Origin of the sequence: Streptomyces sp. NBC_01471, assembly GCF_041438865.1 — a bacterium.
GTDB lineage: Bacteria > Actinomycetota > Actinomycetes > Streptomycetales > Streptomycetaceae > Streptomyces.
This window is the reverse complement of the sequence record NZ_CP109450.1, coordinates 5,762,361-5,819,037: the sequence shown is the minus strand read 5'-3', so window position 1 is coordinate 5,819,037 and position 56,677 is coordinate 5,762,361. Positions and strand designations below refer to the sequence as shown.

Sequence of the window (56,677 nt, the reverse complement as noted above, 5' to 3'; positions counted from 1 at the left end):
GGTCACCGAACTCGGCGACGAGGATCAGCATGAAACCGGCCCCGGCCACCTTCCAGAAGGACTGGTCGGCGGGGGCCTTCACCTCTTCCTCCTCCTCGTCCTTCTTGAAGAGCAGCATCGCCGCCCCCGCGAGGAAGAGCGCGCCGACGATCGCCTGAAGCAGCCGGTGCGGAATCAGGGTCAGCACGCTGCCCGCGGCGATGGCGAGTGCGACATGGACGGCGAAGGCCGCCGCGACCCCCACGAAGACGTACGAGGCCCGGTAGCGGGTGCCCAGCATCAGACCGGCGAGAGCGGTCTTGTCGGGGAGTTCGGCGAGAAAGACCACGCCGAAGGTGATCGCCAGGATCGTGAAGCTGATCACGGATTGATTCCTCAATCGGTTCGGGCTGACCGCACCGGAGGACCTGACTCGGAGAGAAAAGGGGTCGCTTCGGCACGGCAGCGTCAACAGGACACTGCTGCCGAAGGTCTCGCTGGCGGGTCTCCAAGAAGATCCGCCTCCGGGCGCCGGCCGAACCGGGGTTCAGCAGTATGTCGACGTTCCGGCGAAGAGCTACTCCCCTTCTGCTCCGTACACGATACGGCACCGGCCCGGCGGCACGTCCGGCCCGCAGGCCACCGGCCCGGCCGGGCACCGGGGAGAGTGACCGGACCCACACCCGAGGCCCGGACCCGCGTCCGAGGCCCGGTCCCACACCCGAGGCCCGGTCCCGCGTCCGAGGCCCGGACGATCCCGGGCAGCAGGGCACCGGGCACAGCAGCCGGAGCTCCCCCGTCACAGCTCCATCAGCAGCCACACATCACGGACAAAAGCCCGATCGGGTGACCTAGCCGACCAAAAGTGCGACAACCGGCACCGGAACCACCGCACGCGGCCCCATCGCATGGATTTCACCAGCAGGGTCCAGCCGGACACGGACCTCCACCGGGGCCACGACCAGCGGAAGCACCCCGGGAGCGACACCGGGGGTGACCCGGCCGGGGGCCGCACACCCGAACCGTACGGCTGTGCGGGAAATCCGCCCAAGCGTCAAACATCGACAGCCCCCTTGATGTGACGTGCACATGTCGCCAGGCTGTTACCCGGCGCCCACCCCACGGAAATCCGGCGCCACCACGATGGCCGAGCCGGATCGGCAAAGCCCCTCCACCCCACAGGAGTTCGCATGTCAGGTGTCTCAGGTGTCTACGCGCGTCGCATCGCGGTACTCACCGCGACCGCGGGAATCACCCTCGCCGGTCTCGTCACCGCCCCCTCCGCCCAGGCCGCCATGCCCACCCCGGTGAGCGCGGCCACCGCACGGACCTACCTCAGCTCCCTCACCGTCGCCGCCGAAGGCTCGTCCAGCGGCTACAGCCGGGACAAGTTCCCGCACTGGATCACTCAGTCCGGCGCCTGCGACACCCGTGAGGTGGTGCTCAAGCGCGACGGGACGAACGTCGTCCAGAGCTCCACCTGCGCCGCCACCAGCGGCAGTTGGTACTCCGAGTACGACGGAGCGACCTGGACCGCGTCGTCCGACGTGGACATCGACCACATGGTCCCGCTCGCCGAGGCCTGGCGTTCGGGCGCCAGCAGCTGGACCACCGCACAGCGGCAGGCGTACGCCAACGACCTGACCCGGCCGCAGCTCATCGCGGTGACCGACAACGTCAACCAGTCCAAGGGCGACAAGGACCCGGCCAAGTGGCTGCCTTCGCGTGCCGCCTACAAGTGCACCTACGTCCGCGCCTGGGTGGAGGTGAAGCACTACTACAAGCTCACGGTCGACTCGGCGGAGAAGACGGCGCTCGACGGGGTGCTGAACGGCTGCTGAGCGACTGCTGAGCGGTTTCCGGCAGGAACCCGGCCATGCCCCTTCGTCGCCCCGTTCCGTACGGTACGGGGCGACGAAGGAGGACATCCATGGCCGGGCTGCGCCTGGGACCACTGCTGAGGTACGTCGACTGGGACCGAGGGGAGTCGGCGACCGTCTGGGTCGAGGCCGACCGGCCCTGCACGGTCGAGGTCCGGTGCCCGGACGGCGCGGGCGGTGAGTCCCGTACGTTCCAGATCGCCGGGCACCACTACGCGCTCGTCCCGGTGACCGGACTCTCACCGGGGACGGAGACGCCGTACGGGATACGGCTGGACGGCGAGCAGGTGTGGCCACCACCGGACTCGCGCTTCCCCCCGAGCACCATACGTACCCCCAACCCCGTTACGGGAGAGGGCAGTTCGGCGAGTGCTCCGGACGTACGGGTCTCCTTCGGGTCCTGCCGCTGGGCCGCCCCGGCCCATGACGAGGCCGACCCGGTGGGCCCCGACGCGCTGGACACACTCGCCGCCTCACTGGCCGCGGGACCGCCGGGCGATCGGCCCGACGTGCTGCTCCTGCTGGGCGACCAGGTGTACGCGGACGAAGTGTCGGCGGACACCCGGGACTGGCTGGCCGCCCGCCGCGATCTGCGCGAGGCGCCGGGCGCGGAGGTCGCGGACTACGAGGAGTACACCCGCCTCTACTACGAATCGTGGCTCGACCCGGAGGTGCGCTGGCTGCTCTCCACCGTCCCCAGTTGTATGGTCTTCGACGATCACGATGTCATCGACGACTGGAACACCAGCGCCGCCTGGCAGCAGGAGATCCGCGCCACGGACTGGTGGCAGGAGCGCATTCTCAGCGGGCTGATGTCGTACTGGGTCCACCAGCACCTCGGCAACCTCTCCCCCGCCGAGCTGGCGGACGACGAGCTGTACGCGACGGTGCGCGCGGCGCCGGACGGCACCGAAGCGCTGCGGAAGTTCGCCGCGGCGGCCGATGCCGACCACGCCTTCACCCGCTGGAGTTACCGCCGCGACTTCGGCCGTACCCGGCTGCTGATGGTCGACTCACGCGCCGCCCGCGTCCTGGACGAACAGCATCGCGCCATGCTCGACCCCGAGGAAACACAGTGGCTGCGCGATCAGCTGCTGGACGGCCCGGGGAGCTACGACCACCTCCTGATCGGGACGTCGCTCCCCTGGCTGCTGCCACCGCTGATCCATGACGCGGAGAGCTGGGACGCGGCGCTCTGCGCCGGAGTGCGCGGCGCACGCTGGGCGCGGTTCGGCGAGAAGCTGCGCAGGGCGGCGGATCTGGAGCACTGGGCCGCTTTCCCCGACTCCTTCGGGGAGCTGACCCGGCTGATCGCCGACGCGGGCACCGGCGAAGGGGCACCCGCGACGATCTGTGTGCTGTCGGGCGATGTCCACCATGCGTACGTCGCCGAGCCGCACTGGCCGCGGGGCGCGGCGCGGTCACCGCTCCCGGCGGGGCAGCCGCAGCCCTCGGTCCCGGACTCGCTGGTGCTCCAGCTGACCTGCTCCCCCGTGCACAACAGCGTTCCCGCGTACGTCCGTTTCGGTTTCCGGTTCGGCTGGAGCCGCGCGGGCCGGGCGCTCGGCCGGGCCCTGCGCAGGCACGGGCGGCTGGAGGACCCGCCGGTCGGCTGGCGCAGGGACGGCGGCGGGCCGTGGTTCGGCAACCAGCTGATGACCCTCGATCTGCGGGGCCGCGCCTCCCGGCTGCGGCTGATACAGGCGCGGCGCGACGGAGCGGGCGACCGGCTGGAGACCGTACTGGACCGGGAGTTGACCCGGAACTGACGTCCGGCGTTCCGCTGACCGGCACTGACCGCGAGCGGGCGGTCGGCCGATGAGGTGCGGCGGGAGAACCGGCCAGGAGGAGCAGGGGCGAGGAGAGGAAAAGGGACGAGCAGGGAGGAGAAGAGCCGGGCGGGGACCGGTAATCCTGACCGAATGTTGAACTTGCAAGTTCTAGTCAGGCATACCTAATCTAAGGCTGCTCCGGTCACCCCACCGAAGGAGTCCCACCGTCATGCCTTCAGCGATATCCCCGGCAGTGTCCTCACTCGGCCGGCGGGCCGACCTGGCACGCCCGTACGTCCTGGCTCTCTTCCGCGCCGTGGTCGGCCTGCTCTTCGCCTGCCACGGCGCGGCATCCCTCTTCGGCGTGCTCGGCGGCGCGTCGGGCGGCGGCACGGTGTCGGCGGGCAGTTGGCCCGACGGGTACGCGGCCGTCATCGAACTCGTCGGCGGCGTACTGGTACTGACCGGGCTGCTGACGCGCCCGGCCGCGTTCATCGCCTCGGGCTCGATGGCCTTCGCGTACTTCCATGTGCACCAGCCCAACGCCCTGTGGCCGATCCAGAACGGCGGTGAGCCCTCGGTGATGTTCTGCTGGGCCTTCCTGCTCCTCGTGTTCACCGGTCCGGGCGCGCTGGCACTGGACTCCCTGCTCGTGACCCGCCGGCGCGCCACCGAGCCGGCCCCGGTGGCGGCCTGACGGGCACGGCAGGCCCCGCCCGGTGTCCTACGCGGCGGGGCCTGCCAGCGGTCCGAACGGCACCGTGAAGCATGCGACGGGGTCTGCCGCGCCACCCCGCGCCCCGTAGATCACGACCGATCCGGCGCCGCCGGGCCGGAAGTTCCACGCGTGCCGCGCGGTCACTGTGGCCGCACCCTGGGCGTCCGTGGTGAAATCCAGCCGCACCTCGTCGCCGGGGCCCGGCGTCCGGCCGTCCGCGTCGCGCAGATAGCGCGGGCCCGCCGCGCCGGGGGTGCTGCCGCAGGGCCTGGTGTGCACCCGCATCCCGAACGGGTGCCCGGACTTCAGCCCGGCCAGCCGCGCCGTCACACGGGTGCCCGAGGGGCTCGTGGACTGCTCGACCTCGATCCCGGCAGCCGCGGGCACCAGCGTCAGGTCGTACGTCACCGCGGACGACGTGATGAACGCGGTGGGCGGCGCGAACCGCGCGTGGACGCGCTGCCAGTACACGCCCGCGGGCGCGTCGGCGACCTTGGTGTTCCCCGGAGACGCGCTTCCCGCGGGCGCCGCCCCGCCGCCTGTGAGCATCGCCAGTGCCGCCGCTCCGGCCAGTACCCCTGCCACGACCATCGTCCGCTCCTCGTGCTCGTTCGTTCGTCCGCCGCTGCTGCTCCGCGGCTGTACAGCTGTACAGCTGTACAGCTGTACGGCCCCAGCCTGGGTGCAGCGCGGCCAAACCCCCGCACGGGAGCAGTCATACGGGTGAACGGGATCTTTCGAACATCACCGGCCCCGGCGGGTAGCTGCGGAACCTCGCCGCGTACGCTGTATGGCTGTACAGCCGCACCTGCCGCTCCCCTGCGACGCCGCGGCGCCTTCACGAACGGGGAGTCCGGTGTTCGAGAGTGTGCGGTCGTTGACCGACAGTCCATGGATCTATGCCGTGGTAGCGCTCTCCGTCGTCCTCGACGTCTTCGTGCCGCTGCTCCCCAGCGGGGTCCTGGTGATCACGGCGGCCACGGGCGCCGCCGCCGGTTCGACCACGGTGGCCGGTGAAGTCCCGCACAATGTCCCGGACCTGCTGATCCTCACCGCGTGCGCCGCGGTCGCCTCGGTCGTCGGCGACCTGGTCGCGTACCGGCTGGCCTGGCGGGGAGGCGAACGGCTCGACCGGGCCATCGCACGCTCCAGACGTCTCACCAGCGCGCAGGAACGCCTCGGCATGGCGCTGGCGCGGGGCGGCGGGCTGCTCGTGGTGATAGCGCGCTTCGCACCGGCCGGCCGCTCGGTCGTCTCGCTGGGCGCGGGCGCCGCACACCGCAGGGCGAAGGAGTTCCTGCCCTGGTCCGCTTTGGCAGGCGTGGCCTGGGCGGGCTACAGCGTGGGGCTCGGGTACTTCGGCGGCCAGTGGCTGGGCACGAGCTGGCTGGGCACAGCGGTCTCGCTCTTCGCCCTGTTCGGCGCGGGCACGGTGGCCGCACTGCTGATACGGCGCCCCGAGCCGGTGCCCGCGCCGGCCTCGTAACCCCTGCGGGCGCGCACCGGCCTCGTCATGCCGGTCCGGCTCCGGCTCAGCTCTCGTCATAACGGACCGGCTCCGGGCCGGCCCGCGAGCGGGGCCTCGCTCCCCTACGCCTGCGCGGCCCCCTTCGGTGTTCCTGACCCGCCCCCTCGTACCTCCAGGTCGGCGAGGAGTGTCTGCGTCGCACGGGCGATCTCGTCGACGGCCCGGTCGAACACCGCGCGGTTGTGCGCGGCGGGGGCCCGGAAGCCGGAGACCTTCCGTACGTACTGAAGCGCTGCGGCCCTGATGTCCTCCTCGGTCGCTTCCCCGGGGAGGACGGGCGGACGGAGGGTCTTGATACTGCGGCACATACTCCCAGTCTGACGCGGTCCGGCCGTCTCCGGCAGGAATCGGGCGAGCCGGCTGCTCGATGTGGCCCGGGACCGGGCGGGCCGGGGCTGTCAGGCGGTCCCGGGCTCCCGTTTCGCGGTGATGCGCGGGATCTCGTAACTCCCGTCCAGGACGGTCTGCTCCGGTGTGTAGAGACGGAGCATCGGCCGGAAGTCGCCCTCCGGTGCGGGCAGCCAGTTGGCTGCCTCAGCCGGGTCGGTGGGGCGGTCCTTCTGGATGTGCAGCGTCAGCGAACCGTCGTCGCCGTACACCAGACCGGGCGTGCGGTCACCGATCGAGTAGCGGTCCTCGGGGTTGGCCACGAGGTAGTAGTCCGGTGAGTCGTACATGGTCACGGACCAGAACGACAGCACGGGCGGCGGGCTGTCGAAGCGCAGGGTGTACTTCCTGGAGCCGTTGAGCCAGTGGCCGTCCGCGTCCTCGAAGGTGTGTGCGTACACCGCTTCGTAGCCGTGGTTGCCCCACAGACCGACCCGCGCGGCCACCGCCCTGGTCAGATACGACGCCGTCCGGTCCGCGATGCGCCACTCCGGGGAGTCGTGCGTCCCCACCCCGAACCAGTCCAGGTTGTAGTCGAAGAGGTGCGGGTTCATCTCCCAGGCACCGGGTGCCCGGGCGCCGTCCACCCCCGTCCGGCTCGCCTTCTCGACCCGTGCCGCCCCGCGCTTCAGCCCTTCGGTGAGCGCGTGTACGAGCTCCGGGGCCGCGTGGTGGAGGTACGGCGACGGGCCCTCCTCCAGGAGTTGCAGCGGCTGGAACCGGTCCTGGTAGGCGCAGTCGTCCGCCGACGGCGGGAAGGCCGCCATCCAGACCCGCAGCTTCTCGAAGAAGTGCAGCGGTTCCGGCACGTCGGGGTCAGGGGCGGGCAGCCAGGTGTGGTGCATGAATTCTTCGAGGACCTTGAGTGTGAGCCGCTGCTGCAGCCCGTGCACCCGCGGCAGGTCGGCCGGGCCCTCGCAGGCGAAGCGTCCGGCGATCGAGACGACCGTGGTCGGCGCGTCGATCACCCCGGTCAGCCCCTCGGGGGTTTCACCGGCCCAGCCGGGCGGCACGATCAGCCACTTGGTCTCACCCGTACCGGTCGCCCGGCGGCCGACGTAGGCGAAGTTGTTGCTCCACGCGTCGATGAACTGCAGTACGTAGTACGCGCCGAGGGTGTCCGGTACGTGCAGCAGCAGCGGGCCGCCGGAGAGGTCGAGCTGCGCGATCGAGTACACCGTGTCGTTGTTCACGGACACGAAGCGCGCGTCGGGGGTGGCGAGCCGTGAGGAGTGCGCGAACTCGTTGAAGGAGGCGGACGGCAGCGAACCGAACCCTTCGTGGAGTGCGGTCTGGACCATCGACAGGTCGAAGACCAGCGGGTATCCGTACACGTACGCCTCGGCTGCCAGCTCCGTGAGATCGGAGGGGACGGGGGGCACGGAAGGGCTGGGAGGGCCGGGAGAAGCGGAACCGGCGGAAGGGGCGGGTGTGAAGCCGGTGGGTGCGGAGCCGGAGGGTGTCGATCCGGTGGGTGCGGAGCCGGCCTCGGAGGGGGGTGTGCCGGAGCGGTCGGCGTCGTCGGTGTGGTCGGTCACTTCGGACTCCTCTCGGCCGCGCACAGACGCGCGGGAGCACGGAGGCGGCGGCGGGAATCCTCGGATTCCCGCGTCCGCCACAGTCCGGTGAGGTGTTCCGGCCCTGAGCCGACACGGCCTGGTGGACCTGATGCCGCTGCCCTCCCGGTGACAGCTCCGAGCCTCCGCGAGCGCCCGCCGGGCAACCACCGGAGCGCGGCCGTCCGGGTGAACCCGAGGCGGATCGGCCGCGGTCCGGTGCGGCCCCCTCCAGGTCCGGCCTGTTGACAGTCCGGCCTGTTCCGGGCCCCCTTCCACAGTCCGGCCTGTTCCAGGGGCGGCCTGTTCCAGGGGCGGCCTGTTCCACGGTCCGGTCTCCTCCCCGGGCCCGGCCTCCGCTACGGTTCCGCCGGGACGCGGGGCCGCCTCCTGCCCAGCAGATCGGCCAGGCCCTGCCGGGTCCCCGCGATGACGACCCGGTCCTCGGTGCGCAGGACGTAGCTCTGCGGCAGGTTCCAGACCAGTTCGGCCTTGCGGTCGTCGCCGTGCGAGGAGCGGGGCGCGGACAGATCGGCGCGGCGCTCGTCCGGGTCCGCGAGATCGAGGGCGAGGATCCGCCACGCGCCCTCCCTGAACACCTCGCCGAGGGTGCGCCCCTCCAGCAGGGGATGGCCCGCGACATCCACCGCGGCGAAGAGGAGCACCCGGCGCTCGACCGGCATGGCGCCGAGGATCTGGCGGCCCATCATCGCCGCGGCGAAGGCGGGCGCGGCCAGCGTGGACACGCTCCGGCTCCGGGTGACCGCCTGCGGGTGGGCCGCTCGCAGCGTACGGAAGACGGCGGAGGCGAACGCGTCGTCGAAGAGCCGCATCGCCACCCGGAGGTCGGGCTTCACCGTGCGGGCGTAGAGGGCCGCCTCCAGGTTGGTGACGTCGGCGCTGGTGAGCGCGAGCAGCGCGCGGGCCCGCTGGATCTTCGCGGCCTCAAGCACGCCCTCGGTGGTCACGTCGCCGATCACGATCGGCACCCGCAGCCGCCGCGCCAGGGCGATCCCGCGCGCATCCGGGTCGGCCTCGACGCACACCACGGGGATGTCCAGCTCGCGCAGCCGGGCCAGTACCCGTGCGCCGATCTTGCCCAGCCCGAGCAGGACGACGTGCCCGGAGAGCCCGCGCGGCGGACGGCGCAGTGTGGCGGCGGTGCGGAACGTACCGAGCCCTTCGAGCACCGCGGCGACCAGCACGGGCAGCAGCAACAGCCCGGTCAGCCCGGACAGCATCTGGATCACCTGGCGGGCGGCGGGCTCGCCGATCGCGGGATCGCCGATCGCGAAGAGGTCGAGGATCGTCAGGTACGCGGCGTGGACCGGCGGCTCGTTCGTGGTCAGCCAGGAGGCGACGGCCAGACCGAGCACCGAGGCGAAGATCCCGAAGAGGGACCAGCGCAACCGCCGCGAGAAGATCTGCCCGAGCGGGGCTCCGCGACCGGCCAGCCGGCCCGGGGAGAGGTCGGGGCCCCGGTAGGAGACCGCCTCCAGGACGACCGTTCCCCGCCCGGTCGCCGCCCGGACGGACTCGTCGTCGGGGAGGAGCTGCGGTCCCTCGTCACCGCAGCTGTCCGAACCGTCGGCTCCCGCCGGGTCGCCGGCGGTCGACGAGAGCAGAGCCAGGGTGCACAGCCCGGGGTCGGTGGCCGGTCCGTACCGGACGGCGGGCGGCCGCTCCACGGCGCGCAGCAGCAGTCCGTCGGCCTGGATCACCTTGCTCGTACCGGCCACGGCGGTCGCGGCGAGGGAGGGGGCCGCGGTGTCGGCGTCCGACAGCACGGTCGTGGAGGCGTCCACCTCGTCCCGGTCCATGTCCGGCGCGCTGACGGCGGCCGCCTGGTCGAGCAACTCCTCCAGATGCTGGCCGAGCTTGCGGTTGTAGAGCCGGATCACCAGCCGCAGCCGGGGGTTGAGCCGGCGGGCGGCGAGCGCGGCTCTGATGTTCGCCTCGTCGTCCTGGTGGACGAGCGCCAGCGCGGACGCCTCTTCCACTCCGGCGCGCAGCAGCACCTCGTCGTTCAGGCACGACACTTCGAGCAGCCGGTCGGCCACCGGCTCACGGTCGCCGGACGACGGACCCGCGACGACGCGCGACATCCGGCCGAAGAGCGCGGAGGCCCGCCCGACCGGGGTGAGCTGGGTGTGCGCCGGGACGCCCGGCGCACCGGCGGGCGGTACGACGAGGGTCACCGTCTCCCGGTACACACCGCGCAGTTCGGCGGCGAGCCGGTGCGCCAGACCGTCGTCACCACAGACGATCATGTGGCCCTCGGGAGTGCTCTGTTGGGTCTGATGCGGGAGTGAGTACACGTCAACAGAGACTGCCTCATGAGGGTGTTCGGTTTCACACGCGGGTACGGGAGAGATTCGAGGCGTCCGCCGGGGTCGCCCAGCCGTGCGAGCGCGATCTGCCCGTACGCGGCCTGCCCGGCTTCCACAACGGCGCAGTGGCCCCGATGCTTCGCATGGGAAACCATTGCATAGCCCAAACATCTAGGGTGGACACGGATCGAGGCCACGAGCCGTCCGATCCATGGCCACCAGCGGTCGGACCCGACCGGATACGGGTACGGGTACGGGTACGGCCTCACTGTCGGTCCTGCCGTTCGCGGTGATGGCCGTGGTCGCGGGGGTGGACATCGCAGGGGGTTCGGGAATCGGATTCCTGCCGCTGATCTCGCTCGGACCGGCGTTCGCGGGCCTGATCGGCGGCTGGCGGCGCACAGCGGCCATCGGACTGCTGGCCCTCGTGCTCTGCTACTCGCTCGCCTGGCACGACGGGGCGTTCCACGCCAGGCGCGGATACACCGCGATGTCGTCGGTGGCCGGGGTGACCATCGCCGGGATCGCGGCCACGGTCATACGCAGGCGCCGCGAGGCGGAGCTGGCCGGCGTGCGCTCCATCACCGAGGCCTCGGCGTCCACGGGACCGAGGACCGCAGCCCTTCCGGGTCGCCTTCGGCCCCGGCGACCAGCTGCTCCTCTATACCGACGGGGTGACCGAGGCCCGGGACCGCGACGGCACCTTCTACCCCCTTGGGGAGCGGCGCCAGCTGCTGAGGGACGATGATCCCGAGCACGCGCTGGAGTGCCTGCGCAGGGACCTGGTGCGGCACACGGCGGGCCCCCTCCAGGACGACGCGGCCATGCTGCTGCTCCGTTACCGGGACGACGGCGCCGTCAGCAGGACCTGGGACACGGCACGGTAGCGGGCCCGGGAACGGACGCGCCCACGCGGTAGCGGACAGCGGACAGACGCGGCACCAGGCAGCAGACGTGAGGCCGGCAGACGTGACGGAACACTGCCCTGACCTGCCTTTACTGCATCATGGTTGCAATTGCGATGTGTTTGCAATTGGCTGTCTACGGCTTATCGAACCGGAAGGCAGCACCCATGAGCACCACGTCCACCGCACCACCCGCGCCCCTCACGCGACGCCGGCGTCTGCGGATGTCGATGACGCGCCAGGAGTGGACCAGGCTGGGCGGCATGGGCGCCTTCATCCTTGCACTGCACGTCGTCGGGTGGCTCACGCTGGTGACGATCGTGGCTCCCGAGCACTACAGCCTCGGTACGAAGTCGTTCGGCATCGGGATCGGCGTCACCGCGTACACCCTGGGCATGCGGCACGCCTTCGACGCGGATCACATCGCGGCGATCGACAACACCACCCGCAAGCTGATGAACGAGAAGCAGCGCCCCTTGTCAGTGGGCTTCTGGTTCTCGCTCGGGCACTCCAGCATCGTGTTCGCCCTGGCGTTCCTGCTGTCCCTGGGCGTGAAGGCCATCGCGGGCCCGGTGCGCGACGACAACTCCCAGCTGCACAACGTCACCGGCCTGATCGGCACGACCGTCTCCGGGTTCTTCCTCTATCTGATCGCCGGCATCAACGTCCTCATCCTGGTGGGGATCTGGAAGGTCTTCCGGAAGATGCGCTCGGGCGACTTCGACGAGGCCGCCCTGGAGGAGCACCTGAACAACCGGGGCCTGATGAACCGGCTCCTGGGCCGCCTGATGAAGTCGATCACCAAGCCCTGGCAGATGTATCCGCTCGGGCTGCTCTTCGGCCTCGGCTTCGACACCGCGACGGAGATCGCCCTGCTCGTCCTCGCGGGCTCCGGCGCCGCGTCGGGCCTGCCCTGGTACGCGATCCTCTGCCTGCCGGTGCTGTTCGCAGCCGGTATGTGCCTGCTGGACACCATCGACGGCTCGTTCATGAACTTCGCGTACGGCTGGGCGTTCTCGAAGCCGGTCCGCAAGGTCTACTACAACCTCACGATCACCGGTCTCTCGGTGGCGGTGGCGTTCATCATCGGAACGGTCGAGCTGCTCGGCCTGCTCACCGAGAAGCTCGGCCTGCACGGCGCCTTCTGGGACTGGGTCGGCGGTCTGGATCTGAACATCGTCGGGTTCGTGATCGTCGGGCTGTTCTTCGTGACCTGGCTGGTGGCCATGGCGATCTGGAAGTTCGGCCGTATCGAGGAGAAATGGACAGCGGGACTCAGCCCGGCGGGCCCGGGCCCGAACCCCCTCTCCAACGCAGGCTCCCACCCGGACCGGATGGGCCGAACGGACCGAACGGACCGGCTGGACCAGGACGGCGAGTAGCACCGCCGGCCGGTTTGGTGGGTGGAGCGGCCTGCGCGGCTTCGGCTCAGAGCGACCGGCCAGGCCAACAGGGCGCGCGCCTTGCGTACGGCACGTCCGCGAGGCTCGGTCGCCGACGGCTCCTGACTTCTCCGGGCCGGAAGCAGGGCTGTCCCGAGCAGCTCCCTGTCTCGGAGTCTGCTGGCATGATCGGGGTGTGATCGGTGAACCTGTCCGGCCTGGAGCCAGGAAGTATGTCCTGTTCGATGTCGATGGCACGTTGATCGATGCGGTGGACAACCAGCGCCGGGTCTGGCGCGTATGGGCGGAGCGGTACGGGCTGGACTGTCCTGTCCGGACTGCGTGCCGGGATGACGGTGTGGGGAGTCAACACTCCCGTCGCGGTGGACGGCGTCCACCGTCACTTCGGGAGCCTGCGCGAAGCGGTCCGCGACATTCTCGCCTTCACGGAAGGGAATGCCGAAGGCCCCCGACCATGATCGGTCGGGGGCCTTCGTACGGGTGGGCGCGGACGGTTTCGAACCGCCGACATCCGCTTTGTAAGAGCGGCGCTCTACCCCTGAGCTACGCACCCGTGGATGAAGCAACAGGGTACATGGCCCTGGGCCCCCGCTCGTAAATCTGTTGCAGGGGGCAAGGAACGCTCCGGGGCACACGCCCCGGCGCGCCGCGCCGCCCGGTACGCCCGGGGGTTATCCCCACCCCCGGTCCGGTGGGCCGCTGGATCGTGTGGGGGTGGGGGCGCTCCGTACCGTTGGGGCTCTTCGGCAGGTTCGGTTCGATCTGGGGGAATGATCTACGTGGCACTCCGTACTCGTACGCTTGTCGCGGCCGGGGGGGCCGTTCTTGTTTCCGTCGCGCTCACCGGGTGCGGCTCGGATCCGTCGGACGCACCCGCCGAGCACAAGGCGTTCGCGCTGAGCGGGAAGACGCTGACCATCCGCACCGACGACTCCGCCGTCGAGCTGGTGCCCGCCGATGTGAAGTCCGTGGAGGTCACCCGGCACGTCGACGGATGGGTCTTCATGGGCAGCGGGCCCCATGCCTCCTGGTCGATGGAGAACGACACGCTCAGCCTGAAAGTGAAGTGCAGCGCCGTCATCAGCAGCTGTGCGGCGCGGCACCAGATCAAGGTGCCGCGCGGGGTGGCCGTGGTCCTGAAGGACGACAACGGGTCCGTGACCGCCACCGGATTCGACACCCCGCTGAAGCTCCGCTCGGACAACGGCAAGGTCACCGTCCGGGACTCCAGCGGAGCCCTGGACCTGAACAGCGACAACGGGACCATCGACGCCGACGGCATCTCGTCCAGGCAGATCACCGCGGACTCCAGCAACGGCGAGGTACGGCTGTCGCTCACCGCGGCTCCCGACCGGGTGGAGACCGACAGCAACAACGGGTCGATCGAGATCGCGCTGCCCCAGAAACCGGGGCTCGCGTACAAGGTCCGGACCCGGACCAACAATGGCAGTACCAAGGTCGGCGTGCCGACGGACGACGCCAGTCGCCACACGGTGACCGCGCACAGCGACAACGGAAGGATCACTGTTCGAAGCGCGAACTGACCGGCCCGTGTGTTCGTCCCTACCTGGTGGGAGAATGGCCAGGGCAGGGTGGACCAGCACGGGAGAGGGATGTGACGGCAAGACACGGGCAGCCGTATGCGCGATCGAGTGCCGTCCGGGATGTCCTGACGCTCATGGTCCTCCCGGTGCCGTTGCTGGCCGGTCTGGCCGGTTCCTTCGCAGGTGGGGGCACGCGGCGTTGGTTCGGCGGGCGCGGTGAGAGCCAGCGGGCCGACGCGCAGGCCGCGAAGGATGCCGCGGCCGCCGCCTTCTACGACCTCGACACCGCTCAGCGCGATCTGCGGATCTCCATCGAGACCATCTCCGCGGTGGACAACTCGCCGGAGGCCCGCAAGGCCCTCTCCGATTTCGCCTCGCTGGGGCAGCGGATCGACGAGGTCAGCTCCTCGTACATCACCGCGGTCGACGCCCATGACCTGGACCGGGACGGTCTGGAGGGCTCCGCCCTGTCCCAGGCGCGTACGGAGCTGACCCGGGCCAAGGACGATCTTGTACGAGTGAAGGGCGAGCTCGACCGGTTCGGGCAGGGGCTGGGGCCGCTGCTCGGCAAGGCCGAGACCCAGCTCGCCCGGCTCGCGCCCGCCGTGGAGCGCGCGCGACAGGCGCTCCTCTCCGCGAGCAATGCTCTCGACGCGGTAAGGGAATCCGGGCTGAAGGCCGACGACCTGGCCACCCGTCTCGCGCAGCTCGGGCCCGAGCTGACCAAGCTCAACCAGGGCGCCGGTCAGCACGGCGTGCAGGGCACCCTGGACCGCGCGGAACAGGTGATGCGTGACGCCGAAGCCGTACGGGCGGAGGCCGCCCGGCTGCCGGAGCGCGCCTCCGAGATCGACCGGCGCCTGGTGTCGCTGCGTACCCGCGCCCAGGCGCTCACCACCCGGGCGGGGACGGTCGCCCCGGTCCTCAGCGAGCTGCGGCGCCGCTTCACCGCGCCCTGCTGGCAGGATCTCCAGCATGTGCCCGAGCAGGCCGCCGTGTCCGTGCGGCAGGCGGAGGAGAAGCTCAAGGAGGCGACCAGGGCGCGCGAGGAGCAGCGCTGGCCGGACGCCACCTCCCTGCTCACAACGGTCAGGACGCTGCTCAACAACACCGACGAGGCGGTCTCCGCGGCCGGTGCGCGACTCGACCGGCTCAACGCCGTGGCGAAGGATCCGCAGCAGGAGATCGAGCGGACCAGGTTCGCGATCCGGGACGCCCAGCGGCTGGCGATGGCGGGCCGGAACACACCGGACCCCCGGCACGCCCGCCCGCTCGACCAGGCGGTGGAACGGCTGGACCGGGCGATCGCGGGGCTGGAGGGCCGGCACCCCGACTACTGGCACTTCCTCACCGAGACCGAGGAGGTACGGAAGACCGCCACGCACGTGGTCGAGCAGATCCGCGAGGAGCGCGGAGCCGGGCATTGAGCCGGGCATTGAGCTGGACATGGGGCCGGGCATCGATGGGCCGGGGCGTTGAGCCGGGCATCGCACGGGCCGTTGAGCCGGGTCGCCGCGGCTTGAACCGGGTCGAGCCGGGTTGATACGAGTGGTGTCGGGCGGCTCACGGGCCGGTGGACGGACGTGCCGGGGTGATCAGATCACGTCCGGACGGGCTCATTCCGGCCCGGGCGCCCTCGCCGGCCCCGGCCCGGACGGTCCTCCACGGCAACGAGCCACCCCTGTTCCCGCGTACCGACCCCCGAACCACAACCACCCCCGGGCAACCGAATCACCCGAGCACAGGAAGAGAACAGCATGGACCGCACGGACTTCACCGCGAGTCTCCGGAACGAGCGGCTGGTCGCCATCGTCCGCGGCTCGGACCCCGAGGCGTCCTTCAGGTCGGTGATGACGCTCGTCGAGAGCGGGATACCCCTGGTCGAGGTGTCGCTCAGCGGCACGGACGCGCTCGGGGTCATACGCCGGGCGCGGGCCGCGCTCGGGGACGGCGCGTGGCTGGGCGCGGGCACCGTGCTCACCGCCGACGACGCACGGCGGGCCGCCGACGCCGGGGCCGGTTTCATCGTGACGCCGGGGCTCGGTGCGAGTGTGGACGAGTCCGTACGGCTGGGGCTCCCCGTACTCTCCGGAGTCGTCACCCCCACCGAGGTCATCGCCGGTGTCGCGGCCGGCGCCGCCGCGCTGAAGCTCTTCCCGGCCTCGGTGGGCGGGCCCTCCTATCTGAAGGCGCTGCGGGCCCCCTTCCCGGACGTTCCTTTCGTACCGGTGGGCGGGGTGGACGCGACCGCCGCCGCCGAGTATCTGGCGCTGGGTGCGGTCGCCGTGGGAGTCGGTTCGCCGCTGATCGGGGACGCTGCGGACGGCGGGGGCCAGGACGCCCTGCGGCAGCGGGCCGCCGCGTTCCTGAACGTCGTGGAGACGGCGCGGGCCGCCGGGGCAGCGGCCACGGCGGTCCGGTCATGAGCGTCTTCACCTTCGGCGAGACGATGGTCGCGCTGCGCGGCGACGGGCAGTTGAAACTGGGCGGCACGATGACCGTCTCGGTCGCCGGCGCCGAGTCGAACGTGGCCATCGGTCTGGCCCGGCTGGGGCACCCGGTGCACTGGGCGGGCGCGGTCGGCGCCGACGAGGCCGGTGAGCTGGTGCTGCGGACGCTGCGTGCCGAGGGGGTCGGCGTCACCGGCTCCACGTGTGACGACGGCGCGCCCACCGGGCTGCTCCTCTTCGAACCACGGCTGCCCGGCGTGACCCGGGTGCACTACTACCGTGCGGGATCGGCCGGTTCGAGGGTCGCGGCCGACGATGTCGAGCGGGCGTTCACCTCTTTCCTGACAGCCGGGGCGGGCGCAGCGAGTGACGCGCCCCGCGTGCTGCATCTGACCGGCATCACCCCCGCCCTCTCCCCCACGGCCCGGTCGGCCGCCGAACGGGCCATGGAACTGGCAGCCGACACCGACGTGTTGATCAGCCTCGACGTCAACTTCCGCTCCCGGCTGTGGAGTACGGAGGAGGCCTCGGCGGTGATGCGGGACTGGGCGCCGCGCGCCGACGTACTGATCGCGTCCGACGACGAGCTGCCGCTCTGTCTGCCCGAGGGCTCGCCGGAAGACCCCGCCCTGCGGGCGGAAGCGCTGCTGGAGGCCGGGGCGGGCGAGGTCGTGGTCAAGCTCGGCGCGGCGGGCGCCACGGCGTACACCTTGCAGGGGGAACTGCACACCCCGGCCCGTACGGTGCCGGCCGTGGATCCGGTCGGTGCGGGCGACGCGTTCGTCGCCGGGTATCTCTCGGCGCTGCTCGACGGCTCGGACACGGCGGGACGGCTGGACCGGGCGGTGACCACGGGAGCGTTCGCGGTGGCCGCGACCGGTGACTGGGAGGGCGCCCCGACCCGCGCCGAGCTGGGCCTCCTCGGAGCGACGCCGGGCACAGTGGTGCGCTGAAGTGGTGTGCAGCGGGGCCCCGCACCTCTAATCTTGGCCCCATGCCCCGTTACGAGTACCGCTGCCGCTCCTGCGGCGACACATTCGAGATCAGCCGTCCGATGGCCGAGTCCTCGGCGCCCGCCACCTGCCCCGAGGGCCATGAGGACACGGTCAAACTGCTGTCCGCGGTTGCCGTCGGGGGGTCCGCTGCCGGGGCTCCGTCCGGCGGGGGCGGCGGGGGCGGGTGCTGCGGCGGAGGCTGCTGCGGCTAGGCCCCGCTGCCCCCGGCGCTCAGCGCCCCTGCGGCCGGCCCCGTGCGGCGCGGGTGAACTCCCGCAGGATCTCCTCGCCCGCCGCGACCCCGCGTCCCGCCGTCACCGCGACATGCGGCGCGCTCCAGCCCGCTTCCGCCAGTTCGCCGTGCGCGGGGCGCCAGCCCCGGTCGGCGGCCAGCAGCAGGTCCGCGTCCAGCAGGGAATCGCCTGCGGCCAGGGTGAGTTCGGCGCCGGTGCGGCGCGCCACCTCACGCACCGCCGCGCTCTTGGTGAGCGGCTCGGGCACCGCGTAGAGCTTGCGGCCCTGGAGCGAGACCGTCCAGCCGCGCGCTCCGGCCCAGGCGGACAGCTCCTGCACCCAGCCGTCGGGCAGCAGGGCCCGTTCGACGACCAGATAGGCGAAGAGGTCCTCGGCCACCCGCTCCTTGAGCAGCCAGGCCGGGTCGGCGGCAGCCACCAGATGGGCGCGCACCTCGGCCAGCGGGGCGCACTCGGCGGCCAGCCGCCGGGCCACATCGGACTGCCAGCCCGGGTCGGACACCCCGTCGACCAGCAGGTGACCGCCGTTGGCGCAGATCGCGAACCTCGGCGGCGGACAGGGCAGCCGGATCCGGTGGTACTGCTCCCTCGTCCTGGTGGTCGTCGGTACGAAAAGGGTCTCCCCCGCGAGCGCGCCGAGCAGCCCGGCGGCGGTCTCGGTGACGTACGAGAGCGGTCTGCTCTCGTACACCTCGACGCACAGCAGCCTCGGCGCTTCGGCGTCCGGCATGCTCAGGTCGAGCGCGGGCGCCGAGTAGATGAGGGTGCGGTCGAGGTCGCTGGCGACGAGTACGGGCGCTGCCGGGCTCACCCGGTCACCGCCGCGGTGCCGTCGGCGCCGGTCGCGCCGCGGGTGAAGCGCGGATGGATCAGACCGACGCAGGTGTACGGCAGGCCGTCGACCTCCTCGACCGGGACGCCGCGCTGCTCCGCGAGGAGCCGTACGTGGTCGAGATCGGCGCCCGCACCGCTCCGGGCGAGGATCTTCCAGGGGACGCGGCGTAGCAGGACGCGGGTGGTCTCACCGACCCCCGGCTTGACGAGGTTGACGTCGTGGATGCCGTACTCCTCGCTGATGCGCTCGACGGCCGCCCACCCCTCCCAGGTCGGCGAACGGTCCGCCGCCAGCTGCTCCTTCACCGCCGTGTCCACCGCGCCCGACACCGCGTCGAAGCAGGCGGCGACGGCGTCGACGAAGTCGGCCGAGACGTCGGAGTCCGCCAGTTCGCGGTAGAACTTCCCGCCGTGGAAGTCCCCGGGCCCGACCAGGTCGGCACGGAGGACCGTACGTGAAATCAGCCCGGACACGGTGGAGTTGAGGCAGGCGGACGGGATGAGGAAGTCCTCCCGGGTGCCATGGGTGCGGACGCAGCCGCCGGGGTCGGCGAGGACCGCGATCTCCGGGTCGAAGCCGGGGAACTCCACGAGCGCGTCGGCGAGTTCGCGGGTGATGGCACCCTTGCCCGTCCAGCCGTCGACGAAGACGACATCGGCCGGGTCGTGGTGCGCGGCCAGCCAGCGCAGCGCGGTCGCGTCGATGCCCCGGCCACGCACGATGGAGACCGCGTAGTGCGGCAGGTCCAGGCCGTGGCGGTACTGGGCCCAGCGGCGCATCAGCACACCGACGGGCGTACCGGCGCGCGCGAGGGAGACCAGGACCGGCCGCGCCGACCGCTCGGCGAGCACGGTCTCGGTGACCGTGCCGACGGCCTGCGCGATCCGTGGCGCCGACGTCTTCAGCGCCGCCCTGAACAGCTCCTGGTACTGCTCGCTCGGCTGGTACTCGACGGGCAGCGACTCGGCGTAGTGGGCACCGCCCGTCTGTATCGCCTCCTCGCGCTCCTCGGTGGGAGCCTCCAGCTCCACGTCGGAGAAGTCCTGGAGCAGCCAGCCGACGTCCTCGGCGGCGTAGGAGGAGAAGGCGGGGCCGCGCAGCGGCTCGGGCATGGGGGCTGCTTCCTGCTGTTCGGGAACGCGGGGCTGTGGAGGGACGTTCGGCCGCGGGGGAACGTACGACGGGACGACCGCCAGCAGCACCTGCGGGACGTGTGCGGCGAGTTGCGCCAACAGGCCGTCGGGGGCGTGCAGTTCGGGGGTGTCGGCGGCCGAGTCGACGACGAGGACCACCGCGTCGAAACCGCCGCCCGCCACGTTGTACGCGTAGCGGTCGCCCGGCCCGTCGCCGGGGCTGTCGTGCGCGGGGAAGACCAGTCCGGTCCGTATCGCGTAGCCGGGATCGTCCAGCGCGAGTACGGGCGAGCGGGTGGTGGTCGAGGAGCGTACGTCGTGTCCGGCCTGCTCCAGCGCGAGGCCGAGACGGAGCGGGGTGTACATCAGCTCCTCGAAGCCGAGCACGAGGACACGCGGGGTGCGCGGGGCCGGGCCGGGTGCTCGGGTGCCGGGCACCACCTCCGCATCCCGCGCCAGCGCCTCCGCGAGCCGCGCCGCCATCCCCGGCAGCGCGGCTTCCAGGGCGGTGCGGTGGCCGGGGGTGAAGCCGTGCCGGCCGCCGTCCGGCAGACCGGCCGGCCAGCCGAGGTCCACCCGGACAACCGGACCGGCACCGGCACCATGAGCAGGGCCGGAGGCAGCGGCAGTGGCACCGGCCGCGGGCGGGTGGCACTGTCGCGCCTCCTGCTCCTCGACCAGGCGGCGCCCCTTCTCCAGTACGCCGTCGGGCAGCTCCACCTCACCGCTCACCGACGTCAGCAGATCGACCCGGGCGCCGATCTCCCGGGCGAAGTCCGTCAGCCGCTCCCGGTCGGCGGCCGAGCGCATGTCGACCAGCGCGACGACCACGTACCACTGGCGCGGATGGCGTGCGTGCAGGTCGCGGATGGTGTTGAGCACCGTGTTGCCGGTGGAGAACTCGTCGTCGACGAGGACGAGCGGGCCGTCGCCCGCCAGCAGCTCCGGGTCCTCGGGCAGCAGCAGATGCGAGGTGGCGTGCGAGTGCGACTCCTCGAAGCCGCCCGCCCGCGTCACCCCGGTGACCTCGCGCCGGGTGGAGTGCAGATACGGCGCGAGCACCAGCCCGTCCGCGACCGAGTGCCCCAGACCGGTCGCGGTCTCGGCGTAGCCCAGGACGACCGCCCGGGCCGCGGCCTCGTCGCCGAGCAGCCGCCGTACGGCGCGCCCGAGCCGGTGGCCGTGGCCGTACACCGTCGAGGGGCGCTGCGGCACATGCTTGCCCAGCACGTTCGACACCAGCAGATGGGCACGTTTCGGATTGCGCCGCAGTGCGAGGCCCAGCAGCTCCTGGAGACCGTCGTCCCCCGCGAGCCGCACACCGAGCCGGTCCGCGACCCATGTTCCCGACCAGACCACTTCGCCCGTCTCTCTTCCGGTTCGCATCAGCCGGAGAGCCCGGCCGTGAGCAGTTCGACAAAGCCGATGTCTTCCCTGGCCACCCCGAAGACCTCGGCCCGCAGGAGGGTCCGCTCGGCCCAGGCCCGGTGCGGCTTCACCTCGTTCATCTTGTTCGTGTACGCGGAGCGCAGCACCCCGCCGCCGTCCCGGTCGGGCCGGACGATGTCCCGGGCATCGCTGAACTCCTCGTGGCTGACGACCGAGAGGGCGTGCACCGGCATCACGTGCGAGGGGTGGATACAGGTCTTCCCGAGCAGTCCGTTGGCGCGGTCGAGCCCTATCTCGCGCAGCAGTCCGTCCAGGTCGTGCTCGATCAGAGTGGTGCGGAGCTGGTCGGCGCGTCCCTCCATGAAGGGGCTGCGGCGCAGCTGCGGCTTGAACATCCGCTCCTGGACGCGGAAGTACTCCCAGACCGGGCCGGTGATCGTGAAGCCCGTACCGTCCGAGCGGCCCAGGACGTTCACCACGTCGGCGATGACGGCGGCGACGATCTGGACGTCGTACGCGGTCATGTCGGGCGTCCTGCGCAGCCCGTACGCCGAGCAGAAGTCGGTGACACCGAGCCGGAGCGCGAGGACCCGCTCGCGGTACTTGTCGACCGTGCGGGCTATCCCGGCGAGGGTGTCCGCGCGGCTCTCCAGATGCAGCAGCTCGGGCGATTCGAGGACCGGCATGGCGAAAAGCCGCCGACCGCCCGCGGCCTCCGCCCGGGTGAGCGCCTCCAGGAAGGCCGTACCGCGCTCCTCGGTGAACTTGGGCAGTACGAATCCGGACAGCAGCCGTGCCGAGGGGCCCAGCCTGCGGACCAGATCCGGTATCTGCTCGGGCTCGCGGACCCGGACGAAGAGCAGCGGCACGTCCTCCGTGTCCCCGGCGGACCCGGCGGACCCGGCGGACCCGGCACACCTGGCGTCCAGCTCGGCGAACTGGCGGACCAGATTGGCCTCGCCCTCGGCGACATCGGCGTCGTCGATCGAGTCCTCCAGGCACAGCACCATGGAGACCACCCCGCGCGCGGCCTGTTTCAGCACGTCGTCGGCGAGGTGCGGCCGGGTGGCCGGGCTGTAGAGCGTGGCGCCGAGAGCAGCGGCGAGGACGGGTGCCGGAGACCCGGAGGTGAAGTCGGCCGGCTGCTGATGGAAGAGTTCCGCCCGGACCAGGGGCGAGATATGCCTGAAATGATGCATAAGCTCCCCTTGTAGTGCCATGCCGTCCCGATGACGCGTGGCCGGTAATAGTACGTATGGACGCATGTCACTAGTTCCAACGGGGCGGGAATTCGGACCGACCTGCCACAGTCGCCCCGCCCGTTTCGCTGGGATGTACCGGACTCGCCGCAAAGCGCCCCCACGTTGTCCGCGGCTCCGCGGGGAAGGCAGGATGACCGGCATGACGCACGCGATGATGAAGGGTTCGAACGTCCCGCTGGACGCCCTGGCGGTACGGGCCGTCCTGCGCTGGACCCCGGGCCCGGACGTCCCCGACATCGACGCCTCGGCCCTGCTGCTGGGTTCCGGCGGGCGTGTGCGCTCCGACGAGGACTTCGTCTTCTACAACCAGCCGCGCCATCCGTCGGGCCTGGTGCGGCGGCTGCCGAAGAAACGTGACGCCGGGGGGCTCACCGACACGGTCGAGGCGGATCTGGCCGCCCTGGACCCCTCGGTGGACCAGGTGGTGCTGGCCGCCTCGTCCGACGGTGCACCGTTCCGCGCCGTACGGGACCTGCGGATCCTCCTGTACGACGCGGCGGCACCGGCGGGGGACGGCACGGCTGCCCTGGCCGTCTTCGACGTGCAGCCGGAGACCGGCGAGGAGACGGCGATGATCTGCGGCGAGCTGTACCGCCGCGGGGACCGCTGGAAGTTCCGGGCGGTGGGGCAGGGCTACCCGACCGGGCTGGTGGGGCTGGCCACGGCTTACGGCATCTCGGTGGACGAGACCGCCGAAACGGGCGGAGCGGCGGATGCCTCGGCAGCCGAGGCGGCAGAGCCCGGGGCGCCCGCGCGGCCCGGCCCTGCCGGGGCGACGGGCCCCACGGTCCCGGCGCCCGCCGGCTTCCCGCCACCCCCGCAGTCGCCGCCGCCCGGTTACGGCTACCCGCAGGCCGTCCCGGCCCGGCCCGTGGCCCAGCCCGCCTACGGCTATCCGCAGCCGGCCGCGGCGGCGGCGCCCGCTCCCGATCCGTACTTCCGGCTGCCGCCGATGGGACCGCAGTTCCTGCCCAGGTGACGACCGGGTGGTCACCCGGTGGTGACCGGCTGAGCGGACCGGAACAGGTGGACCGGGCGGGCTGTCCGGCCTGCCGGGCTCAGATCTTGGTCTTGTAGCCCCGGCCCCACTGGAGCCCCCAGCCGTACAGCCGGTCCAGCTCGGCCTGGAATCCGTACACGAACTTCACCTCACGGCGCACCACCATGTCGCCCTTGACCTTCTCGACGGCGAAGACCGCGCACGAGCGCGCCTGCGGATGGCGTTCGTCCAGCTGGATCTCGATGCGCGGGCCGTTGCTGGGGTAGAGCGTCACCACGGCGTGCGTACGGTCGAAGGCGGGCGTCTGGTCGTAGATGTAGACGAAGACCAGCAGCCGCTTGATCTCGTCGCGGTGGTCGAGATTGACGTAGAGCGTCTCACCGGACGGCGAGCCGAACCGGTCGTCTCCGCTGAGCTGTACATACGGCGCTTCGTTGAGCTCGCCGAGAAAGTTCCCCAGCGGCTGCACGACGCCCTTGGTGCCGTCCTCCAGCTCATAGAGGCAGCCCAGGTCGAGGTCGACGTTGACGACGCCCTGGGTGTGCGCCTGGACGACGTCCGGCTGGAACATCCTGGACGGATGACGCAGCAGACTTCCGCGCTGCCGCGAGCTGCCGCCGAAGTCCGACGACCGCATCCGCCAGGACAGGTTCACCCGCAGGTTTCCGGTGGTCGCACCCTGTTTGGTCAGTGAGACCACCGGGTGCCGTTTGGTCAGCTCGATCGAGTTGGACGCCGAGCTCCCCGAATCGAAGTGCGGCGACTTGTCCCGTCGGAGACTGTCCCAGAAGGCCATGTCCCACCCCCAGCTTGCTCGGTGAATCTTCCCCGGTTCTTCCCCGGACTTCTTCCCCCGCGCGCAGACCTACGCGCACGGGGCGGTCAGGAGGCTTCCGCGTCCTGACCGCCCCGTTCAGAGCGTTCCGCAATCCGGTACGGGTCACACCCCGGACGGGACTTCCGTCCGATCGCCGGAGCTGTCCCCGCCCTCCGCCTCGATCCGCTTGTTCCTGCGGACCGACGACCAGAAGGACCAGGCGATCAGCACGACGCCGACGAGGCCGGTGATGACCTCGTTGATCTCGTACTGGATGGTGACGAGCAGGATCACCGAGAGCGCGCCGATCGCGTAGTGCGCGCCGTGCTCCAGGTAGACGTAGTCGTCCAGGGTGCCCTGGCGGACCAGATAGACGGTGAGCGACCTGACGTACATGGCACCGATACCGAGGCCGAGTGCCATCAGCACGATGTCGTTGGTGATGGCGAAGGCGCCGATGACGCCGTCGAAGGAGAACGAGGCGTCGAGGACTTCCAGGTAGAGGAACATGAAGAACGCGGCCTTGCCGGCCATCATGACCGCCGGCACGTTCGAGCCGGTCTTCCTGGCCTCCTCCTCGGCCTCCTGCTCGCGCTCCTCGTCCTCTTCCAGCCGGTTCTCGAAGAAGCCGGAGAGCCCGCCCACCACGAGGTAGGTGATGAGCCCGGCGATACCGGAGATGAGGACCGTCTGCGCCTTGTCCGCGTGCGCGCCACCGTGCTGGTGGGCGTGGGTGGCGAAGGTGAAGGAGGAGATCAGCAGCACGGCGAGCGCGATGCAGACCGAGAGCATGTCGACCTTGCCGAGCTTGGCCAGCGGGCGTTCGATCCAGCGCAGCCACTGGATGTCGCGGTCCTCGAAGATGAAGTCCAGGAAGATCATCATCAGGAACATGCCACCGAAGGCAGCGATCGACGGATGCGCGTCGGTGACCAGCTGCTGGTAGTGGTCCTTCTCGTTGAAGGCCAGCTTCACCGCTTCAACCGGATTGATCTTGGCACTGATGGCGACGATCACGACGGGGAAGACCAGTCGCATACCGAAGACGGCGATGAGCACACCGACCGTGAGGAAGATCTTCTGCCAGAAGGCACTCATCTTCTTCAGGATTCCGGCATTGATCACGGCGTTGTCGAAGGACAGCGAGATCTCCAGGACACCCAGGATCGCCACAATGCCCAGGGCGGTCCATCCGTCGTAGATCACCGCCACGGCAAGACCGACCACGGTGATCACGAATGACCACCCGAAGGTTTTCAGAAGCACTGGCTACCCCATCGTGTGTGTACGGGTTCCCCCGCGCCGTGCGCGGTCCAGGTGTTGTCCCAGCCCTGCATTCTCCCGGAGTGCGAACCCTGGAGCCCCCACACGAAACCCCGGAGATCTCCGGGACTTGAACCATGCCGGAAGAATGCTTTAGGAAACATTGACCCCGAAGTCTAGAGCGATGCCCCGCAGCCCCGACGCGTACCCCTGCCCCACGGCACGGAACTTCCACTCGCCGCCGTACCGGTAGAGCTCGCCGAAGATCATCGCGGTCTCGGTCGAGGCGTCCTCGCTCAGGTCGTACCGGGCCAGCTCCTGGCCGTCGGCCTGGTTCACCACGCGGATGAAGGCGTTGGCGACCTGTCCGAAGGTCTGGCCGCGGCTGTCCGCCTCGTGGATCGAGACCGGGAAGACGATCTTGTCGCAGTGGGCGGGCACCTGGGAGAGGTCGACGATGATCGACTCGTCGTCGCCCTCGCCCTCACCGGTGAGGTTGTCACCGGTGTGCTCGACCGAGCCGTCCGGGCTGGTCAGCTGGTTGTAGAAGATGAAGTACTCGTCGCCGAGCACCCGTCCCGACTGGCACAGCAGCGCGCTGGCGTCGAGGTCGAAATCCGCTCCGGTGGTGGAGCGTGCATCCCAGCCGAGCCCGACCAGTACTTGCGTGAGGTTGGGTGCGGCCTTCGAGAGGGAGACATTGCCTCCCTTGGCGAGCGTGACGCCCATGATCGCTGATCCTCCCCGAGGTGTGAACGGTTGACTAGCACGTCCGGCGCCGCACAGTGGTGCGGCGCCGGACGGAGTGAATCCTGCTCAGACGTTGACGCCGAAGTCCTGCGCGATACCGCGCAGCCCCGACGCGTACCCCTGACCGATGGCGCGGAACTTCCACTCCGCGCCGTTGCGGTAGAGCTCGCCGAAGACCATGGCAGTCTCCGTCGACGCGTCCTCACTGAGGTCGTACCGCGCCAGCTCGGAGTTGTCCGCCTCGTTCACCACGCGGATGTACGCGTTGCGGACCTGGCCGAAGCTCTGCTGGCGGCTCTCGGCCTCGTAGATCGAGACCGGGAACACGATCTTCGCGACATCGGCGGGAACGCCGGCGAGGTTCACCTTGATGACCTCGTCGTCGCCCTCGCCCTCACCGGTGAGGTTGTCACCGGTGTGCTCGACCGAGCCGTCGGGGCTCTTCAGGTTGTTGAAGAAGACGAAGTTCGAGTCGTTGGCGACCTTGCCCTCTTCGTTCGTCAGCAGGGCGCTGGCGTCGAGGTCGAAGTCACCACCTGTGGTGGTGCGCGCATCCCATCCGAGACCGACGATGACCGCGGTCAGATTGGGTGCGGCCTTGGTCAGCGAGACGTTGCCGCCCTTGCTGAGGCTGACTCCCACGAGTCCTCCCAATTGGTTTCGAGGGGCCGAGGAGGGCCCTTGCCCCCGTATTTACGTGGCATCGGATCAACGAACCGATCCTAGTGACCGGTTCCCGGACCCGGCAGGCTCTTGTCCGGCCGGGTCAGAGGGTGTCGAGCGCCTTGGCGTACTCGTTCAGGTCACGAGCGTCGGGCAGACCGTTGACGACGGTCCAGCGGACGACGCCCTCCTTGTCGATGATGAAGGTCCCGCGCACGGCGCACCCCTTCTCCTCGTCGAAGACCCCGTACGCCCGCGAGGCCTCGCCGTGCGGCCAGAAGTCCGAGAGGAGCGGGTATTCGAGCCCCTCCTGCTCCGCGAAGACGCGCAGCGTGTGGATGGAGTCGTTGGAGACGGCGAGCAGCTGCACGTCGTCGTTGACGAATTTCGGCAGCTCGTCGCGGAGGGCGCACAGCTCGCCGGTGCACACGCCGGTGAAAGCGAAGGGGTAGAAGAGCAGCACCACGTTCTTCTCGCCGCGGAAGTCCGAGAGGCGGACGGTCCGGCCGTGGTTGTCCTTCAGCTCGAAATCCGGTGCCGCGGTGCCGACCTCGATCGCCATGAAAACGCTTCCCTTCGGTGGGGCCATTCGAATGATGCCCACCCTATGGCCTCGCCGCCCGGCCCACCGGGGCCCGCCTGTCCGGGACAGGACAAGGGGAAGCCCCCGTCGGCAGGACGGCCGGCGGGGGCTTCTCGGGGCTTGTGGCGACTCAGCGCTTGCCGGACCTTGCCACCTTCGGTGTGACCAGACGGCTCCCCGTCCAGTCCTTGCCGGCGTTGATGCTCTTGGTCTGGGCCAGACCGGCTGTCTGGGATGCCTCGTTGATGTCGCTCGGCTCGACGTAACCGTCACGGCCGGTCTTGGGGGTCAGCAGCCAGACCGCGCCGCCGTCGTCGACCAGACCGATGGCGTCCACCAGCGCGTCCGTAAGGTCGCCGTCCTCGTCGCGGAACCACAACACGACAGCGTCAGCCACGTCGTCGTAGTCCTCGTCGACGAGTTCCTGGCCGATGACGCTCTCAATACCCTCACGGAGTTCCTGCTCGACGTCGTCGTCGTAGCCGATCTCCTGGACCACTTGTCCGGGCTCGAACCCCAGGCGTGCTGCCTGATTGGTCCGCTCCTCCGCGTGGTCCGCGGTCGCGCTCACGGTTTGCCTCCTGATCGTTTTTGGAAATGCACCAGCCACGCGCGTGCGCGGGGCGTTGGCCGTAGTCCACACGGGCGGGACCGATCGCGCAAGTACCCAGCGGTCGAGACAGCCGAAACGGTGACGTTTCCTGGCACCTCATCCCAACCCCCGGCAGGTTCTGACGGCCTCTGGTGATTCATCACACACTGTTCATCCGTATTTGCGGGGTTCCGCGGCTTCGGATACGTCAATTGTGCCCCGGATCCCTTTGGGAATGTCTGAGCGGGTCGGGCGTAAGGTTGCGATTTCGCCGGACCCAGCAGCGGCCTCCGGACGGGATGTCTCGCCGAGTGGCGGTTTTACCCCTCGGTAGAGATGACGTCAGCGTCCTGGCGGTACACCATGGTGGCGGCGTACGTCCCGATACCGCATGACCGAACAGCGAAGGAACAGCGTGGTTTCCGGATCCGATCGCAACCCGATCATCATTGGCGGCCTTCCGAGCCAGGTCCCGGACTTCGATCCCGAAGAGACCCAGGAATGGCTCGACTCCCTCGATGCCGCCGTCGACGAGCGCGGCCGTGAGCGTGCGCGTTATCTGATGCTCCGCCTGATCGAGCGCGCGGGCGAGAAGCGCGTGGCCGTGCCCGAGATGCGCAGCACGGACTACGTGAACACGATCGCCACCAAGGACGAGCCGTTCTTCCCGGGCAACGAGGAGATCGAGCGCAAGGTCCTGAACGCCACGCGCTGGAACGCGGCCGTGATGGTCTCGCGCGCCCAGCGTCCCGGCATCGGGGTCGGCGGCCACATCGCCACCTTCGCCTCGTCCGCCTCCCTCTACGACGTGGGCTTCAACCACTTCTTCCGCGGCAAGGACGACGGTCTCGGCGGTGACCAGGTCTTCTTCCAGGGCCACGCGTCCCCCGGTATCTACGCCCGCGCCTTCCTGCTCGACCGGCTCTCCGAGCAGCAGCTCGACGGGTTCCGGCAGGAGAAGTCGAAGGCTCCTTACGGACTGTCCAGCTACCCGCACCCGCGGCTGATGCCGGACTTCTGGGAGTTCCCGACCGTCTCGATGGGCCTCGGCCCGCTCGGCGCGATCTACCAGGCGCGGATGAACCGCTACATGGAGGCGCGCGGGATCGCCGACACCTCCAAGTCGCACGTCTGGGCCTACCTGGGCGACGGGGAGATGGACGAGCCCGAGTCGCTCGGCCAGCTCTCCATCGCCGCCCGTGAGGGCCTGGACAACCTGACCTTCGTCGTCAACTGCAACCTCCAGCGCCTCGACGGCCCGGTGCGCGGCAACGGCAAGATCATCCAGGAGCTGGAGTCGCAGTTCCGCGGCGCCGGCTGGAACGTCATCAAGCTGGTCTGGGACCGGAGCTGGGACCCGCTGCTGGCCCAGGACCGCGACGGCATCCTGGTCAACAGGATGAACACCACGCCGGACGGCCAGTTCCAGACGTACGCCACCGAGAGCGGCGCCTACATCCGTGAGCACTTCTTCGGCGACGACCAGCGGCTGCGCAAGATGGTCGAGGACATGTCCGACGAGCAGATCCTGCACCTCGGGCGTGGCGGGCACGACCACCGGAAGGTGTTCGCGGCCTACACGGCGGCCAAGGAACACAAGGGCCAGCCGACGGTGATCCTCGCCCAGACCATCAAGGGCTGGACGCTGGGGCCGAACTTCGAGGGCCGCAACGCGACCCACCAGATGAAGAAGCTGACGGCGGACGACCTCAAGCGCTTCCGGGACCGGCTGCACCTGCCGATCGCGGACAAGGCGCTGGAGGACGGCAACCCGCCGTACTACCACCCGGGCCGGGACTCCGAAGAGATCCAGTACATGCACGACCACCGCACGTCCTGCGGCGGTTACGTGCCGACCAGGGTGGTCCGCGCCAAGCCGCTGCCGCTGCCGCCCGACAAGACGTACGCCATCGCGAAGAAGGGCTCGGGTCACCAGTCGATCGCCACCACCATGGCGTTCGTCCGTGTCCTGAAGGACCTCATGCGGGACAAGGAGATCGGCAATCGCTTCGTGCTGATCGCCCCCGACGAGTACCGCACCTTCGGTATGGACGCGTTCTTCCCGAGCGCGAAGATCTACAACCCGCTCGGCCAGCAGTACGAGTCGGTGGACCGCGAACTCCTGCTCGCGTACAAGGAGTCGCCGACCGGGCAGATGCTGCACGACGGCATCTCCGAGGCCGGCTGCACGGCGTCGCTGATCGCGGCCGGCTCGGCGTACGCCACGCACGGCGAGCCGCTGATCCCGGTGTACGTCTTCTACTCGATGTTCGGGTTCCAGCGCACCGGCGACCAGTTCTGGCAGATGGGCGACCAGCTGGCACGCGGCTTCGTGCTCGGCGCGACCGCCGGACGGACGACGCTGACGGGTGAGGGCCTCCAGCACGCGGACGGCCACTCGCAGCTGCTCGCCTCGACCAACCCGGCCTGTGTCGCCTACGACCCGGCCTTCGGTTTCGAGATCGCGTACATCGTGCAGGACGGTCTGCGCCGGATGTACGGCGAGACGGCGGACGGCAGGGCGGGCGAGGACGTCTTCTACTACCTCACCGTCTACAACGAGCCGATCCTGCACCCGGCGGAGCCCGCCGACGTCGACGTCGAGGGCATCCTCCAGGGCATCCACCGCTTCAAGCCGGGCGAGCGGGGTCAGATCCCGGCGCAGATCATGGCGTCCGGTGTGGCTGTCCCGTGGGCCGTCGAGGCCCAGCAGATCCTCGCCGACGAGTGGGACGTGAAGGCCGACGTCTGGTCCGCGACCTCCTGGAACGAGCTGCGCCGCGAGGCCGTGGAGGTGGAGCGGCACAATCTGCTCCACCCCGAGGAGGAGCAGCGTGTCCCGTACGTCACGCGGAAGCTCTCCGGCTCCGACGGCCCGTTCGTGGCCGTGTCCGACTGGATGCGCTCGGTGCCGGACCAGATCGCACGCTGGGTGCCGGGTCCGTACCAGTCACTGGGCGCGGACGGCTTCGGCTTCGCCGACACCCGGGGTGCGGCACGCCGCTTCTTCCACATCGACGCGCAGTCGATCGTCGTCTCGGTCCTCACCGAGCTGGCCAAGCAGGGCAAGGTGGACCGCTCGGCCCTGAAGCAGGCCATCGACCGCTACCAGCTCCTGGACGTGGCCTCGGCCGATCCGGGCGCGGCGGGCGGCGACGCGTAGGCGCCACCGAGCACGCATGAGGGCGGCGGGACCACGGTGGTCCCGCCGCCCTTCCGTGTGCGCGGTGGGTGCGCCCGGCCGGGTGCTCAGTTCTCCCAGATCTTGAACGCCCGCACCTGGTACGGGGAGTGCGGCAGCCAGGTGCCGCCTCCCGGGTACGTCTCGAACTCGCCGGTCTCCGCGCACTCGACGGACTGGTACGTGGTGACCGGGCGCCCGGTGCGGTTGGCGACGGACTGGGCCGTGGTGCCCGCGGGGAGCGGGGTACAGCTGTCGATGCCGGTGCCGGAGAGGTCGTAGGTCCGGCGGGCGCCCTTGAAGCCGTCCTTCTCCCAGAGACAGAGTTCGCCGGTCGCGCACTCCCCCATCCGGGGCTGCGAGGCGGCCAGCGCGGTGTGCGGGGCGAGGGCCCGCGGCGCGGCGAGCACGGCGGCCGTGACCATCCCGGCCGTGACGGCCGTCGCGGTCGTACGGAGCAGGGCCCGGCGGATGCCCGCGGCCGGTGCGGTGTTCTTCGTGAGTGCGGTGTTCATGGTGGTCCCCCCGTGTGGTGTGTCGTACGGATCTTCTGGCCGCAGCCTGGCCCGTGATCACGTACCGCCGGAAGAGCAGACCGTCCGCGCCACCCTGATAGGCGACAGCCCCGCCGGAAGGGTCCGGCGGGGCTGTCGTGGCGTGGAGTTGACGTCGGATCGTCAGATGTGGGCGGCCCCCGCTGCCGCCTCCGGGTTGTCACCGCGCTTGGTGAGCAGGGCCACGAAGATGGCCACGACCGCGACGCCGGCGGCGACCAGGCAGGCCAGGCTCATGCCGGACATGAACGTGTCGTGGGCGACGCCGGTGATCTTGGCGGCGAGTCCGGCCGGGGCGTGCGGCGGCACCGGGGCCATGCCGACCTGGACGGCCTGCGAGGCCTGGTCCAGCTGACCGAACCCGAACGGAGGAAGTTTGGCGTCCGCCCAGTTCCCCGGGAGGGCGCTGTCGACCTTGGAGGCCATGACCGCGCCGAGCACCGCCGTACCGAGGCTGCCGCCGATCTGCATGGCGGCCTGCTGGAGTCCGCCGGCGACGCCGGAGAGCTCCATCGGGGCGTTGCCGACGATGACCTCGGTGGCGCCGACCATGACCGGGGCGAGCCCCAGGCCGAGCAGCGCGAACCAGATCGACATGTTGAGGCTGCCGGTGTCGGTCTCCAGCATGGACATGCCGTACATCGCGACCGCCGTGCAGAGCATGCCGCAGGCCAGCGGGATACGCGGGCCGAGCTTGGTGATCACCGCGCCCGCGAGCGGGGAGGCGACGATCATCATGCCGGTGAGCGGCAGCAGATGGAGTCCGGCGTCGACCGGGCTCATGCCGTGCACGTTCTGGAGGTAGAAGGTGACGAAGAAGAGGCCGCCCATGAAGGCGATGGCCATGAGCACCATCAGCACCACGCCCGCGGAGAGCGGCACCGAGCGGAAGAGCGCCATCGGGATGAGCGGCTCCCTGACCTTCGTCTCCCAGAACGCGAAGGCCGCGAAGCAGACCACCGAGACGGCCAGGAACATCCAGACCTTGCCGTCGCCCCAGCCCCACGCCGGGGCCTTGATGAGCGCCCAGACCAGACAGAACATGGCCGCCGAGAGCAGCGCGATGCCCAGCACGTCGAAGGACTTCGGGGCGTTCGCGGCGCGGTGGTCCTTGAGGATGACCGCACCCACGACGAGCGCGATCACACCGACCGGCACGTTGATGAAGAAGACCGACTGCCAGCTGACGTGCTGGACGAGCAGGCCGCCGATGATCGGGCCGCCCGCGGTGGAGGCGCCGATGACCATGCCCCAGAGACCGATGGCCATGTTGAGCTTCTCGGCGGGGAAGGTGGCGCGCAGCAGGCCGAGTGCGGCGGGCATCAGCAGTGCGCCGAACAGCCCCTGGAGGACCCGGAAGGTCACGACCAGGCTGACGCTGTTAGAGAAGCCGATGGCGCCGGACGCGGCGGCGAAGCCGATCACGCCGATCAGGAACGTCTGACGGTGGCCGAAGCGGTCACCGAGCTTGCCCGCGGTGATCAGCGCCACCGCGAGGGCGAGGAAGTAGCCATTGGTGATCCACTGGATCTGGGCGAAGGTCGCCCCGAGATCCTTCTGGATGGCCGGATTGGCGATCGCGACGATCGTGCCGTCGAGCGCGACCATCATCACGCCGATGGCCACGGAGAAGAGCGTCAGCCAAGGGTGGCCGCGGAGCCCCTTGGCCGGCGGTGCCGCGACATCCTGCGGCGCCGGGTCGACAGTGGTCTGACTAGTCATAGGAACAGATTAGTGTCAGTTGCTGACAGTTGACCAATCAATTCACAAGTCGGTAACTGTCACGTACCTCACAGGTAACCTGAGACGACAAAGCACCCGAAACCGGCCCCAGTTCGGGGTCGAGTGCCCCCACGCACCGCATACCAACCCCCCACCGCACGCCCCCACACCGAAAGAGGACCAGAACGTGACGATGGAGCAGACGGAGCCGTCGACACCCGGCGCGCCGGCCGGACTGCGGGAACGCAAGAAACAGCGCACCCGCGAGGCCCTGCTGCGTGTCGCGCTCGAACTCTTCACGACGAAGGGGTACGAGCAGACGACCATCGACGAGATCGCCGACGCCGTCGAGATCTCCCAGCGCACCTTCTTCCGGTACTTCGCCAGCAAGGAGGAGGCCGCCTTCGCGGTGCACGACCTGGTGGAGTCTCAGTTCTTCACGGCCCTGGAGGCCCGTCCGCCGCAGGAGAGCCCGTTCGAGGCGATGCGCAACGCGGTGCTCGCCTCCTGGGACAGCATCAGCCTGACCATCGAGGACGTGGTCCCCGTCGACCTGTACATGCGCATCTGCCAGGTCATCGAGTCGTCCCCGGCCCTGCTCGCGATCCATCTGCGCCGCTCCGCCGAGCTGGAGGACCGGATCGCCCAGCTGATCGCGGCACGCGAGGGTCTCGACGTGGACACCGATCCGCGGCCACGGGTGGCCGTGGCCGCGTTCGACGGCGTGATGCGGACGACCGGCCGGATCTGGGGGAAGGGCCAGGATCTGAGCATCGCCTCCATGCGCGCGGTCGCCCTGACTCATCTCGACCAGATCGGACCGGCGTTGGCGGGGAACTGGCGTACGACAGACGCACACGGAATGTAGTCATTCGGATACAATTCCTTGATGAAACGTGATGTCTGTCACGGACTTCGCGAGCAGCCTTTCCCGTCTCCTAGGGTGGCGGGCAGTGACTTCCTTCGACTCCTCCCCCACCCTCACTGTCTGGCGCACTCTTCTCGCGCTCGCGGTGGTGTTCGTCATGCTGGCCACGACCGGCTGGACCGCGGTACACCACCAGAGAACCGCCGGACCCCGCCAAGCCGCTCTGACCGCGTGGGGCCGAGGCTCCGTCGCAGGTCACCATCTCCCCTCGGCCAACGCGTCGTCGGACCGGCTGACACATTTCTTCGCCTCGCTCAAGGCGGCCGACCGTACCCGGCTCGCCGACCGCTATCCGCTGGTGGTCGGCAACCTCAACGGCGCCCCGGTGACCCTGCGCTACCGGGCCAATCGGCACGCCCTGGAGCAGGCCGCCGAGCAGGAACGCAAACGACTGACCGACCCCACACTGAACAAGTTCGGCCAGCAGGACGCGCGCCAGACCTATGACCGCTACAACGCACTGGCGCAGCCCGGCCGGCAGATCCTCGCCTTCGACCCGACCGGCACCGGCCGGGTCGCCGAGGTGATGGGCAATCTGCAGCAGGCGCGGCACATCTCCATCGTGGTGCCCGGGGTCGACACCAATCTGCTGACCTTCCAGAAGACCCAGCGCGCCTACTACACCGCACCGGTCGGCATGGCGACATCGCTGTACGGTGCCGAGCGTTCCGCGGCCCCCGGGTCGCGCAGCGCCGTCATCGCCTGGGCCGACTACACCGCACCGGTGGGCATCGGCGTGGACGCCGCGATCGGCAGACTCGCCGCCGAGGGGTCGCTCCGGCTGCACGCGCTCGTCGGCGGACTGCCGGGCAAGGCACCCGTCGCGCTGTTCTGCCACAGCTACGGCTCGGTGCTCTGCGGCGTCGCCGCCCGCAACCTCCCGTCACGGGTCAGCGACATCGCGGTCGCGGGGAGCCCGGGGATGCGCGTGGAGAACGCCGCGCAGCTGGGGACGGACGCCCGGGTGTGGGCGATGCGGGACAAGGACGACTGGATCCAGGACGTCCCGCATCTGGACGTCGGCGGCCTCGGCCACGGCGCCGACCCGGTCTCGCCGCAGTTCGGCGCCCGCGTCGTGTCGGCGGGCACGGCACAGGGCCACACCGGCTATTTCACGCCGGGCACCGAGAGCCTGCACAACTTCGCGGCGGTCGGCACCGGCGAGTTCGATTCGGTGACGTGTGCGAACGGTGGAGACACCTGTCACAGCTGATTTTGCGGTGACTCAGGAGGTTCACGCGCGTAGATGCCTGCACATCAGGTCCTTCGCGGAGGGGGACGCCCGGGCGCACGCCGCCTACGATGTGGCACATGGGTGATGTGCTGGCCGGAATTCAAGCCACCTGGGAGTTCGAGACCGACTCCGTGCTCATCCGCTTCGAACGGGGGATTCGCACGCCGAAGCTCTTCCAGGCGCTGCGTCAGCGGCGTATCCCCCACGAGGCGTTGGAGTCGGTGACGGTGACCGAGGGCAGACGGGGGACGGTGGTGCTGCGCGCCGCGCCGCGCGCGGGCGCCGACCCGCTGATGGAAGCCGCCGCGGGGCAGCTCAAGGAAGGGTGCGATCCCTACCGGCTGGTGCTTCCGGCCGCGCAGCGGACGCTCGCGGAGTACTACGCGGACGAGCTGACGGCGCGGCTGGTGCCGGGGGCGGCGGAGCCGTCCGACCGGTTCCTGGTCGAAGCGCCCGAAGGGCCGCTCCACTTCAAGGCGTACGACGGCAAGGCGTCCTTCGACGGGTCGCGGGTCTCGTTCCGCTGGTCCTGGACGGGTGCGTCGTCGGCCAAGTGGAAGTGCGGCGACCAGAGCTTCCCGGTGGCCGAGCTGACCGGTGTGGACTGGCGGTCCCCCGAGGCGTTCGACGGGTATCTGCGGGTGCTGCGGCTGGGCGATCCGGAGGCGGCGCAGGCGGACCAGGACCCAGCGGCGGTCGTCTTCGGGCTCGGTTACGGACCGGTCCACGAGTCGCTGCCCTTCGCCGCCGCGGTGCTGGGGGCGGCCCGCCACTCCAGGCCGGTGCCGGTGCCCGCCGTCGCCACCGGCCGTCGCGACCCGGCGGACATCGCCGAGCGGATACGGCACTTGGGCGAGCTGCACTCGTCGGGGCTGGTCACGGACGACGAGTTCAGCGCGAAGAAGGCGGAACTGCTGGCAGAGCTGTAGCGGCTCTGCGGATGACGGATCCGTACGGAGGGAACGACGGAGGGGGCCCGCGCCGCGCGGGCCCCCTCCGCCTCGCATCCCGGTGCGGCTACTCGCGGGCCGCCGACGTCGACGACATGTCCGGGTAGCGGTCGCCCTTGACCTCGCCCGCGATCGGTTCGAGCAGCGCCAGTTCGCCGGCGGTCAGCCGCAGCCGCGTGGCGCCGGTGTTCTCCAGCAGGCGGGTGCGCTTGCGGGTGCCGGGGATCGGCACGACCGCCGAGAGCCCGTGCACCGCGGCCCGGTGCTGCACCCAGGCGAGGGCCACCTGCGCGGCCGTCGCGCCGTGCGCCGCCGCGATCTTGTGCACCGGTTCGAGGAGTGCCGCGTTCGCCTTGGCGTTGTCGCCGGTGAAGCGGGGCTGGAACTGCCGGAAGTCACCGCCCCCCAGATCCTTGGCCGCGTCCGCGAAGGACCCGGTGAGGAAGCCCCGGCCGAGCGGCGAGTACGGCACGATGCCCACCCGGAGCTCCGCGGCCGCGCCGACCAGGCTCAGCTCCACGTCGCGGCTGAACAGCGACCACTCGGACTGCACGGCCGTGATCGGGTGCACGGCGTGCGCCTCGCGCAGTTCGGAACCGGTCACCTCGCTCAGCCCCAGGTACTTGACCTTGCCCGCGGCCACCAGCTCGCCCATCGCACCCACCGACTCGGCCAGCGGCACATCGGGGTTGCGGCGGTGCATGTAGTAGAGGTCGATGACGTCGACGTTCAGCCGGCGCAGGCTCGCCTCGACGGCCTGCCGGATGTACGGGGCGTCGTTGCGCACCCCCCGGTAGTGCGGGTCGTCGGCGCGCCGCTCGATGGAGAACTTGGTGGCGAGCGTGATCTCGTCGCGGTGCGCGGCGACGAACGGCGCCAGGAACGTCTCGTTGGCGCCCTGCCCGTAGATGTCCGCCGTGTCGATCAGCGTGACCCCGGCCTCGACGGTGGCCTCCAGGGTGTCCCGGGCCGCCACCTCGTCGGTGTCCCCGTAGAACTCGCTGATGCCCATGGCGCCGAAGCCCTGCACGCCGACCTCGGGGCCGTCCTGGCCCAGCCGCACCTTGTCGATCTTTTCGATGCTCATCAGGTTCAGAACCTCTCCGACGCCCGCCGGGCGTCCGCGTAAGAGTCGATCTTGAAGTCGAGCACGGAGAGCGTGTCCTGGAGTTCCGCGATGCGCAGCCGCACATCCCTGCGGGTCTGCTCCAGGAGCTCCTGCCGTTCCTCGAAGGTGTCCACGCCCTGGCGTACGAGTTCGGCGTAGCGGACCATCTTGGCCACCGGCATTCCGGTCAGCCGCAGCTTGCCGACCAGGGCGAGCCAGTCCAGGTCGCGGTTGGAGAAGCGGCGCTGGCCGGTGTGCGACCGGTCGACATGCGGCATCAGCCCGATCCTCTCGTACCAGCGCAGGGTGTGCGCGGTGAGACCGGTGAACGCGACGACCTGACTGATCGTGTACTTGTCCTGCCCGTCGGGCAGCCTGTCCGGGGCGGGCGGTGCCGCACAGGAGTGCACGGCCCTCGCCGCGGGCCCGGCCTCGGTCTCGGTCGCAGTCATGCGGCCCCAGCTCCTTCATCCTCGCGACAGCCCCAACGCTAGATCCTTGGAGTGCACTCCAGGCAAGCGGAAACGGGCGGAAGTTCCGGATCGGCTCCCCCGGCACACGATGATCTACCGAACACCGGAGCACATAGGGTGCCCACATGTTCGGAACACTCGGCCCCCTGGGCGCCACCCTCATCGGCATCGTCCTCGTCGCCCTGTACCTCCTGCCGTCGTTGATCGCCTTCAACCGGGGCGTACAGCACCGGTGGCTGATCCTGCTGGGCAACCTGGTGCTCGGCGGCACCCTCATCGGCTGGCTCGTCGCCCTGTACTTCGCGACCCGCAAGACCCCGGAGAGCCACGGCGATGGCCTGAGCCGGACGGCCTGAACCGGCGCACGGGTCCCATCGAAAGGCCGCCCCGCGCGGTCTCAGGACTGCCCAGCCAGTCCCAGCTCAGCAGCCTGGAGCCAGGCGGCTCCCGCGGATTGGACATGCAGGTCGACGACGACCTCCTCGCCCTCCCGGCGGCCGGACTCCGAGATCGCAAGGCCGATCAGTGCCAGATCACCGGCCTGATCCCGCAGCGCGTACTGCTCGTGGGTCTCCTCTCCGAGGTCATCGTCCGGATCGTCACGCTCCCAGGCGGCCACCGCGGCCTCGGCCACAGCCCTGGGCAGTCGCACCGTGACACGGCCGACCTGGGCGTCGACATGTGCCCCGATCGCTGCCAGTATCTTCGACTCTTCCCGGTACAGGGCGTACCGCTCTTGATTCACCATGAGGCGAAGCTAACCGGACCGCTGGACCTGTCTCGATCGAATAAGCCCAATGAAACAGCCCGGAGAGACAACCCGGAGAGACAACCCGGAGAACGACTCGCTCGAGTGGGCCGGGACACCCAGGCGGACATGCGGGCCGTATCCGGCCTCCGATTAGGATCGAACGCATGAACAGCCTGGCGATGACCGAGAACTGGCCGGTACCCGCGGTGGCCGCCGCCGTCGTACGAGCGGACGGCACCGTCGCCGGTACGGTCGGCCCGACCGGACGGCGCTTCGCGCTCGCCTCGGTCACCAAGCCGCTCGCCGCGTACGCCGCGCTCGTGGCGTACGAGGAGGGCGCGATCGAGCTGGACGAGCCCGCGGGCCCGCCCGGGGCGACGGTCCGCCATCTGCTCGCCCACACCAGCGGTCTCGCCTTCGACGAGGACCGGGCGATGGCGGCCCCCGGTGAGCGCCGGATCTACTCCAACGCGGGGTTCGAGGCGCTCGGCGACCACATCGCGGCGGCCACCGGTATCCCGTTCGCCGAGTACCTCCGCGAGGGGGTGCTCGAACCCCTCGGGATGGCGGCCACCTCGCTGGACGGCTCCCCCGCGAAGGACGGCGTGTCCAGCGCCGACGACCTGGCCAGGTTCGCCGCCGAGCTCCAGGCGCCCCGGCTGCTCGACCCGCGCACCGTGGCCGAGGCCACCTCGGTGGTCCACCCCGGGCTCAAGGGCGTGCTGCCCGGATACGGTCTGCAGAACCCGAACGACTGGGGCCTCGGATTCGAGATCCGAGGCACCAAGTCCCCGCACTGGACGGGCCGTTCGTCATCCCCGCGCACCTTCGGCCACTTCGGCCAGTCGGGTACGTTCCTCTGGGTCGACCCGGAGGCGGGGGCCGCGTGCGTGGCGCTGGCCGACCGGGACTTCGGGCCGTGGGCGGTCGATGCCTGGCCGCCGTTCACGGAGGCGGTACTCGCGGAACTCAACTCCGGTCGGTGACCGGTCGCCCCGGGCCGGCCCCGGGGGTGGGCGTCGGCCGTCCTCGGATTCCACCGCCGGGCGGCATGCCCCCGGCGGTGCTCAGGAGCGTGGCGCCGTGAATTCGGTGACGCTGTCCACATACGCGGTCGGGTCCACCACTCCGGCGTCGCGGAATGCTTCACGCCGCTCGTAGCAGGTGCCGCACGTACCGCAGTGTGTTTCACCGCCCTTGTAGCAGGACCAGCTCAGGTCCAACGGCGCGTTCAGACGGGCCCCGTGCGTGGCGATGTCCGCCTTGGACCAGGTGAGGAAGGGCGCCTCGACCCGCGGCGTCGGGAACCCTTCGTTGGCCACGTCCACCAGGGTGCGCAAGGCATCGACGAAGGCGGGTCGGCAGTCCGGGTAGACGAAGTGGTCGCCCGCGTGCATGCCCAGGGCCACGGTGGCCGCCCTGTTGGCCACACCGACTCCTACGGCGACGTTGGCCAGGACAGCGTTCCGGTTGGGCACCACCGTGGAGCGCATGGAGTCCTCGGCGTAGTGACCGTCGGGCACTTCCACACCGGCGTCGGTGAGAGCCGAGCCGTGCAGTAATGCCCCGTAGCCGCGCAGATCGACCACATGGTGGTGGGCACCGTAGTGGTTCGCGACCGCGCGGGCGGATTCGATCTCCTGTCGATGGCGCTGCCCGTAGTCGGCCGTCACGGCGATCAACTGGTAGCCCAGCGCCGCGTAGTGCGCCGTCAGGGTCGTCGAGTCCATCCCTCCCGACAGGACGATGACAGCGGTGAACGGGTCGGTACTGGCGGGAGTCTGGCTCATGTCCGTTCCTCCGATGTGTCGCTGCCCCGCGGCGGGACAGGTCGATGACGTGCGCGGAAATGTCGGTGCTGCCCGGTGCCGGGTGGGCCGGTCATGGGGCGGCGGTCGGTGCCGTCAGGGCCAGGAAGGTTCGTGCGACGGCGACGGGCGTGAGGCCCGTGGCCTGCGACACGGCCTGCCGGGACAGCGTGTGGTAGGCGGGAGCGTCGTCGACCAGTTCCCTCACCTGCGCCCACAACCGGCCCGGCCCGTCGCTCAGGTCCACCAAGCGGCCGGCCTCCCCGACCAGGACGGGAAGGTGGCCCAGTGCGTATCCCACGACCGGCGTACCGACCGAGAGCGCCTCCGCGGCGACATTGCCGAAGGTCTCCGGCTCGACGGAAGGCGCCAGCGCGACGGATGCTCCGGCCAGGAACCCCTGTACGTCCTGCCACGGGATCCGAGGAAGGATCTCGACGTCGGGGAGGCGGTCGGCCAGGCGTCGGCACTCGTCGAGCACGTCTTCCTGCATGCCCGGCCAGAACTCGAACCGTGCCGTCGCCAGGATGATCTGTACCGGACGGCCGACCCCCTCCTCCGGGAAGGCCTCCAGCAGCTGGGCGATGCCCTTCTGCGGGTCGGCCCTGGCCAGCGTTCGCACCGGGCCGGTACGGCGAAGCTGTTCCCGTACGTCCGCGGACGGCGGGTCGCTCCGGGCCGGGACGGCGTTCGGGAGGGCCCGCCAGCCGGTGGTGTCCACACCGGCGCGGGCCGAGTCGCGGGTGAGGTAGTCGCTCACCGGCAGGACGACCCCGGGCTTGTGTTCCAGACTCTGCTTCATCGACTCGTCGGTCCGCATGAAATGGACCATCAGCGCTGTACGGACCCCTGGCGGAGCGGGGCTGAGGTAGCCCAGGCCCGCGACGGCGTCCGCCCAGCAGACGAGATCGATGTCCTGCTCGCGCAGCACGCTCTCGATCTCTCGCTGAACGGGAAGCGGACTGGGCAGGAGAGACAGCACCTGGTCGACGAGCATGGGCCGCGGCAGCGTGAGCGTCTTCAGGCGCACGAGGCCGGGGCCGTCCGACGCGGACGGGGGGCCGGCGGCCACGAACAGGACCCGGTGGCCGAGCTCTCCGAGCCCGTCGGCGAGTGACGCCAGAGCCCGTTCGATCCCGGCGGGTTCATCGGGCTCGTGGGTCAGGAGGACGAAAGCGATGTTCATTCGCCGTCCGCCCGGCACTTCGGGCGGGCAGTGAGCACAAGGCCCTGGTCCCCGATGGCGTGCGGCCGGTGCGCGAAGTGCCGGTATATCGCCGGAGCGGCGGCCTCACGCATCTCGGCGGCCTTCGGATGATCCTCGTACCAGAAGTTGACCAGAGTCTCCGCGGCGGCCTCGACACGGTCCTCGACGCGCTGCTCGGGGAAATGGACGGCGGCCTCCGTGCGCCCCAGGGAGAAGCAGCCGAAGCCGTGCCTGCTGAGTACCTGGGCGGCACAGCCCAGCAAGTACCCCTGGTGGTCCTGCGGTTCTCCGGCCACCGGTACGCAGGTCTCGTTGAGGATGCTCACCAGCTCGTTGTCGGCGGCGCCGCCCAGCAGGACGATCTTCGACTCCGGGTGGGAACGGTCGCAGACCCGCGCCATTTCGCGCACCGACCGCTCAAGATCCTCCACGTACGGGAGAACCCAGGTGGCGATCACCGCGTCGAACGACGCGTCGGCGAACGGGAGGGACTCGGCGGCTCCGGGCAGGATGTCGATCGTCCCGCCGCCGTCCGCCCCGGTGCGCTCGTGCAGTGTCTCCGCCCGCTGCACATGGGGTTCGACCGTCGTGCAGTGCCCGAGCTGGCGGGCGACGGCCCGGGTGAGATCGCCCGTGCCGCCCCCCACATCGAGTACGCGCTTGTTGCCGGCGACGGCGGCGCAGGCGGCGGCGATCTCCTCGCGCCGCTCCAGCCGCCTGGTGAAGTCCAGCCAGCCGCGATGGCTGAGGCTGTGGGGGCCGCGGTACTCGGTCGGCATGCCGTCGCCCGGTGCGCAGAACGGGTGGGTGGTTACCTGGGACGCGTCCAGACAGGACGCGTCGGGACAGGCGTCGGGGTGTGTGTGCAAGTGAACCTCACTGAGAGTCTGACGGCTCGGCCCCGAACGGTGGCGCCTACCGGGAAGGGTTGAAGATCATGGCCACCAACTCCTGTCGGGCGGGGCCGTGTTCGTCGAAGAGGCCGCTGTACGCACTTGAGGTCATCTCGGCCGACGTCCGGATCCCCCGCATGGTCATGCAGAGGTGTTCACCCGTGGCGACGACAGCCACGTCCTTCGAACCGGTCACCTGGCGGACCTCTTCCGCGATGTCGCTGACGAGTCGCTCCTGCACCTGAAGGCGGTGTGCGTGCCCGTGGGCGATCCTGGCGAACTTCGACAGTCCGAGGATCTTCCCGATGGGCCGGTACGCGATGCTCACCGAGCAGGAGAAAGGCAGCAGATGGTGCTCGCACAAGGACCACACCTCGATGCCCTTCACCAGCACAGTGCCGCCACCGGCCGTGTGCTGCGGGAACACCGTCGAGACTTCTCCCGCGTCGTACGAGCTGAACTCGCGCCACCAGCGGGCGAACCTCGCGGGTGTTTCCCTCAGGCCGTCCCTGTCGGGGTCTTCACCGATTTCCAGGAGCAACTGCCTGGCGATACCCTCCAGCGGATCGGGGGAACCGAGCGCAGCACCTTCTTCGGGAAGTGAGGACCCTTGAGCCACGATCATTCGATTCACACACCTCTCTTTTCTCCCCATACGGCGACATGAAGTCGGGTCGTGAGATTCCAGCCGCGTATCACTACCTCGTCCCCCAGCGCGGAAAGATGACGTTGCACGTCATCCGAGTTCCGCCCTTCGGGCATGATCCATACGGACGACATGCCGTACTTTTCGACGACAGCTGAAACTTCGTCGAGGTCGGCATGGTCGCGGCACACGAACTTGAAGTCGACGTCCGGTGCCGACACGAACGCCTTCAGCGCTCCTGGCACAAGGCGACGCTTTTCGGAGTCCCCGGAGTGAGACAGCTTGGGCGACACATTGAAGTGCACGCCGGCGTCGATCAGTTCCGGGGAAGGTAGCACCGTGCCGTTGGACTCGATCTCCACCCGCTTCCCCGTTTCGCGCAGTGCGCGCACAAGTGGAATCAACCGCTTCTGCTGATTGAGCGGTTCACCACCGGACACGACGATCATCGGGACTCGGAAGTTCTGCAGTTTCTCCAGAACCTCAGGCCAGGGCATGGCAGTCAGTTCGGTAGCCGGATTGTGGGCGACACCCGTGTCACTCACCCCGGTCCAGTCCCAGGTGTACGGCGTGTCGCACCAGCTGCACGACAGGTTGCACCCCCCGAGCCGGAGAAACGCGCACCGTCGTCCGACGGATGGCCCCTCCCCCTGGACGGTCAAGTAGGACCGAAGATCTCATTCACAACGAGCTTCAGTTCCATGCCCGCACCACCTCCATTCCTTCTCGTGAACCGGGAGACCAGAAGGTCACGGTCGATACTCGGCTGAGGTTTTCGGCGTTTCGGACACCCGTACGGAGACGAGTTCGGGGAACTCCCCGACCCACCGTTCGAAAATCCACTGCGCCAAGTGCTCGGCCGACGGGTTGCGGTCTGTCAGTACATCGTTGAGATGCCTGTGGTCGATCTCGCCGTCCAGCCAGGAACTGAATGCGGAGAGGTCGCCGTAGTCCCGCACGAAGCCCGCCTTGGTCAGTCCTCCGACGGGCGCAGCCAGTTCGAGGTCGACCACATAGTTATGGCCGTGCATTCTGCTGCACGGATGCCCTTCGGGGAGTTCGGACAGACGGTGACTGGCCGAGAAATGGAACTGCTTACTGATCTTGAACCCGGTCACGATTGCGCCTTCCTGACTTGACAGTGGAATCAGTGGACCGACTGCGCCCACACGAAATCAAGCTCCCCACGCTCAATTTCTTGCATTTTCGGAACAAGGATTGGACCCATGCATGGTTAATGCTTGGTGAAATCCCTGGAAATACGAGAAGCCAAGTAATGCGCTGGCCACGGCTTTCGGTCTCCAGCCCGGCCTGGAGCGACGTAGATCAAACCTCATTACGACTATGGCAACCTTCCCCGGCACACAGTCGATAAACGCGATGTACAGATTACCGCTGCCCCTTAAATCAATGGGCAGAGCTTGCGCGCCCCCACTTTTCGGCCGGGTGGCCGAATAGAGTCATATTGAACTGCCCGCGTTGACGGACGGGCCAGAAGGCGCGCCACAGAAACCAGGGTGGCCGAATATGGATGCAGTGTTTTTCGGTCAGCGGGATGGGAGCGGGAAAACTGCGGCTGCTTTACCTGCGCGAACGGCGAGATTTCGGCGTGACCGTATCCGACCCGTCAGGGGGCTGGCGCACGGGCCGTCCGTACCTGTAGGCAGGAGACGCAACGTGCGAGTACTGGGGGGTACGGGGTGGATCCAGAGCTGACCGCGCTTACATCCACGGCGGCTACGACCGTGGTGCAGTTACTGGCGACAACGGGTTGGGAGCAAGCACAGGCTGCCGTGAGCGGGCTGTGGCGGCGGTTGCATCCTGAGCGGGCGGACGCGGTGGGCGCCGAGCTGGAGGAGTCCCGCTCACAGGTCCTCGCCGCCCGGCGCGCGGGAGACGGAGAGGCCGAGCAGGATGTGGTCGGCGCATGGCAGGGACGGCTGCGCGGGCTGCTGCTCTCCCATCCGGAAGTAGCCGTCGAACTGCGCCGGTTGCTGGCCGACGTTCTGGAGCCTGCTCTGGCCGCGACCACGCACAGCACCTCGGCCACGATGTCGGCATGGGCGTCGGACCATGCCCGGGTGTACCAGGCGGGGCGGGACCAGCACATCACGGGGGCATGAGCCATGAGTCCGGACAGGGACCCGGAGGTTCCGGACCGTGATCCCCCGCGTGCCTCCGGTGAAGAGGTGCACCTCCGGGCGGACGCCTCCGGGCATGCCACCATCAACCAGGCTGGGCACGATCAGCACTTCCATTACGTCGACGGGGTGCACGGGCAGCGCCGGGTCGCACCGGGCGGGCCGGTGCCCGAGTGCCCCTATCCGGGGCTTGCCGAGTTCGGGTCGGAGCAGGCCCGATGGTTCTTCGGACGGGCCGCACCGACCGCGGAACTGACGGCCCGTCTGGATCAGCGCCGGAGTACCGGTGGAGCCCAGGTGGTCGTGGCGCCGTCGGGGGCGGGGAAGTCCTCACTGCTGCGGGCAGGTCTGCTGCCCGGGCTGGATCAGGCCGCCTTACCGGGCTCCGACCGATGGCCGAAGCTGGTGTTCACACCCACCGCCGACCCCGTGCGGGCCCTCGCTGCCCGACTCGCCTCGCTGGCGGACACCGACGCGGACGAGTTGGCCGGGAGGCTGACCGCCGACCCGCGTCAGTGCGTCCCCGTGCTGTCCGAAGGTCTGCGCCGCCGTGTCGGCGACGAGGACCGGGAGGCGCGGGTGCTCCTGGTGGTGGACCAGTTCGAGGAACTCTTCACGTTGTGCGGTGACGACCGGCAGCGGCACCTTTTCGTCGACCTGCTCGGGCGGATCGCGGGCGGCCGAGGTCAGGAAGGTCCGGAGGCGAGCCCGGTGGGGCTGGTCCTGCTCGGCATCCGGGCAGATTTCTATGCGGCCTGTGTCGACTTCCCGGTGTTGCGTACCGCACTGCAGGATGCCCCGTTGGTGGTCGGGGGCATGTCGGACGTGGAGTTGCGCGAGGCGATCCTCTATCCGGCCCGCCAGGTGGGCCTTGATATCGAGTCCGGGCTCGTCGAGTTGCTTCTGCGCGATTTGGGTACTTCGTCCGGGGCACACGGGGAGAAAGCCGTCGGCTATGAGGCCGGGCGGCTGCCCTTGCTCGCTCACGCACTGCGGGGCAGCTGGCAACAGCGCCACGGCTCCACTCTCACGGTGCGGGGCTACCAGGCCACCGGTGGCATCCAGCACGCTGTCGCGACCACCGCCGAAGACGTGTTCTCCCGTCTGGATGCGGCCGGGCAGCTCGTGGCACAGTCGCTCTTCCTCCGTATGGTCAAGGTCGGAGACGGGACCGAGGACGTCCGAAGACGGCTGTCACGTGGCGACCTGGCGGGTTTCGGCGCTCCCGCAGGGCCGGTGGTGGACGCGTTCACCCGGACACGGCTGCTGACCCAGCAGCGGGACATCGTCGAAATCACCCACGAGGCCCTGCTGCACAGCTGGCCTCGGCTGCGGAACTGGATCGAGACCGACCGTGCGGACCGGCTGACGCGCCAGAGCCTGGAAGAGAGCGCGGTCACCTGGGACCGAGGAGCCCGGGACCCGTCCCTGCTCCACCGCGGAAGCCGTCTGGAGGTCGCACGCGTCTGGGCCGCGGCCTCCCCCGGAGTTCTGAGTGGCACGGCCCAGGCTTTCCTCGCGGCCTGCATCCGGGCAAGGCGGCGGACAACTCGCCTACGCACCGCACTTGTCGTCGTTCTGGCGATGCTCGTCCTGGCCACCTCCGGCGCCGCCGTAGTCGCATTCAGACAACAGGACGAGGCGTTGCACCAGCGCGACCTCGCCGTCTACAACAGAGTGGTTTCCGAAGCGGACCAGCTGCATACGAAGGATGCGTCCCTGTCGGCCCAACTCGCCCTCGTGGCCCACCGAATGAGCCCCGGCGACGAGACGTACACACGGCTGGTCAATACGGGAGACGATCCGCTTTCCACTCCTCTGTCCGGTCACAAGGGCCGAGTCGCCGCAGTGGCGTACAGCCCGGACGGAAAGACACTCGCCAGCGCGAGCTGGGATTCCACCGTCCGGCTGTGGAACGTGGCGGACCCGACGCGGCCCGAACCCCTGGGCAGCCCTCTGAAGGGCCCCACCGCCGGCGCCTTCAACGAGGTGGTGTTCAGCCCGGACGGGCGCACCCTGGCAGCCGGAAGCACCGACTCCCTCGTGCGGCTGTGGAATGTGTCGGATCCCGCTCGTCCCACACTGCTCGGTGAGCCTCTCCGGGGAATGACCAAGGGTGTTTCGGCAGTGGCATTCAGCCCGGACGGACACCTGCTGGGCATCGGCGCAGGTGATGGCGCAGTGCAACTGTGGGACGTCTCCACCCCGTCCCGCCCGGAGCTCCTGGGCACACCCTTGAAGGCCCACTCCGACAATGTCTTCTCGCTGGCCTTCAGCCCTGACAGCAGGACGCTCGCCTCGGGGAGCGCCGACAGGACGGTGCGGCTGTGGGACGTGTCCCACCCGCTCCGCCCCAAACCCCTGGGCAGCCCGCTGAAGGGCTACTCCAGCACCGTGACCTCGGTCGCCTTCAGCCCGGACGGACACACTCTCGCCACCGGGGGCGGTGGCGGAAGCACGGTGCGGCTGTGGAACGTGTCGGCCCCCGCACGGCCCAGGCTCCGCGGAAGCCCCTTGTACAGCGACAGGAACGTCATCACGAAGGTGGCATTCAGTCCGGACGGCCGGACGCTGGCAGTGGGAAACGGGGCTTCAACCGTGCGGTTGTGGAACGTGTCCAACCCCGACCAGCACATACTCCTCGGCCGCGCCCTGGCCGGCCACACCGGCACCGTGTCCTCGGTGGCGTTCAGCCCGGACGGACACACGCTGGCAACCGGCAGCTACGACACATCGGTCCGGCTGTGGAATCTCCCCTCCACCCGCCTCACCGGAAACACCGATGTCGTCAGCCTGGTGGCGTTCAGCCCCCATGGACACCTCCTGGCGACCGGGGGCGGCGGAGACGGATCAGTGCGGCTGTGGAGCGTATCGGCCCGGTCCCGGCCAAAATCCTTGGGACCACCCCTGAAAGGCCACATCCGTTCCGCCATGTCGCTGGCGCTCAGTCCCGACGGGCACACCCTGGCCGTAGGAGACGCCAAGGGGGCGGTGCAGTTGTGGGATGTCTCGACAGATACCGGGCCCAGACTCCTGGGTGAACCCCTGCGAGGCCACACCGACCTGGTCGAATCTCTGGCATTCAGTCCGGACAGCCGGACTCTTGCCTCGGGAAGTGACGACAGGACAGTGCGGCTGTGGGACGTGACGACCCCAGCCCGGCCTGCGCTGCTCGGTGAGCCACTGAGAAGCCACACCAATCAGGTCTGGTCAGTGACGTTCAGTCCGGACGGCAGAACACTCGCCTCGGGAAGCAGCGACAAAACAGTCCGGCTGTGGGATGTTTCCCATCCCGCCCGGCCCGGGCCTCTGGGCCGCCCGCTGAACGTAGGATCCCAGGCGTCCTCGCTGGCGTTCAGCCCGGACGGACACACACTGGCCATCGGTGCATACGATTTCACCGTACGACTGTGGAATGTGTCGGATCCGGTCCACTCCGTGCCCCGAGGCCGTCCCCTGGAAGGGCACACGAGTGCCGTGCGGGCGGTCGCGTACAGCCCTGATGGAAAAGTGCTGGCATCAGGAGCCCTCGACGGGACGGTCCGCCTGTGGAACGTGTCCGATGCTGACCGTTCCGCGTCCCTGGGCGAGCCGCTGACAGGCCACAACAGCGGTGTCTGGTCAGCGGCGTTCAGCCCGGACGGCCGGACCCTGGCCACCGGCAGTCTGGACGAGTCGGTCCGGTTGTGGGCGCTGGATGCCGACACCATCGCCGACCGGATCTGCGCCGACACCAGAAACGTCCTCACCGCCAAGGAATGGCGGCGCTACGTCGGCGACTCCCTGCCCTACAGACCGCCCTGTGCCGCCTGAGGCTCCTACCGCCGGCGGAACTCAGCGGGCCGTCACCTCGCGGCCTCCCCCGGCGCCCGCGCATCGTCCGCCTTCGCGGCCAGGCACTCGAACCACACCGTCTTGCCGCATCCGTCGCGGCGCGGCTCCACGCCCCAGTGGTCGGTGAGGGCGGCGACCAGGACCAACCCTCGTCCGCCCTCGTCCAGTTCATCGCCGACAGCCGCGCTGGGCAGGCGGGGGCACCCGTCCGCGACCTCGATCCGCACGCCCCGGCCGGGGAGCCAGAAGATGTACGTCTGGCAGAGGCGGCCCGGGACATGCCGTACGACGTTCGCGATCAGCTCGGTGAGCGCCAGCTCCGCCACGTCGGCCACTTCGAGGAGGCCCCAGCCGGTGAGATACATGCGCAGGATGCGGCGCAGATGCAGCGCCGAGTGCTCGCTCACCGCGAAGGCGGCACGGTAGGTCGACTCCGCGACGCCTGCCGGGGAACCATTTACGTCATTCATGTCACCAGCGTGCAATGTGACGGTTACGCTCGGCTACGTACTGAACCGAACGCCGAGCGGCGTTGCAGGCCGGAGGTGCCCCCGTGGCCAACATCCACTCACTCGATCCCAGCGCTTCTCCGCTGGACTACTTCGGCTGGGAGCTGCGCCGGCAGCGAGAGGCCAACGGCCTGAAACAGGGGCAGCTCGGCGACCTCATCTTCTGCACCGGCTCCCTGATCGGCCAGATCGAGACCACGAAGAAGATCCCCACGCGCGATTTCGCCGAGAGGGTGGACGCGGCGCTCGCCACGGACGGGGTGTTCTCACGCCTGGTCGGCCTGGTCCTGCGCAGCCAGCTGCCGACCTGGTTCCAGCCGTATGCGGAGATGGAGGCGCGGGCGGCGTACATCTCCACGTACCAGGCGCAGTTGGTGTACGGGCTACTTCAGACGGAGGAGTACGCGCGGGCGCTGCTCGGCGTCGACCACCCGGGCAAGGTCGATGAGATGGTGGCAGCCCGGCTGGACCGCCAGCGGATCCTGGAGGGGGAGCACGCACCCGCTCTGTGGATCGTCCTGAGTGAGGCCGCGTTGCTTCAGGAGGTCGGCGGGCAGGACGTCATGCGCAGGCAACTGGCCCGGCTGTTGGACTTCCGCGACAATCCGTGGGTGCAGATCCAGGTCATGCCGTTCTCAGCTGGCCAACACACGGGGATGATGGGCTCATTCACATTGCTGAGGTTGGATGACGACCCCGACCTCTTCTACGTGGAGAGCTACGACCAAGGCCATATGACTGCCAATCCGACAGTGATCAAAGAACGTTCGGTCGGCTACGCTCGCCTGCAAGCCACCGCCCTCTCCCCCGAGGACTCGGCGGTACTGATCGCTCGCGTGATGGAGGAACGATATGGAGCCCGGCGATGACCTGACCGGAGCGTGCTGGCGGAAGTCGTCGTACAGCGGCACCAACGGCGGCGAGTGCGTCGAGTGCACAGTGACCGACGGCGCCGCATGGCGGAAGTCGTCGTACAGCGGAAACACCGGCGGCGAATGCGTAGAGGTGGCCCACGGCCTCCCCGGTACCGTGCCGGTCCGCGACAGCAAGAACCCCGCCGGACCCACGCTGTTCGTCCACGCCCCTGCCTGGCAGGCCTTCGTGGACGGGCTCCGCTAGAACTCCCAGATCAGCACCTCGGCGGCCGTCGCCGCCACCAGCTCCAGGCCTTCAGCCTCCGTGATCCGCACCGAGTCGCCCGGCTCCAACTCCGCCTCCGCCAGCCGCACTTCACCCCGTACGACATGCACGTACACCCCCGCCGCGTCCGGCACCGCCACGCGCTCGCCCGGGGCCGGTCTGCGGACTGAGAGCAGGGCGCCCGCCGCCGGGACCGCGTAGGGGGTGGCGTCCGCGATGCCGCGCACGATCTCGTACGAGGGTTCGCCGCCCGGCTCCAGCGGGGCCAGCCACATCTGGACGAAGACCAGCGGCTCCGCGCCCTCGTTGCGCTCCTCGTGGCGCACCCCGCCGGCCGACGAGAGGTGCTGGACGTCTCCGGCCCGTACGACCGTGGCGCCGCCCGTCGAGTCACGGTGGGTGAGCTGGCCCTCGACCACCCACGTGACGATCTCGGTGTGGCTGTGCGGATGTTCGTCGAAGCCCGCCCCGGGCGCGAGCCGCTCCTCGTTGCAGGCCAGGACCGGCCCGAACCGCAGGTTGTCCGGGTCGTAGAAGGTGCCGAACGAGAAGGCGTGGCGGGAGTCGATACCGGCCGCGGGGTCGCCTCCGCGGTAGCGCGCGCCGGAGCGCCGTACATCCATCACGCCGTCCACCGTAGCCCCGCCACGCCATACCGGGGTCCGGATAAGGCAGTCTTGTCCCCGTGCCCCGACCCGATTCCGCGCAGCCCGGCCCCCCTCCCGCACATCCGCACGCCGCGACCCTGAAGAGGCTGGAGCAGTCCTCCGGCCGGCTCTCGGCGAACGCCATCGCCCGGATGGACGAGACCCTGCCGTGGTACCGGGCCATGCCACCGGAGAACCGTTCCTGGATCGGCCTGGTCGCACAGGCCGGCATCGCGGCGTTCACCGAGTGGTTCCGGCACCCCGAAGCCCCCCAGGCGATCTCCACCGACGTCTTCGGCACCGCCCCGCGCGAGCTGACCCGGGCCATCACGCTGCGGCAGACGGTCGAGATGGTGCGCACCACGATCGAGGTCATGGAGACCGCGATCGAGGAAGTCGCCGCCCCGGGTGACGAGTCGATCCTCCGTGAGGCGCTGCTGGTCTACGCCCGGGAGATCGCCTTCGCGACCGCCCAGGTGTACGCGCAGGCCGCCGAGGCCCGCGGCGCCTGGGACGCCCGGCTGGAGTCGCTGGTGGTCAACGCGGTCCTGTCGGGCGAGGCCGACGAGGGCGCCGTCTCCCGCGCCGCCGCGCTCGGCTGGAACTCGCCCGACCACGTCTGTGTGATCCTCGGCACCGCGCCCGAGGGCGACAGCGAGCTGACCGTCGAGGCGATCCGCCGAGCCGCCCGGCACGCCAAGGTGCAGGTGCTGACCGGGGTGCTGGGCAACCGGCTCGTCGTCATCGCGGGCGGCAACGACAATCCGCTCCAGGTCGCCAAGGCCCTGATCGGCCCGTACGCGGCGGGGCCGGTCGTCGCCGGCCCGATCGTGCCCGACCTGCTCGCGGCCACCCGGTCCGCGCAGGCGGCAGCCGCGGGGCTCAAGGCCGGTTACGCCTGGCAGGACGCGCCGCGCCCGGTGCTCGCCGACGATCTGCTGCCGGAGCGCGCCATCGCGTCGGACCCGTCGGCCCGCGAGCAGTTGGTGGAGGAGATCTACAGACCTCTGGAAGAGGCGGGATCCGCCCTCCTGGAGACGCTGAGTGTGTATCTCGAACAGGCGAGCAGTCTGGAGGGCGCGGCCAGGATGCTCTTCGTGCACCCCAACACCGTTCGCTACCGGCTCCGACGTGTGACCGACGTCACCGGTTGGTCACCCTCCGACGTGCGCTCCGCATTCACTCTGCGCATCGCTCTGATCCTGGGGCGCCTGGCCGACGGGGATACGCAGCTCTAGACTTTTGTCGGACACCAACAATTACCCCGACGGTTCTTCGTCCCTGTCCCCACGGGCGTCCGGAGCCGTCCACAAGAGAGAGTGTGAGGGTGCTCGTACTCGTCGCTCCCGGCCAAGGCGCTCAGACGCCCGGCTTCCTGACTCCCTGGCTCGAACTTCCCGGTGCCGCCGACCGCGTCGCCGCGTGGTCGGACGCCATCGGGCTCGACCTTGCCCACTACGGCACGAAGGCCGACGCGGACACCATCCGCGACACCGCGGTCGCCCAGCCGCTGCTGGTCGCGGCCGGCCTGCTGTCCGCTTCCGCGCTGGGCGACTTCGTGCCCGGCGCCGTCGCAGGACACAGCGTCGGCGAGATCACGGCCGCGGCTTTCGCGGGCGTCCTCGACGAAGCGTCGGCGCTCGGTTTCGTACGGACCCGCGGACTGGCCATGGCCGAGGCCGCGGCCGTCACGGAGACCGGGATGGCCGCGCTGCTCGGCGGCGACCCCGGAACCGTGGTCCCGCATCTGGAGAAGCTCGGGCTGACCCCGGCGAACGTGAACGGCGCCGGCCAGATCGTCGCCGCGGGCACCGCCGAGCAGATCGCCGCGCTCGTCGACGACAAGCCCGACGGCGTGCGCCGGGTCATGCCGCTCAAGGTGGCCGGTGCCTTCCACACGCACCACATGGCTCCGGCGGTCGCCGGACTCGGCAGGGCCGCGCAGGACCTGGTCGTCGCCGACCCGGCCGTCCCGTACCTCTCGAACGCCGACGGCGAGGTGGTCACGACCGGTGCCGACGTCGTCGCCCGGCTGGTCAACCAGGTCTCGAACCCGGTCCGCTGGGATCTGTGCATGGAGACCGCGCTGAAGCTGGGCACGACCGCGCTCATCGAGGTCTGCCCCGGTGGCACGCTGGTGGGCATCGCCAAGCGCGCCATGCCCGGTGTGCGGACGCTGGCGCTCAAGACACCCGACGACCTCGACGCGGCTCGCGCCCTCATCGCCGAGACCCAATCACCTGCCGCTGACGCGGCGGGGGCCTAAGGAGCCCGAGAGAGCATGGCGAAGATCAAGCCCAGCCAGGGCGCCCCGTACGCACGGATCATGGGGGTCGGCGGCTACCGGCCGACCCGGGTCGTGCCCAACGAGGTGATCCTGGAGACGATCGACTCGTCCGACGAGTGGATCCGCTCCCGCTCCGGCATCGCGACCCGCCACTGGGCGTCGGACGAGGAGACCGTGGCCGCGATGTCCATCGAGGCCTCCGGCAAGGCCATCGCCGACGCCGGGATCACCGCCGACCGGATCGGCGCCGTGGTCGTGTCGACGGTCTCGCACTTCGCACAGACGCCGGCCATCGCGACCGAGATCGCCTTCCGGCTCGGCACCGAGAAGGCGCCCGCCTTCGACATCTCGGCGGGCTGCGCCGGTTTCGGCTACGGACTGACGCTCGCCAAGGGCATGGTCGTCGAGGGTTCCGCCGAGTACGTGCTGGTCATCGGCGTCGAGCGGCTCAGCGACCTCACCGACCTGGAGGACCGCGCGACGGCCTTCCTCTTCGGCGACGGCGCGGGCGCGGTCGTCGTCGGCCCGTCCAAGGAGCCGCACATAGGCCCCACGGTATGGGGCTCGGAGGGCGACAAGTCCGAGACGATCAAGCAGACCGTGCCGTGGTCGGACTACCGCGACGGCAAGGGCCGCGACAAGTTCCCCGCCATCACGCAGGAGGGCCAGGCGGTCTTCCGCTGGGCCGTGTTCGAGATGGCCAAGGTCGCCCAGCAGGCCCTGGACGCGGCCGGTATCGCCGCGGCCGACCTGGACGTCTTCATCCCGCACCAGGCCAACATGCGGATCATCGACTCGATGGTGAAGACCCTCAAGCTGCCGGACCATGTCACGGTCGCCCGTGACGTCGAGACCACCGGCAACACCTCCGCGGCCTCGATTCCGCTTGCGATGGAGCGGCTCCTGGCGACCGGTCAGGCGAAGAGCGGCGACACCGCGCTGGTCATCGGCTTCGGGGCGGGTCTCGTCTACGCCGCGACTGTCGTTACCCTCCCCTAGGGCATTCCGGAGGAATCCGGTTCGCCCGCACACCCCCAGAAGACCCCGACCCACACCGCTACACACCGAAGGAGCGCCATCATGGCCGCCACTCAGGAAGAGATCCTCGAAGGTCTCGCCGAGATCGTCAACGAGATCGCCGGCATCCCGGTCGAGGACGTCCAGCTGGACAAGTCCTTCACCGACGACCTGGACGTCGACTCGCTGTCCATGGTCGAGGTCGTCGTCGCCGCCGAAGAGCGCTTCGAGGTCAAGATCCCGGACGACGACGTCAAGAACCTCAAGACCGTCGGCGACGCTGCCGATTACATCCTGAAGCACCAGGCCTGACCCAGGCCCGCGGCTGACGCCACCCGGCGGTGGCGCCGTGATTCAGATCCCTCTACACGTGGAGAAGAAATTCCAGTGAGCCCGACCAATCGCACCGTGGTCGTCACCGGTATCGGCGCAACCACACCGCTGGGTGGCGACAGCGCTTCGACCTGGGACGGTCTGCTCGCAGGCCGTTCCGGCGTCAAGCCGCTCACCGGCGAGCGCTTCGCCGAGCTCCCGGTCCGCATCGCCGCCCCGGTGGCTGTCGACCCGAGCGAGGTCCTGGCGCGCCCCCTCGCCCGCAAGCTGGACCGCTCGGCCCAGTTCGCCGTGATCGCGGCCCGTGAGGCCTGGTCCGACGCGGGCTTCACCGCGAAGGCCGGCGAGGACGACGCCATCCGCCCCGAGCGCCTCGGCGCGGTCGTCGCCTCCGGTATCGGCGGCATCACCACCCTGCTCGACCAGTACGACGTGCTCAAGGAGAAGGGCGTACGCCGCGTCTCCCCGCACACCGTCCCCATGCTCATGCCGAACGGCCCGTCCGCGAACGTCGGGCTCGAACTCGGCGCGCAGGCGGGTGTCCACGCGCTGGTCAGCGCGTGCGCGTCCGGCGCCGAGGCGGTCGGCTACGCGGCCGAGATGATCCGCTCAGGCCGTGCCGACGTCGTCGTCGCCGGTGGCACCGAGGCGACCATCCACCCGCTGCCCATCGCGGCCTTCGCCAACATGATGGCGATGTCCAAGAACAACGAGGACCCCGAGGGTGCCTCCCGCCCGTACGACAAGGGCCGCGACGGCTTCGTACTCGGCGAGGGCGCCGGCATCGTGGTCCTGGAGTCGGCCGAGCACGCCGCCGCGCGCGGCGCCAGGGTCTACTGCGAGCTGGTGGGCCAGGGCCTGTCCTCGGACGCCCACCACATCGCACAGCCGGAGCCGACCGGTCGCGGTATCGCGGCGGCGCTGCGGCACATGCTGGAGACCACCGACCTGAAGCCCTCCGAGGTCGTGCACGTCAACGCGCACGCCACGTCGACCCCGCAGGGTGACGTCGCGGAGATCAAGGCGCTCCGCCAGGTGCTGGGCGACGACCTCGACCACGTCGCGATCTCCGCGACGAAGTCGATGACCGGGCACCTGCTCGGCGGCGCGGGCGGCATCGAGACCGTCGCCACGGTGCTCGCGCTGTACCACCGCACGGCCCCGCCGACCATCAACATCGTCGATCTCGACGAAGAGGTCGAAGCGGACATCGTGCGGGACAAGCCGCGGACGCTGCCGGAGGGTCCGATCTCCGCGGTCAACAACTCGTTCGGGTTCGGCGGCCACAACGTGATGCTGGCGTTCCGCTCCGTCTGATCACCCGGC

53 protein-coding genes, 1 tRNA gene and 2 pseudogenes (1 of these 56 running past the window's edge) are annotated in these 56,677 nt (G+C 69.8%); 28 read left to right on the top strand and 28 right to left on the bottom strand.

Translation table 11 applies throughout. The annotated features are described in order from the left end of the window. Positions 1-364 carry the 5' portion of a TMEM165/GDT1 family protein gene (locus OG285_RS26075; protein WP_356825391.1) on the bottom strand. 218 nt of this gene lie to the left of the window's left edge, so 364 of the gene's 582 nt are visible here — the first part of the coding sequence; its start codon is at positions 362-364; the stop codon falls past the left edge of the window. Positions 365-1,169: 805 nt separating this feature from the next. On the opposite strand from OG285_RS26075, the gene OG285_RS26070 reads away from it, so the two are divergent. From OG285_RS26070 to OG285_RS26060, 3 genes are all read left to right on the top strand, one after another. Beyond that, positions 1,170-1,820: an HNH endonuclease family protein gene (locus OG285_RS26070; protein WP_356825393.1), complete on the top strand. Its 651-nt coding sequence runs from the start codon at positions 1,170-1,172 to the stop codon at positions 1,818-1,820. An 89-nt stretch (positions 1,821-1,909) separates the two neighbouring features. Continuing rightward, positions 1,910-3,628, top strand: a complete 1,719-nt coding sequence (locus OG285_RS26065; RefSeq protein WP_371792394.1) for an alkaline phosphatase D family protein — start codon at positions 1,910-1,912, stop codon at positions 3,626-3,628. Positions 3,629-3,860: 232 nt separating this feature from the next. Next, the gene (locus OG285_RS26060; protein WP_371792393.1) at positions 3,861-4,328 is read left to right on the top strand and encodes a DoxX family protein; all 468 of its coding nucleotides are present in this window, start codon (positions 3,861-3,863) and stop codon (positions 4,326-4,328) included. A 27-nt stretch (positions 4,329-4,355) separates the two neighbouring features. Here OG285_RS26060 and OG285_RS26055 read toward each other — a convergent pair whose 3' ends face one another. After that, on the bottom strand, positions 4,356-4,940 hold the full coding sequence (locus OG285_RS26055) for a superoxide dismutase family protein (RefSeq protein WP_356825399.1): 585 nt from the start codon (positions 4,938-4,940) through the stop codon (positions 4,356-4,358). A gap of 265 nt (positions 4,941-5,205) precedes the next feature. Between OG285_RS26055 and OG285_RS26050 the strand changes: the two genes are divergently transcribed. Beyond that, on the top strand, positions 5,206-5,835 hold the full coding sequence (locus OG285_RS26050; protein WP_356825401.1) for a VTT domain-containing protein: 630 nt from the start codon (positions 5,206-5,208) through the stop codon (positions 5,833-5,835). 104 nt (positions 5,836-5,939) lie between these two features. Here the strand turns inward: OG285_RS26050 and OG285_RS26045 are convergent, their stop codons facing one another. From OG285_RS26045 to OG285_RS26035, 3 genes are all read right to left on the bottom strand, one after another. Continuing rightward, positions 5,940-6,185: a DUF2277 domain-containing protein gene (locus OG285_RS26045; RefSeq protein WP_356825403.1), complete on the bottom strand. Its 246-nt coding sequence runs from the start codon at positions 6,183-6,185 to the stop codon at positions 5,940-5,942. A 90-nt stretch (positions 6,186-6,275) separates the two neighbouring features. After that, complete coding sequence (locus OG285_RS26040) at positions 6,276-7,802, bottom strand: DUF1254 domain-containing protein (protein WP_371792392.1); 1,527 nt, start codon at positions 7,800-7,802, stop codon at positions 6,276-6,278. A gap of 377 nt (positions 7,803-8,179) precedes the next feature. Then, positions 8,180-10,090: an NAD-binding protein gene (locus tag OG285_RS26035; RefSeq protein ID WP_356825973.1), complete on the bottom strand. Its 1,911-nt coding sequence runs from the start codon at positions 10,088-10,090 to the stop codon at positions 8,180-8,182. 271 nt (positions 10,091-10,361) lie between these two features. On the opposite strand from OG285_RS26035, the pseudogene OG285_RS26030 reads away from it, so the two are divergent. From OG285_RS26030 to OG285_RS26020, 3 genes and pseudogenes are all read left to right on the top strand, one after another. Next, positions 10,362-11,037 (top strand): annotated as a pseudogene (locus OG285_RS26030) (PP2C family protein-serine/threonine phosphatase). Positions 11,038-11,285: 248 nt separating this feature from the next. Continuing rightward, positions 11,286-12,437 (top strand): HoxN/HupN/NixA family nickel/cobalt transporter, encoded by a 1,152-nt coding sequence (locus OG285_RS26025; RefSeq protein WP_371793618.1) that lies wholly within the window; start codon positions 11,286-11,288, stop codon positions 12,435-12,437. A gap of 196 nt (positions 12,438-12,633) precedes the next feature. After that, a pseudogene (locus OG285_RS26020) lies at positions 12,634-12,916 on the top strand (hypothetical protein). 23 nt (positions 12,917-12,939) lie between these two features. On the opposite strand, the gene OG285_RS26015 reads toward OG285_RS26020, so the two are convergent. Next, positions 12,940-13,011: transfer RNA gene (locus OG285_RS26015), tRNA-Val, on the bottom strand. A 217-nt stretch (positions 13,012-13,228) separates the two neighbouring features. On the opposite strand from OG285_RS26015, the gene OG285_RS26010 reads away from it, so the two are divergent. From OG285_RS26010 to OG285_RS25990, 5 genes are all read left to right on the top strand, one after another. Continuing rightward, a complete protein-coding gene (locus tag OG285_RS26010; RefSeq protein ID WP_356825409.1) occupies positions 13,229-14,002 on the top strand; it encodes a DUF4097 family beta strand repeat-containing protein in 774 nt (257 codons plus the stop codon). 71 nt (positions 14,003-14,073) lie between these two features. Continuing rightward, positions 14,074-15,429 carry a hypothetical protein gene (locus OG285_RS26005; protein ID WP_356825411.1) on the top strand — a complete coding sequence of 452 codons (1,356 nt, stop codon included), beginning with the start codon at positions 14,074-14,076 and terminating at the stop codon, positions 15,427-15,429. A 330-nt stretch (positions 15,430-15,759) separates the two neighbouring features. Then, entirely contained in the window at positions 15,760-16,428 is a 669-nt protein-coding gene (locus OG285_RS26000; protein ID WP_371792391.1) for a bifunctional 4-hydroxy-2-oxoglutarate aldolase/2-dehydro-3-deoxy-phosphogluconate aldolase, read from the top strand. After that, the gene (locus tag OG285_RS25995; protein ID WP_371792390.1) at positions 16,425-17,405 is read left to right on the top strand and encodes a sugar kinase; all 981 of its coding nucleotides are present in this window, start codon (positions 16,425-16,427) and stop codon (positions 17,403-17,405) included. The genes OG285_RS26000 and OG285_RS25995 overlap by 4 nt, the downstream gene beginning before the upstream one ends. A gap of 41 nt (positions 17,406-17,446) precedes the next feature. Then, positions 17,447-17,659, top strand: coding sequence for a zinc ribbon domain-containing protein (locus OG285_RS25990; protein WP_356825417.1), 213 nt, complete (start codon positions 17,447-17,449; stop codon positions 17,657-17,659). A 19-nt stretch (positions 17,660-17,678) separates the two neighbouring features. Here OG285_RS25990 and OG285_RS25985 read toward each other — a convergent pair whose 3' ends face one another. Genes OG285_RS25985 through OG285_RS25975 form a run of 3 tightly spaced genes read right to left on the bottom strand, consistent with a single transcriptional unit; the run spans position 17,679 to position 22,257 of the window. Further along, positions 17,679-18,512, bottom strand: coding sequence for an HAD family hydrolase (locus tag OG285_RS25985; RefSeq protein WP_371792389.1), 834 nt, complete (start codon positions 18,510-18,512; stop codon positions 17,679-17,681). After that, a complete protein-coding gene (locus OG285_RS25980; protein ID WP_371792388.1) occupies positions 18,509-21,055 on the bottom strand; it encodes a phosphoribosyltransferase in 2,547 nt (848 codons plus the stop codon). Before OG285_RS25980 ends, OG285_RS25985 begins: the two co-directional genes overlap by 4 nt. Continuing rightward, positions 21,055-22,257 carry an HpcH/HpaI aldolase/citrate lyase family protein gene (locus OG285_RS25975; protein WP_371792387.1) on the bottom strand — a complete coding sequence of 401 codons (1,203 nt, stop codon included), beginning with the start codon at positions 22,255-22,257 and terminating at the stop codon, positions 21,055-21,057. Before OG285_RS25975 ends, OG285_RS25980 begins: the two co-directional genes overlap by 1 nt. Before the next feature lie 202 nt (positions 22,258-22,459). Between OG285_RS25975 and OG285_RS25970 the strand changes: the two genes are divergently transcribed. Continuing rightward, positions 22,460-23,299, top strand: a complete 840-nt coding sequence (locus OG285_RS25970) for a TerD family protein (protein ID WP_371793617.1) — start codon at positions 22,460-22,462, stop codon at positions 23,297-23,299. 79 nt (positions 23,300-23,378) lie between these two features. On the opposite strand, the gene OG285_RS25965 is transcribed toward OG285_RS25970, so the two are convergent. From OG285_RS25965 to OG285_RS25940, 6 genes are all read right to left on the bottom strand, one after another. Continuing rightward, on the bottom strand, positions 23,379-24,116 hold the full coding sequence (locus OG285_RS25965) for a Tellurium resistance (RefSeq protein WP_356825427.1): 738 nt from the start codon (positions 24,114-24,116) through the stop codon (positions 23,379-23,381). 144 nt (positions 24,117-24,260) lie between these two features. Further along, a complete protein-coding gene (locus OG285_RS25960; protein WP_356825429.1) occupies positions 24,261-25,403 on the bottom strand; it encodes a DUF475 domain-containing protein in 1,143 nt (380 codons plus the stop codon). A 150-nt stretch (positions 25,404-25,553) separates the two neighbouring features. Continuing rightward, the gene (locus OG285_RS25955; protein ID WP_356825431.1) at positions 25,554-26,129 is read right to left on the bottom strand and encodes a TerD family protein; all 576 of its coding nucleotides are present in this window, start codon (positions 26,127-26,129) and stop codon (positions 25,554-25,556) included. 87 nt (positions 26,130-26,216) lie between these two features. Next, a complete protein-coding gene (locus tag OG285_RS25950; protein ID WP_356825433.1) occupies positions 26,217-26,792 on the bottom strand; it encodes a TerD family protein in 576 nt (191 codons plus the stop codon). A 124-nt stretch (positions 26,793-26,916) separates the two neighbouring features. Then, positions 26,917-27,375, bottom strand: a complete 459-nt coding sequence (locus tag OG285_RS25945; RefSeq protein WP_356825435.1) for a peroxiredoxin — start codon at positions 27,373-27,375, stop codon at positions 26,917-26,919. 151 nt (positions 27,376-27,526) lie between these two features. Next, a complete protein-coding gene (locus tag OG285_RS25940) occupies positions 27,527-27,967 on the bottom strand; it encodes a DUF3052 domain-containing protein (RefSeq protein WP_164260513.1) in 441 nt (146 codons plus the stop codon). 436 nt (positions 27,968-28,403) lie between these two features. Between OG285_RS25940 and aceE the strand changes: the two genes are divergently transcribed. Beyond that, positions 28,404-31,151, top strand: coding sequence for a pyruvate dehydrogenase (acetyl-transferring), homodimeric type (gene aceE, locus OG285_RS25935; RefSeq protein WP_371792386.1), 2,748 nt, complete (start codon positions 28,404-28,406; stop codon positions 31,149-31,151). Positions 31,152-31,237: 86 nt separating this feature from the next. Here aceE and OG285_RS25930 read toward each other — a convergent pair whose 3' ends face one another. Together OG285_RS25930 and OG285_RS25925 are read right to left on the bottom strand one after the other, a co-directional pair. Next, positions 31,238-31,684 carry a peptidase inhibitor family I36 protein gene (locus tag OG285_RS25930; protein WP_371792385.1) on the bottom strand — a complete coding sequence of 149 codons (447 nt, stop codon included), beginning with the start codon at positions 31,682-31,684 and terminating at the stop codon, positions 31,238-31,240. A 162-nt stretch (positions 31,685-31,846) separates the two neighbouring features. Continuing rightward, positions 31,847-33,445, bottom strand: a complete 1,599-nt coding sequence (locus OG285_RS25925; RefSeq protein ID WP_371792384.1) for a DHA2 family efflux MFS transporter permease subunit — start codon at positions 33,443-33,445, stop codon at positions 31,847-31,849. Between the two features lie 193 nt (positions 33,446-33,638). Between OG285_RS25925 and OG285_RS25920 the strand changes: the two genes are divergently transcribed. The 3 genes from OG285_RS25920 to OG285_RS25910 all read left to right on the top strand — a co-directional run bounded on the left by OG285_RS25920 (position 33,639) and on the right by OG285_RS25910 (position 36,536). Then, a complete protein-coding gene (locus tag OG285_RS25920; protein ID WP_356825977.1) occupies positions 33,639-34,313 on the top strand; it encodes a TetR family transcriptional regulator in 675 nt (224 codons plus the stop codon). 85 nt (positions 34,314-34,398) lie between these two features. Next, the gene (locus tag OG285_RS25915; RefSeq protein WP_371792383.1) at positions 34,399-35,586 is read left to right on the top strand and encodes an alpha/beta hydrolase; all 1,188 of its coding nucleotides are present in this window, start codon (positions 34,399-34,401) and stop codon (positions 35,584-35,586) included. A gap of 98 nt (positions 35,587-35,684) precedes the next feature. Further along, entirely contained in the window at positions 35,685-36,536 is an 852-nt protein-coding gene (locus tag OG285_RS25910; RefSeq protein WP_371792382.1) for a DUF4429 domain-containing protein, read from the top strand. A gap of 88 nt (positions 36,537-36,624) precedes the next feature. Here the strand turns inward: OG285_RS25910 and OG285_RS25905 are convergent, their stop codons facing one another. Both OG285_RS25905 and OG285_RS25900 read right to left on the bottom strand, forming a co-directional pair. After that, complete coding sequence (locus tag OG285_RS25905) at positions 36,625-37,644, bottom strand: aldo/keto reductase (protein WP_371792381.1); 1,020 nt, start codon at positions 37,642-37,644, stop codon at positions 36,625-36,627. Positions 37,645-37,649: 5 nt separating this feature from the next. Further along, positions 37,650-38,117, bottom strand: coding sequence for a MerR family transcriptional regulator (locus OG285_RS25900; protein WP_356825447.1), 468 nt, complete (start codon positions 38,115-38,117; stop codon positions 37,650-37,652). A 146-nt stretch (positions 38,118-38,263) separates the two neighbouring features. Here OG285_RS25900 and OG285_RS25895 point away from each other — a divergent pair, with 146 nt between their 5' ends. After that, entirely contained in the window at positions 38,264-38,494 is a 231-nt protein-coding gene (locus tag OG285_RS25895) for a superinfection immunity protein (RefSeq protein WP_356825449.1), read from the top strand. Positions 38,495-38,535: 41 nt separating this feature from the next. Here OG285_RS25895 and OG285_RS25890 read toward each other — a convergent pair whose 3' ends face one another. After that, complete coding sequence (locus OG285_RS25890) at positions 38,536-38,886, bottom strand: hypothetical protein (RefSeq protein WP_356825451.1); 351 nt, start codon at positions 38,884-38,886, stop codon at positions 38,536-38,538. 167 nt (positions 38,887-39,053) lie between these two features. Here OG285_RS25890 and OG285_RS25885 point away from each other — a divergent pair, with 167 nt between their 5' ends. After that, positions 39,054-39,875 (top strand): serine hydrolase domain-containing protein, encoded by an 822-nt coding sequence (locus OG285_RS25885; RefSeq protein ID WP_371792380.1) that lies wholly within the window; start codon positions 39,054-39,056, stop codon positions 39,873-39,875. A gap of 81 nt (positions 39,876-39,956) precedes the next feature. Here OG285_RS25885 and queC read toward each other — a convergent pair whose 3' ends face one another. The 6 genes from queC to OG285_RS25855 form a co-directional block, all read right to left on the bottom strand. Further along, on the bottom strand, positions 39,957-40,679 hold the full coding sequence (queC, locus tag OG285_RS25880; protein WP_356825455.1) for a 7-cyano-7-deazaguanine synthase QueC: 723 nt from the start codon (positions 40,677-40,679) through the stop codon (positions 39,957-39,959). A 91-nt stretch (positions 40,680-40,770) separates the two neighbouring features. Continuing rightward, complete coding sequence (locus OG285_RS25875; protein WP_371792379.1) at positions 40,771-41,883, bottom strand: glycosyltransferase family 4 protein; 1,113 nt, start codon at positions 41,881-41,883, stop codon at positions 40,771-40,773. Next, positions 41,880-42,773: a class I SAM-dependent methyltransferase gene (locus tag OG285_RS25870; protein ID WP_371792378.1), complete on the bottom strand. Its 894-nt coding sequence runs from the start codon at positions 42,771-42,773 to the stop codon at positions 41,880-41,882. The genes OG285_RS25875 and OG285_RS25870 overlap by 4 nt, the downstream gene beginning before the upstream one ends. Positions 42,774-42,819: 46 nt before the next feature. Continuing rightward, a complete protein-coding gene (gene folE, locus OG285_RS25865) occupies positions 42,820-43,422 on the bottom strand; it encodes a GTP cyclohydrolase I (protein WP_371792377.1) in 603 nt (200 codons plus the stop codon). Between the two features lie 5 nt (positions 43,423-43,427). Then, a complete protein-coding gene (locus OG285_RS25860; protein WP_371792376.1) occupies positions 43,428-44,105 on the bottom strand; it encodes a 7-carboxy-7-deazaguanine synthase QueE in 678 nt (225 codons plus the stop codon). Positions 44,106-44,192: 87 nt separating this feature from the next. Continuing rightward, the gene (locus tag OG285_RS25855) at positions 44,193-44,561 is read right to left on the bottom strand and encodes a 6-carboxytetrahydropterin synthase (protein ID WP_356825465.1); all 369 of its coding nucleotides are present in this window, start codon (positions 44,559-44,561) and stop codon (positions 44,193-44,195) included. Between the two features lie 675 nt (positions 44,562-45,236). Between OG285_RS25855 and OG285_RS25850 the strand changes: the two genes are divergently transcribed. Both OG285_RS25850 and OG285_RS25845 read left to right on the top strand, forming a co-directional pair. Continuing rightward, on the top strand, positions 45,237-45,566 hold the full coding sequence (locus tag OG285_RS25850) for a hypothetical protein (RefSeq protein WP_356825467.1): 330 nt from the start codon (positions 45,237-45,239) through the stop codon (positions 45,564-45,566). A 3-nt stretch (positions 45,567-45,569) separates the two neighbouring features. Then, positions 45,570-49,397, top strand: coding sequence for a hypothetical protein (locus OG285_RS25845; protein ID WP_371792375.1), 3,828 nt, complete (start codon positions 45,570-45,572; stop codon positions 49,395-49,397). Positions 49,398-49,429: 32 nt separating this feature from the next. Here OG285_RS25845 and OG285_RS25840 read toward each other — a convergent pair whose 3' ends face one another. Then, entirely contained in the window at positions 49,430-49,888 is a 459-nt protein-coding gene (locus tag OG285_RS25840; protein ID WP_371792374.1) for an ATP-binding protein, read from the bottom strand. 83 nt (positions 49,889-49,971) lie between these two features. Between OG285_RS25840 and OG285_RS25835 the strand changes: the two genes are divergently transcribed. Further along, positions 49,972-50,796, top strand: coding sequence for a helix-turn-helix domain-containing protein (locus OG285_RS25835; RefSeq protein WP_371792373.1), 825 nt, complete (start codon positions 49,972-49,974; stop codon positions 50,794-50,796). After that, positions 50,780-51,046 (top strand): DUF397 domain-containing protein, encoded by a 267-nt coding sequence (locus OG285_RS25830; protein ID WP_371792372.1) that lies wholly within the window; start codon positions 50,780-50,782, stop codon positions 51,044-51,046. Before OG285_RS25835 ends, OG285_RS25830 begins: the two co-directional genes overlap by 17 nt. Here the strand turns inward: OG285_RS25830 and OG285_RS25825 are convergent. After that, positions 51,043-51,690, bottom strand: a complete 648-nt coding sequence (locus OG285_RS25825) for a pirin family protein (protein ID WP_371793616.1) — start codon at positions 51,688-51,690, stop codon at positions 51,043-51,045. The genes OG285_RS25830 and OG285_RS25825 overlap by 4 nt on opposite strands. 62 nt (positions 51,691-51,752) lie before the next feature. On the opposite strand from OG285_RS25825, the gene OG285_RS25820 reads away from it, so the two are divergent. The 5 genes from OG285_RS25820 (at position 51,753) to fabF (ending at position 56,668) form a co-directional block, all read left to right on the top strand. Continuing rightward, positions 51,753-52,952 carry a helix-turn-helix domain-containing protein gene (locus tag OG285_RS25820; protein WP_356825477.1) on the top strand — a complete coding sequence of 400 codons (1,200 nt, stop codon included), beginning with the start codon at positions 51,753-51,755 and terminating at the stop codon, positions 52,950-52,952. A gap of 89 nt (positions 52,953-53,041) precedes the next feature. Further along, a complete protein-coding gene (locus tag OG285_RS25815) occupies positions 53,042-53,980 on the top strand; it encodes an ACP S-malonyltransferase (protein WP_371793615.1) in 939 nt (312 codons plus the stop codon). A gap of 15 nt (positions 53,981-53,995) precedes the next feature. Continuing rightward, positions 53,996-55,000 (top strand): ketoacyl-ACP synthase III, encoded by a 1,005-nt coding sequence (locus tag OG285_RS25810; RefSeq protein ID WP_356825479.1) that lies wholly within the window; start codon positions 53,996-53,998, stop codon positions 54,998-55,000. Positions 55,001-55,081: 81 nt separating this feature from the next. Beyond that, positions 55,082-55,330 carry an acyl carrier protein gene (locus OG285_RS25805; protein ID WP_356825481.1) on the top strand — a complete coding sequence of 83 codons (249 nt, stop codon included), beginning with the start codon at positions 55,082-55,084 and terminating at the stop codon, positions 55,328-55,330. 75 nt (positions 55,331-55,405) lie between these two features. Next, positions 55,406-56,668: a beta-ketoacyl-ACP synthase II gene (fabF, locus tag OG285_RS25800; protein WP_356825483.1), complete on the top strand. Its 1,263-nt coding sequence runs from the start codon at positions 55,406-55,408 to the stop codon at positions 56,666-56,668. The last annotated feature ends 9 nt before the right edge of the window (positions 56,669-56,677 follow it).

Bases quoted from the DNA above. Each gene is read 5' to 3' on its own strand.
- OG285_RS26070 (WP_356825393.1), top strand. From the start codon at position 1,170: ATGTCAGGTGTCTCAGGTGTCTACGCGCGTCGCATCGCGGTACTCACC.
- OG285_RS26065 (WP_371792394.1), top strand. From the start codon at position 1,910: ATGGCCGGGCTGCGCCTGGGACCACTGCTGAGGTACGTCGACTGGGAC.
- OG285_RS26060 (WP_371792393.1), top strand. From the start codon at position 3,861: ATGCCTTCAGCGATATCCCCGGCAGTGTCCTCACTCGGCCGGCGGGCC.
- OG285_RS26055 (WP_356825399.1), bottom strand. From the start codon at position 4,940: ATGGTCGTGGCAGGGGTACTGGCCGGAGCGGCGGCACTGGCGATGCTC.
- OG285_RS26045 (WP_356825403.1), bottom strand. From the start codon at position 6,185: ATGTGCCGCAGTATCAAGACCCTCCGTCCGCCCGTCCTCCCCGGGGAA.
- OG285_RS26035 (WP_356825973.1), bottom strand. From the start codon at position 10,090: ATGATCGTCTGTGGTGACGACGGTCTGGCGCACCGGCTCGCCGCCGAA.
- OG285_RS26025 (WP_371793618.1), top strand. From the start codon at position 11,286: ATGACGCGCCAGGAGTGGACCAGGCTGGGCGGCATGGGCGCCTTCATC.
- OG285_RS26010 (WP_356825409.1), top strand. From the start codon at position 13,229: ATGATCTACGTGGCACTCCGTACTCGTACGCTTGTCGCGGCCGGGGGG.
- OG285_RS26000 (WP_371792391.1), top strand. From the start codon at position 15,760: ATGGACCGCACGGACTTCACCGCGAGTCTCCGGAACGAGCGGCTGGTC.
- OG285_RS25995 (WP_371792390.1), top strand. From the start codon at position 16,425: ATGAGCGTCTTCACCTTCGGCGAGACGATGGTCGCGCTGCGCGGCGAC.
- OG285_RS25990 (WP_356825417.1), top strand. From the start codon at position 17,447: ATGCCCCGTTACGAGTACCGCTGCCGCTCCTGCGGCGACACATTCGAG.
- OG285_RS25980 (WP_371792388.1), bottom strand. From the start codon at position 21,055: ATGCGAACCGGAAGAGAGACGGGCGAAGTGGTCTGGTCGGGAACATGG.
- OG285_RS25975 (WP_371792387.1), bottom strand. From the start codon at position 22,257: ATGCATCATTTCAGGCATATCTCGCCCCTGGTCCGGGCGGAACTCTTC.
- OG285_RS25970 (WP_371793617.1), top strand. From the start codon at position 22,460: ATGACGCACGCGATGATGAAGGGTTCGAACGTCCCGCTGGACGCCCTG.
- OG285_RS25965 (WP_356825427.1), bottom strand. From the start codon at position 24,116: ATGGCCTTCTGGGACAGTCTCCGACGGGACAAGTCGCCGCACTTCGAT.
- OG285_RS25955 (WP_356825431.1), bottom strand. From the start codon at position 26,129: ATGGGCGTCACGCTCGCCAAGGGAGGCAATGTCTCCCTCTCGAAGGCC.
- OG285_RS25945 (WP_356825435.1), bottom strand. From the start codon at position 27,375: ATGGCGATCGAGGTCGGCACCGCGGCACCGGATTTCGAGCTGAAGGAC.
- OG285_RS25930 (WP_371792385.1), bottom strand. From the start codon at position 31,684: ATGAACACCGCACTCACGAAGAACACCGCACCGGCCGCGGGCATCCGC.
- OG285_RS25925 (WP_371792384.1), bottom strand. From the start codon at position 33,445: ATGACTAGTCAGACCACTGTCGACCCGGCGCCGCAGGATGTCGCGGCA.
- OG285_RS25920 (WP_356825977.1), top strand. From the start codon at position 33,639: ATGGAGCAGACGGAGCCGTCGACACCCGGCGCGCCGGCCGGACTGCGG.
- OG285_RS25910 (WP_371792382.1), top strand. From the start codon at position 35,685: ATGGGTGATGTGCTGGCCGGAATTCAAGCCACCTGGGAGTTCGAGACC.
- OG285_RS25905 (WP_371792381.1), bottom strand. From the start codon at position 37,644: ATGAGCATCGAAAAGATCGACAAGGTGCGGCTGGGCCAGGACGGCCCC.
- OG285_RS25900 (WP_356825447.1), bottom strand. From the start codon at position 38,117: ATGACTGCGACCGAGACCGAGGCCGGGCCCGCGGCGAGGGCCGTGCAC.
- OG285_RS25895 (WP_356825449.1), top strand. From the start codon at position 38,264: ATGTTCGGAACACTCGGCCCCCTGGGCGCCACCCTCATCGGCATCGTC.
- OG285_RS25890 (WP_356825451.1), bottom strand. From the start codon at position 38,886: ATGGTGAATCAAGAGCGGTACGCCCTGTACCGGGAAGAGTCGAAGATA.
- OG285_RS25885 (WP_371792380.1), top strand. From the start codon at position 39,054: ATGAACAGCCTGGCGATGACCGAGAACTGGCCGGTACCCGCGGTGGCC.
- queC (WP_356825455.1), bottom strand. From the start codon at position 40,679: ATGAGCCAGACTCCCGCCAGTACCGACCCGTTCACCGCTGTCATCGTC.
- OG285_RS25875 (WP_371792379.1), bottom strand. From the start codon at position 41,883: ATGAACATCGCTTTCGTCCTCCTGACCCACGAGCCCGATGAACCCGCC.
- folE (WP_371792377.1), bottom strand. From the start codon at position 43,422: ATGATCGTGGCTCAAGGGTCCTCACTTCCCGAAGAAGGTGCTGCGCTC.
- OG285_RS25845 (WP_371792375.1), top strand. From the start codon at position 45,570: ATGAGTCCGGACAGGGACCCGGAGGTTCCGGACCGTGATCCCCCGCGT.
- OG285_RS25840 (WP_371792374.1), bottom strand. From the start codon at position 49,888: ATGAATGACGTAAATGGTTCCCCGGCAGGCGTCGCGGAGTCGACCTAC.
- OG285_RS25830 (WP_371792372.1), top strand. From the start codon at position 50,780: ATGGAGCCCGGCGATGACCTGACCGGAGCGTGCTGGCGGAAGTCGTCG.
- OG285_RS25825 (WP_371793616.1), bottom strand. From the start codon at position 51,690: ATGGATGTACGGCGCTCCGGCGCGCGCTACCGCGGAGGCGACCCCGCG.
- OG285_RS25810 (WP_356825479.1), top strand. From the start codon at position 53,996: ATGGCGAAGATCAAGCCCAGCCAGGGCGCCCCGTACGCACGGATCATG.
- OG285_RS25805 (WP_356825481.1), top strand. From the start codon at position 55,082: ATGGCCGCCACTCAGGAAGAGATCCTCGAAGGTCTCGCCGAGATCGTC.